Below are 57,671 nucleotides of genomic sequence, written 5' to 3'. Positions count from 1 at the left end.
ACTCCTAAAAATATGACAATGCCTAGAATCAGAATATCCTTCAAGATAGCTGTCCTGGCAGAACCGTGAATACCTGAAACCATTACAAAAATGGTTACACCAATTGCTCCAACCCAAATGGCAGCTGTAGATGAAATGGCCCCATAGGATGTTGCAGAAACGATATATCCTAACCCCTTCAATTGCAGGACTAAGTAGCAAGTACAAGCTATAACACCTATTACAGCAACAAGCACACCAAGATAAGGACTTTGATATTTTTTTACAAAAAAATCTGATTGGGAAACTAATTGGTGTTTCTTTGCATACCTCCAGATAGCAGGAAATGTCCAGTAGGAGATGACTGTAGCCAGACAGCCGTATGATACGATACTAAAGATGGAGCCTCCTTCCCCATAAGCCGATCCACTTGCACCTAAAAATGTAAAGGTCGTATACATTTCACCTGCGGACAAGAGGAAAATCAATAGGGTTCCCATTCCACGTCCCCCAACTGACCATTGTTCTAAGTTCATTTCTTTCCCTTTTTTAGCCTGGATACCAATCAAAACAGAAATGACGAAAAAAAACAGGATGAAAAACACGGCAATATTCATCTTGAATCTCCCTTCTGATTAGCAGGATCTAGTAGATATATAATCCCCATAATACCTGTGGTTAGCACAGACCAGAGTACAATCCAAAAGTGAAAAAATGGCATTCCTAGAACATAGGGAGTCACTTTATTTGTAAACAAAGCGCCTACAATAAAGCCAAGAAACGGGATAATTCCAAGCCAATATATTTTTTTCATACTCTTAACCCCCTAGTATGTTAGATTTAACATTTTAAAAGTCCCGTGAACAAATAACTTCACCCCATATTGTAAAGCCTGTTCATCGAAAGTAAATTTGGGATGATGGTGAGGATATATAATCCCTTTTTCTTCATTACGAGCTCCTATTACAATATAAGATCCCGGAACTACTTTTTGAAAAGCAGAGAAGTCTTCACTTCCCATAATTGGCTTTGAAATCTCTCGACTTTCTTCACCAAATACTTCACAGACCGTTTCGTCCATCAATCGGGTAACTTCTTCATCATTAATGGTCGGAGCATAACCGAACTGATAATCGAATTCATAAGTAGCCCCATGTGCTTCAGTAATTCCTTTTACAATGCGTTCGATAAAGGTTGGAATCTTTTCCCTCAGTTCCGGATTAAAGCTTCGAACGGATCCTCCAATGCTTACACTACTTGGAATAACATTAATCGCACTTCCCGCATGGAACTGAGTCACTGAAATCACTAGAGCTTCCTGAGCATCATGATACCTCGAAACAATGTGCTGGAGATTTGATACAACCTGAGTTCCAATTGCAATGGGATCAACCGTAAGTTCAGGCTGTGAGGCGTGCCCCCCTTTACCCACCACGGTAATTGCAAAAGTATCAGCTCCAGCCATAATCGGACCGTAACCCAAACCAATTTTTCCTAAAGGTAGAGTCGACAAGAGATGGGTGCCAATGACCATATCTACTCCTTCAAGCACACCTGCTTTCACCATCTCCTGGGCTCCACCGGGCGGCAGTTCCTCAGCATGTTGAAATAAAAAGCGAACCTCCCCTTTAATTTGATTCTTTAACTGGGTAAGAATCTTTGCCGTGCCAAGCAGCATCGCCGTATGCCCGTCATGTCCGCAAGCATGCATCACGCCTGAATTCTGTGATACAAAGTCAAAATCATTCTCTTCTTCAATTGGAAGCGCATCCATATCTGCCCGCAGTGCAATAACCTTCCCAGGCTGCTGGCCAATTAAACGAGCCATTATACTCGTTTTTGTCGGACGTGAAATTTCCAAATCACCAAAAGTTTGTAGCGTTTCATAAACAAATTGTGCTGTTTTTTCTTCCTGAAAAGATAGCTCCGGATACTTATGTAAATATCTTCGCCACCCAATCACTTCATCTTTAACAGCCTCGATTAAATCATGAATCATTATCGTTTGAGACATCCACTACAACTCCTTTTTCATTCAATTTACATAACAATATCTATTTTCGGATAGTTTAAGGAAGAAATTCCTTAAATGGAGTATAATATTTCATAAGCTTTATTTCAATATTTTTTTGAAAATTCTAAACTATTTTTTCTGACTGAATCCAATAGTTAATTTTTCCCTTTCAACGCTTTAATATGCTAAATTAAGGTACAAAATAAATAAGCACCCAAATTATGGGTGCTTATAATTTATAATAATCGATATATTTTACTCGGCCTTCCACGGGTGGCGTTAGCCTCTTCACCAACGCATTGTGCCAAGTCAACCTCGCACATATCCGCAACAATACGCCGAACATTGCGCTCTGTCATCTCAAGATATGTCGCTAAGTCCTTTGTAGTAAAATCACTCCAGCCCATTCTTTGAACGAGAGCCGATATCTTCTTATACGTTTTAACACTTATATTACCCTTTTTTAACTTTTCTATAAGGAGTTTATTGTGGGTACGGGTATCATATTGTAGTTCTTTCTTTTTGCCTGGTGATTCAATAATTTTGCCATCATCTTGAATAATCACAATTTCACGCTTCTTCATATCCTTTGAATGTTGAATAGCACGAAAAGCATTGATTTCCGCCGAATAGGCAGTCTCGCCAAAGCCAATTCCAACAGCAACTGTTGTATCTGCTTCAAAAGCCAATTTTTGAATGGTATCTTCGAGCATAATAATTTCTCGTTCAATTGCGCCGCGCGAACTAAAAATCATGTATCTTCCATTCCCTTTCTCTGAAAAGGAACCATTTATTTTTTCACCAAGTTGAATTAACATTTCTTTTAGCCGGAGCTCCAAGTACTGTAAATGATAAGGAGTTTTCATTTCCTCTGCCACTCTGTTAAAATATTCAACTTCAATGATTTCAACTCCGATTTGTGTGTCTTTAAAGTAGGAAGTCTTTACTTTTTCAGAAAGAATCCGAAGCGTTTGTCGCACTTCCATCTTACTCATCGTCATCCGATAGGCTGGAATCCCGTATTCCCTTAAAGCTTCACACACAGACGGAAAACAAGAAAAAGCGCCTTCTGTCCTTCCCTTATTCCATAAATTTAAGTGAAAATGTACCAATTCATTCGTATCAACATCTGACTCAAACACTTTCGTATAAATCTTTTGGGTTTTTATATTCAACTGTGACAAAGCTTCTTCGCTAATATTATTTGAGGACATAGTATCAATACTTAGATGCTCAATAATTTTCCCCTGTTCGTAGATCATCTCTAAAAAAGATTTATAAAAACCTGATTCCGTAGCAGGAACATGGACCATTATTTTATCTGTACCTAGTGTTTTTTTCGCAATTTCATAGGGAAGTGGACCAGAAAAAAGCCATGCATGTACGTGAGAATTATGTTCTTTTACAATTTCCTCTACCTCTTCGGTATTTACATAGGGAAAAGAGATGAATTCCAACTCATGTTTATATTCTTCTGCCAAGTCTAATATCTGTTCTATAGAAGTTTTTAGACCGACTAGTCCGATTTTATACATCCTGTATTCGACTTCCTTTATCATCTGTAATATATTCATTGTTCTTTATAGAATATCCTAGTTTAACACAATTCACATTATCGTAAGTTCTAATTCTTCTGTTGATTTTCCATAATTCATTCATTTTATCTAACTTTTATTTAATTTGTATTAGAGTTCTGTTTATTAGTTTGGTTTGTTACTCTTGATCGTATAAATAAACCAAGAGAAATGAAAAATAACAGTAGCAAAAAGAAAAGAATGATAGAAATGGTATTTATATCTGTAAAAACATACATAACCACACCAATATTTCCCTTTCACACCATTTTATCATGCGATATGAAAGAAAAATACCTTGTATACGTTATTCATGTGAGGTTTACAAAACATCTCGTTTATACACCATTGATAAATCAACGTTTACGCCTCTCAAGCGCACCTAAATGGCTGCGTAAGGGGATATTTATGCAAATCTTATTCAATAAAATGGTTCAATTGTTGAACAAAGATCAAACAGCACTCTTTAACTATCCTCCCTCAATATTGAAAGTAACTTTTCACTCAATTTATCTTCTTAGAATACTTTAAATACTCATGATTTTCTTAGTACAGATAACATTAAAATGTGCGCGCTACCTCTTGTACGAAAAAACGATCATCATTTGTTCCTCACGTTCGTAATAAACTGATGATAGCTACACTGTTAAAATACCTTTAAAAATCCTTACTAGAAGTTTAAAAGATTGATTTCTCATAAATAGATTGAAAAATTTGATCATCTGTTGGTTATTACGATAACCTATTTGGCCTAAAGAAGAAGAACATTCATGTTAACGGGAGGAAGAAGGATGCATCACAACGATCGGAAAAGGAAATGGAACGGATTTTCCAAGACGTTTCCGTATTCTCTTTTAGATGTAAAAGATGAATTAAAGAAAAAAGGCAAAAAACAGACTTCTGTTAAAACGTGGGAGTTAACGGGAGAAGAGACAATGTTAATACATGAAATTAAAGAACAAACAAGACAACACAACAATAATAATGTGACGCGAACGCATGCCTATTTTCAGTTTTACCTCCGTTACCCAGAAATACACTGGGCACTACTTGGACATATGGTTTCGCGTAATGGCGGTTGGAATATGACGGATTTAAAAGGGGATTTATATACAAGACTATTGTCGGAAAAAGATCAACTTATCTTCTTTTCTTTTTTGGAACGAGGGAACTGGTTAATCTTCCAAGATGTGTACCCACAATTTTTGTTGTATGAACAAAGTGTCAAAAGATCAAAAAGACTGTTTCATCTTCTACCTTTTTTCAATGTATCAACGTTTATGGAAACGTTATGGAACCATTTTTGGAGAACAGGCGACCAATATATGTTAGCCATTGCCACTGTTATTAATGAACAAAGCTATTTAGAAAAAAGGGTCATTCAAAATGCCCATTTTAAAAAGACCGTACTAAATAGTATTGGATTCAAACTTTATGATTTTTTTCGCTTTAATCACATTCTTTTTCCATTCTATAAGGATGAGACCAAACAAGAAACATTACTAGTCGGGAATACAATGAAGCATTTCACCTCCCTTCATGAGCGAATATTGCTGGGCAAGCGATTATACTCACTGCTGTTTAGCCGTGAGAACATCTTATCAGGAGTAGTAGATTGGGCTCATGATCATCCACATACCGGTTCGCGAAAAGACTACTGGCCGCATTTGTTTAATGATGTAAACGAATCATTCTCCCGTGCATTTTATAAACGTCGAACAAAAAAGTGCCAATTAAGAAAAGGTGCGGATCGTTTATACAGTCCTCGATTAATATACACATGGAAAGATCTTAATCATGAAGAGGAGGAAAGCAAAGACTGGTTTGAAGACTGGCACATCATGGACTACTTAATCGATAAGGGAGAAAATATAGATGGGGAGATTTATGATGAATACTGCACAACGCTTGAAAAAATTGAACTTGCCATTCTGGCAAAAAAAAACGTCCTACTCCGAGAAGAAGCAGAAGATGAGTAACCATCGGGCTTTTGTAGCCACAATAATTTTCTCTAGTTTCATCGGAACGTATTTAGACTTACTGTTTGTAGGTAAACAAATGTATTCCTTTCCGGCAAGACCATTCCCAGATATATTTACAATCAATGTCGCTTTTACATTATTGATATTGCCAATCTTTACTACGCTCTTTTTATGGATCGCAAAAGCGTTGACTGCATTTTCAAGAATACTGTTTATCGTTTTGATTGGACTTTGTATAAGTATTTCCGAATCATTTTCGGAGAATTTAGGATTGTTTACTCATAGCGAAGCATGGCATCATTCTTATTCCCTTTTCGGATACATGATCTTCATGCTGATTATTTGGAAATTTTATCGATGGTTTCAATAACAATCGACTGTGTTATAGGAATCTAAAAAACAAACTTGCTAAATACAAAAAAGTACATGCCAATTTCGTGTTATGGATAAAAAAACAAAGGGGGTCACAAAAATTAAAATAAAATTTTTGTGACCCCCTTTTAAATATGCTAGGAGGGTTTCCCTTCTGGATTTGATGATTAAAGACTAAAATAGCTCACTACTTTTATAGATTTACTTATGGAAAAACCTTATAAAAACATTCCCGAAAATCTAGTTCTCAACTATTTTCGGCACTCATAGCCGAGATATAAAGTACATGATATATAATGCATCTAAATATAATGGTTGTGAGACGTAATTAGATCCTTTTGAGCTTTTTATTATTTGGGCTATCTCAATTCCTCTCTTTTTTAGCACATTTTAAGGAGTGAATGTATGAAAGAAATTGGCATCAAATCATATTTGTCTGTTGGAACTGTCAGTAACCCTGTTTATGATCCTAATAGTAATAAGTTAATCTTTATTGCTGATTATTCTGGTTTACCGCAGGTCTGGGCAAAGGATTTCGATATAAGTGAACCTACCCGAATTTCTTTTACAAATGAACGAATTACTTTTGTTAAATATTTAAACAGTTCATCACAACGCGGCCTTCTCATCGGCATGGATGTCTGCGGTAATGAGAAGCAACAACTGTTTTTACTCAAAAGTGATGGTCTACTGATTCCGCTTACCAACTCACCTGACCATAAACATGAATATGGGGGTCACTCACCTGATGGAAAATGGATAGCCTGGTCAAGCAATCGTCGACATTCTGCCTATTTCGATATCTATATTCAAAATGTCGAAACATTAGAAATACAAATGGTTTTGTCAAAGGATGGTCTCTATTCCTCCATCATGTGGTCTCCTGATTGTAAATCGTTATTGATTCGGAAAACAAATTCCCAGTTGGATAACGATTTAGGTTTACTGAATCTTAGCACAGGAGAAATAAACTGGTTAACAGATCATCAGGGTGAAGCAAGCTATAAAAACCCTCATTTCAGCAAGGATGGAGATCATCTCTATTTATTAACAAATCAAGATAGAGAATTTTTTGGGCTCGCAATCATTGATCTTTCAACAAAACATATCACTTGGCTGGAAGTGGGACAGTGGGACTTTGAAGGCCTCGCTATGAGTAAAGATCATTCAAAGTTAGCTTTTTCAATTAATGAAGGAGGTATTTCAAGAGGTATTCTTTTAGATCTAAAATCAAGTGCCCTTTATACATGGAAGACACCAATGGGGATGATAACTAGCTTAACATTTTCACCCGACAATCAAAAATTAGCCTATGTATTCAATGGGCCGACCTATCCGTCTGATATTTGGCAGGTTGACCTAAGGAAAATGAAGACGGAACGGCTTACTCAATCTCTTCAGACAAAGTTTTTGGAAAATAAATTAATTGAACCTATTCTTATTTCCTTTAAATCTTTTGACAATCTCCAAATACCTGCCTTTTACTTCAAGCCAAATACCCAATCAGAAAAAATTCCTGTTATCCTATATGTTCATGGGGGTCCTGAAAGCCAAATCCGTGCTGTTTTCAATCCAGTTCTGCAGTATTTCCTAAGCCTTGGCTATGCAGTAATTACTCCTAACGTACGCGGGAGTACAGGATATGGAAAAACATATACTCATCTTGATGATGTTCGCAAACGAATGGACTCCGTTAGAGATCTTGTTTCTTTAGTAGATTGGTTAAAGAAAGAAGGAAGCGCTGATCCTAATAGAGTTGCCATTATGGGAGGGAGCTACGGAGGATTTATGGTTCTTGCAGCCATCTCTCACTATCCGGAATTATGGTCTGCTGCAATTGATCTCGTTGGGATTTCAAGTTTCAGAACTTTTCTTAAAAAAACCAGTCCGTGGCGACGCAAACTTCGCGAAGTTGAATATGGAACTATTGAAAAGGACGGAAACTTTTATGATCTGATTGATCCATTGAATCAAACTGACCGGATTACCAGTCCGCTGATGGTTCTTCACGGGGCTAATGACCCACGCGTCCCTATTGAAGAATCTGAACAAATCGTAAATAAATTAATGGCACGAAATCATCCTGTAAAGTTTATCTGCTTTGAAAATGAAGGTCATTCCATCGTAAAACTAAATAATAAAATAACTGCCTATACGGCAATAGCACATTTCCTCAATCAATATATTGGTAAATAATTTCCCAATGCGTCTTTTATATTTTGACGGGTGATTAAAAGGAATTAGCGTACCGACTATAAGGAAATGTGCTTCTTAATTTCTTTAAGAAAACAAAAGTCTTGTTTGATATGCGTAATAAAATTTTTCCTATTTTATCATAATTTTTTAAATAACTAACCTGCTCCATTTGTTGCATAAGAAAAAGAGCTGATCATCATCACAGCTCTTTAAAGAACGATTGCACCTGTTAGTTGATTAACGAATAAAAATATATTTATCTATTCGTGTGTTTGAAGAGCTAACTTTATTCCCAAACCAATGTAGACTATACCTACGACTTTCCCAAACCAATTTGAACTGCTGTTAGATTTAACTAATAACTTGTTGCCAATTGTACTTGTTAGGAAAACTAAGAGAGTGGTATACATTATGCTCATCAGTACAAATGTTAACCCAAGCATTAAAAGCTGAATTGTCACTGGGGAACCTTCACTTTTTACAAACTGTGGTAAGAAAGCTAAGAAAAATAATGAAGTCTTAGGGTTTAGTAATTCAATTAACAAAGCCTGACGAAATGATAGATTATTATTCACTTTCTTAGTAATAGGTTTTTCAATTTTTTTTGATTTTTCAAGCAAAGCTCTTATTCCTAAATAAACTAAGTATGCTGAACCTAAATATTTAACAACTCCAAAAGCAAGTGTAGATGTCATTAATATCGCGGAAAGTCCAACAACTGCCGCAAGAGTATGAATTAAGTCACCAACAGCAATACCCAAGCCTGTGATAATTCCATTCTTTTTTCCACCTTTAATAGTTTGAGATATTGTCAAAAAAACAGCGGGACCTGGGATTAAAAATAACATCAGAACAACTAAAATGAAAGTCAACATTATATATTATTCCTTTCTTTAAGAGATTATACAGGCTGATTTAACCAACCACTACATATTTTATTTTAACACTTTTAACATAGTAAAATAGCTCTTTAATCAACAATCCTGCCCTGTTTGTTGCATAAGAAAAAAGCTGATCGTCACAGCCCTTTAAAACCGCCGTTAGCTTAACACGTTTACTTATTATTTTTAAGTAATGAATAGACATATGTATCGTGTGCTACACCATTTTGATACATATATTTCTTCAAAACCCCCTCTTTTTGAAAACCAATATTAGTCAGTAACTTATTAGATGCTTCATTGTTTAAAAATACAACAGCACCTATACGAGTTAAATTCATAACATCAAAACCATATGTAAGAACTCTAGATACTGCTTCTGAAGCATATCCTTTTCCCCACTGCTCTGGATGGATTTCGTAACCTATTTCTGCTCTTTTATGTTTAGGTAACCAAGCATTAAAGCCAATTGTTCCAATTATACCTTTGGTCTCTTTTTTTTCAATCCCCCAGCGTATGCCTCTTTTTTCATTGTAGTTATTTGAAAAGAAATCAACGAATTTCTCTGCTTCTTCTATACTCTCTAATGTTTCTTGTCCATAATAACGTGTTACATTTTCGTTAGAAAAACAAGCAAAAATACCCTCTGCATCCTCTTTTGTTATTTCTCTTAATATTAGTCTTTCTGTCTCTAATATTGGAAACATTTCATCTCTCCCTCTGTTTATTACTATAATTAACTATTCTTTTTAAATGGTAAAAATTCCTTTATAAATTGAATTCTTTATTGCACTATCCTGACCCTTTAGTTGAACAAGGGTATTTTTTCTCTAATTAGAATGTAACGAACGTACATTCAAAAGTTCATATAATGGATCTTATAAGCTGCAGTTTAGAAGGATCTTTTTAATTGGAGGATTCTTTTATATGCTTATTGAGGTACCACCACCTGCCCATCAAGCTAAGAAAATAGGACACCCCCAAAACGATAAAATGAGCTTCTTTGTTACAAGAAAGCCCAAAATTTTGTTCTGAGGGTATTATAAATTGTTAACTTGATGGCAATGTGACGTTAACCTAGGGAGAGTTAATTAAGAGAAATCCTCAAAACTTTCCTCGGAAATTAAATTGTATATCAAGAATGTCGAGGTGTTACTTCTTTAACATATAAATTTTACGAGGTCTTCCCCGAGGCGATTGAAGTTCTTCTCCTTTGTACTCCACTAAACCGCTTTCACTTAAACTACTCATAATTCTCTGGGCATTTCGAACGGTCATAGATAAATGAGAAGCTAAGTCTGAGGAAGTGAAGCCGTCCCAGCCCATACGATCAATCAATGCTTCTATCTTTTTATACGTTTTTACACTTATGTTAGCCTGATTTAATTTATCTAGCAGTTCTTTATCATTAGAACGGAAGGTATATGCCAATTGTTCCTCTTGACCTACAGATTCAATCATTAAACCATCTTCCTGGATAACAACAATACCGGAATTTTCTTGCTTCTTCGAATGACGAATCGCCTTGCGAGCATTGATTTCAGCCGATGCAGCCGTCTCACCAAAACCAATTCCAACTGCAACAGAAACATCCATCTCAAGGGACAGTTGTTGAACAGTACTGTGCAAGCTACCAATTTCACGTTCAATTGCCTTACGTGAACTAAATATTTGATAGCGACCGTTTCCATTTTCGATGAGAGAACCATCTAATTTTTCGCAAAATGTCAGTAATGTTTGTTTAATTTTAAGCTCCAAATGCTGCAGATGGTAACGAATATTAACCTCGTCTACAAATTGATCAAACTGATCAATTTCAATAATCTCTACACCTATCTGACTATCCTTAAAATAAGTACTTTTTGCTTTTTCAATTAAAATCTTGACCGCTTGTCTAATTTCCATCTTTGTCATATTTATTTTGTAGACAGGAACATTTTCTTTCTTCAAGGCTTCATATACAGATTGTAAAACGGTAAGGACACCTTGTACCTCCCCTTCCCTCCACAACTGAAGATGAAATTGAACAATGTCTTGAAAATCATATTGTTCATCAAATGTTTTTATATAAATATTTTCGGTGGAAATCCCTAGCTCTTGTAGCGACTCTTGCAAAAAAAAGTCTTCTAATCGAATCATATCAATGGATATCTTATCGAAAAAATACTTTTGATCCGCAGACATTTGTAAAAAACATCTATATAAACTAGATCCAACAGGAGGACAATACGTAAAATTGGCCTCTGAATCTAACATTTCTTTTGCAATTCTATAAGGAACTGGTCCTGAGAAAAACCAACCATTTACTGCATTTTGGTGATTTTTTATAATGTCCGTTACCTCTCGTGCATCTTCATATGGAAAATCAATGAAATCTATTTCATGCTCAAATTCATTAGTAACATCCCGAATTTTCTTTAAAGATGAAAGTGGACCTACAACACCAATTTTATACAAGTTTACTTCACCCCTACATCATACTATTAGATTTATTATATCAAAATAACCAATTAACCCCAACAGGGAATAATAATGAGATCCAAATATTAATAACATGTAAAGCGCCGTTTGACATAAATAAGCGGTGCTACTTAATATGGTTTACTTCTCTATCGTGAGGTCAAGAGTGGTAGAACTTATACATTCAAAAGATTCAAAACTTTTTGTTTGTTTAGAAAGTATTACTAAATCTAGAAAAAAAAAGATTCCTTTTTTTCTGAAAATTTTATTGAAATAGATTATTCTTAATTATATAATACATTTAACGAAAATAGCGTTAAGTATTCGTTAAATGAAAAACAAGTAATTTGAAAGGTATGTATGAAGTACACGAAGGATGAAAGACCCTTTTGGGTAATTTTAGCTTAAGAAAGGTTTAGAGAAAAAGTTTATAAATTAAATGGTACAAAAAAAGCACAAACTACAAATGGAAGAAGGTTTAGGAGGAGAATGTAATGGAACAAAAAGTAATGAAAGATACAACTAATCTGCAAAATCATAAAAAAGGTGGATTTTTCAATCAAGTAGAGCGAATAGGAAACAAAATCCCCCATCCATTTATTTTATTTATTTATATGATTGCCTTTTTATTTGTTGTAACCGCTCTCTTATCCGTTTTCCATGTTTCGGCATCGGATCCCATTAGTGGAGAGAAAGTAGAAGTTCAAAATCTCTTAAGCCGTGAAGGCATTCAATGGATACTGCCGAATATGATTAAAAACTTTTCCGGCTTTTTACCACTAGGTTCTATTTTAGCCCTAATGCTAGGCGTAGGACTTGCTGAAAAAGTCGGTTTGTTAGAAGTTTTGATTCGAAAAATGTCGTTAAAGGTCTCAGGGAAATACGCGAGTTATTTAGTTGTATTCGTTGCATTTTTTAGCCATGTCTCTTCTGATGCTGCGCTTGTTATTATGCCTCCTCTTGGAGCTTTAATTTTCCTTGCTGTGGGACGGCACCCTGTTGCTGGATTGCTCGCTGCTATTGCTGGGGTTGGTTCAGGTTTCACTGCCAATTTATTAATCGTCACAACAGATGTCTTGCTATCAGGAATTAGTTCGGAAGTAGCGAATGGAATGAAAGCAAATTTGACAGTTAATGTTACTGATAACTGGTTCTTTATGGCGACTTCAGTTCTCGTACTTACTGTTGTCATTGCCTTGATTACAGATAAATTTGTTGAGCCGCGCTTAGGAAAATATGAAGGTAGCGGTAAGCATAAAAAATTGGAACAATTAACGAAGCAACAAAACAAAGCACTCCTGGCTACAGGTATTTCAGCATTTATTTTTATAGCTGTTATGGTCGTTCTAGTCGTTCCGGAAGGAGCACTATTACGAAATCCAGAAACTGGAGCTATTCTTCCCTCTCCATTCATGTCTGGTATTGTCGCGATCATCTTACTTTTCTTTTTTACAGTTTCTATTACGTATGGAGTTAAAGTAGGAGCAATTAAGAAACAAAATGATATTCCAGAATTATTAGTAGACCCGATTAAAGGAATGGCCGGATTTATTATTATGGTTTTTCCACTTTCCCAATTTGTCGCTTGCTTTAACTGGAGTAATATGGGTAAATTTTTGGCATTATCCATCACAGATCTCTTAGAACAGTTAAACATAGATGGTGCACCCGTCCTTATTGGGTTAATGTTCTTATCTGGGCTTCTTTCCATGTTTATTGCTAGCGGATCCGCTATTTGGTCTATATTAGCTCCGGTTTTTGTTCCAATGTTTATGGTATTAGGCTATCATCCTGCCTTCGCCCAAATGCTGTTTAGGGTAGCAGATTCATCTGTTCTACCATTAGCACCAGTATCTCCATTTGTCCCACTATTCTTAAGTTTCCTACAGGAGTATAGAAAAGATGCAAAACTAGGAACTTATTATTCTCTTATATTGCCTTATCCGATTATCATCTTTATCATTTGGACGCTATTGGTAGTGGTTTGGTATTTCCTTGGCCTCCCAATTGGTCCTGGAGTATACCCGAAATTACCTTAATTTGAAAAATCGCAAGCGCCTTGAATAGCCCCTTCATCGACTCGAGGGGCAAGGTTGCTTGGCCTAGACGCCAAAACTCGTCGAATATTATTAAATTTTCATCAAATAACTTTAGGAGTGAAAGAATTGGATATTATTTCTTTAAGACGTGATCTTCATCAACACCCAGAAGTTGGCTTTACCGAATTTCGAACTGCTTCAAAGGTAGTAGAAGTACTAACTTCTTTGAAATATAACGTGATATTTGGAAAAGATGCTTTAGATGGGGATTCTCGCCGTGGAGTTCCACCTACAGAAGTATTACAAGAAACATTTAATAGAGCATTACAAGATGGTGCAAATCCAGAAATTCTCCAAGAAATGGAGGGTGGATATACTGCTGTTATCGGTACATTAAAAGGAAAAACAGATGGCCCAACTGTAGCTTTCCGGTTTGATATGGATGCATTACCTGTTACGGAAAGTACTGATTCTGACCACTTCCCACAAACAAACGGTTTTCGTTCCAAATATGAAGGAAATATGCATGCTTGTGCACACGATGGCCATACAGTAATTGGCTTAGGGCTTGCGGAAAAATTAGCGGACCATAACTTTGCAGGAACGGTTAAGCTTATTTTTCAACCAGCTGAAGAAGGAGTACGCGGGGCCTATTCAATTGTACAAAAAGGAATTTTAGATGATGTGGATTATTTATATTGTATGCACCTTGGCACAGATGTCCCTCTAGGAGAATTTCATGGTGGGTCTTCTGGCTTTTTAGCAAGTACGAAAATGGCTGCTCATTTTCATGGGGTATCTTCTCATGCAGGTGCTTCTCCTGAAAAAGGAAAAAATGCATTATTAGGAGCAGCCACTGCATTATTAAATATTCATGCTATTCCAAGATTTAGTTCAGGTTCTACCCGCATAAATGTAGGTATTCTTAATGGTGGAACAGCCGCTAATATTATTCCAGCGCATGCAAAAATGATAATTGAAACCCGTTCTGTAACCGAAGAAACAAATGCAGAAATGGAGAAACGTGTTCGAAATATCGTGGCTCATAGTGCAGGTATGCATGAGCTTGAATATGAGATTGAAATTATAGGACAAGCAATTACGATTCATTGTGATCAAGAACTTGTCGATCTATCTATGGAAGAAGCCCGAAATGTAAATGGTTTTTCAACAATCAAAGCATGTAGGGAATCCGGTTCTGCTGGAAGCGAGGATGCAAGTTTTATGATTCGAAGAGTACAGGATAATGGTGGTAAAGGGACATATATGATTATTGGGACCGATATTCCTGCACCACATCACCATCCTAAATTTGATATTCAAGAAGAAGTGTTACCAAGAAGTGTAGAACTTTTGAATCTTATAGCAAGACGACTTTTAAAATAATATTTCATATTAAATCGAATATACATTCATATTAAATCGATATATATAGGAAGGAAAGAGTGTAAAATGACACATGTAAATAGACTATCAGAAATTATTGAACAAAAAAAAGAAAAATTCATTGAAGTTAGTGACTCTATATGGAATTTTGCAGAAACACGTTTTGAAGAATATCAATCTGCTGAATTGCTTTGCAGCACGTTAGAAAACGAAGGCTTTTCTGTTGAAAAAGGTGTTGGAAACATAGAGACAGCATTTATTGGTAGCTTTGGAACTGGTAAACCTGTTGTGGCAATCATGGGAGAATTTGATGCGTTGTCAGGTATGAGTCAAAAAAAAGCTACAGCTAAACAGGAGCCAATTGTACAAGGTGAAAATGGCCATGGATGTGGTCACAATTTACTTGGTACGGGATCATTAGCTGCTGCTGTTGCAGTGAAGGAATATATGGAAGAGAATCATATGAATGGGACAGTTCGTTATTATGGATGTCCTGGAGAAGAAGGCGGATCTGGCAAAACCTTCATGGTCAGAGAAGGTTTGTTCGATGACGTTGATTTTGCATTTTGTTGGCATCCACTAGATGTTAACGGCATTATGTCGATGGATTCACTTTCCAATTTCCAAGTGTATTATAAGTTTAAAGGAAAAAGCTCTCATGCAGCAGCATCACCACATTTGGGACGGAGTGCTTTAGATGCCGTAGAACTTATGAATGTTGGCGTGAACTATTTAAGAGAACATATTATCCAAGACGCAAGAGTTCATTATGCGATAACGAATTCTGGTGGATTATCGCCTAATGTTGTCCAACAAGATGCAGAAGTTCTTTATTTATTACGAGCTCCAGAAGTTTCACAAGTTCAAGATATTTACTTAAGAGTTTGTAATATTGCTAGGGGAGCAGCCCTTATGACAGGAACTGAAGTAGAAATCGTTTTCGATAAAGCCTGTTCTAATGTTATCCAAAACACAGTGTTAGATTCCGTTATGTATAAGAATTTTCAAGAATTAGGTATTCCACAACACGATGATAAAGAAAAACAGCTTGCAAAAGAGATCCGTGCTACCTTAACCGAACAAGAAAGGAATAGTACAATCAATCCGTTTAATGATAGTCAAGATGATGCTATGGCAAGTTGGTTGGAACCCATTGAGGGCTGTCAATCGCCATTAACAGGTTCCTCGGATGTGGGGGATGTTAGTTGGATTGTTCCTACTGCTCAATGCACAACAGCTTGTTTTGTTCTTGGATCCCCTCTGCATAGCTGGCAGTGGGTTACACTTGGATCAACATCTATTGCCCATAAAGGTATGCTTCATGCTGGCAAGGTTATTGCGGCAACTGCAGTAGAAGTACTCCAAAATCCAGAATTAATTGACAAGGCAAAAGCAGAGCTAAAAGAACGATTACAAGGGAAAGGCTATGTCTCCCCTATTCCGCAAGATGTAAAGCCCACAGTTAAAAGATAATAGACTAGATTAGAAAGATGTTGTAATCGTACGTATGATGATGACCATTGTTCGTAGCATATATGGTGATGAATTTATGGTTTTTTTTTGAATACTCTTTCGATAATATGGAAGAAAAAATCGCTCAAGAGGACGGAATGATCAAAAAATGACTGGGTGACTTTAAGTGAAATAGCAGTATAAAAAGGGATCTTCGATTGGAAGATCCCTTTTTCATTGAGAACTTTTATCTTTGATTCCATTCTGTTTTTAACAGCCTATAAACTATATGATCAGCATAATGTCATATAACCATTCTACTTGCAATAAGAAACAGCTGCTACAGAAACCCCATATCATTCTATAGCACCCGATAGTTGAAAATAACTTATTTTTTTCCTTAAGCTAAAATAAATTATGGATTAAACGTATTATCATTCTTGGAATAAAAAATAAGATTTTCCAAGCTACTTCAAACAAGACTGAATCTCGATTTTCACGAGTATGCCTTTTAGAATACCTTCTTTTTTCTTTTTTCTCTTTTCTTCTTTTTTCACCTTATTATCTCCTAAACACAATAATGATTTAAAAACCACGGGTTATTCTACAACTAATCTGCCCCTTTAGTTCCATAAGAAACTCCTCCTGTCCCTTTAGTGGGAAAAAAGCCGCCGAAGCAGCAGGCAATCTTATACTATTGCACCCGTTAATCGATAACAAAAAAACGTATTAAAGAAACAACTCCATCTCACTATCCTTCGTCGTAAAGCCCATTTTTTTGTATAGATGTTTTCCATCTTTAGAGGCGTGCAACCAAATCCGTATAACACCACTATTTCTGCTTTCGTCTATACATTTTTTTAGCATTCGTTTTGCCAAACCTTTTCCACGATACTCAGGGATAGTGTACATATTAAGAATGTAGGCTTCAACCCCATGAAGATTTTCCAAATATGGTGGTCTTTGAAATAAAACCATTCCACTAATACTAATGGCTTCCCCATTCGATTCCGCAATATAGGATATAAATTCATTTTTTGAAAGTGCTTTTTGTAAATACTCTCTTGTTGATGTCTCCATAAGATGTTCCTCCTGAAGAGATTTTAACTCACCTAGTTCTTTTAAAAGTGCTAACCGCAAACTAACTATCTTATCAATGTCTTCAATAGAAGCCTTGATGAAATCAAACTTATTAATATGACTCAACCAATATCACTTCCTTCCTTTTGAGGATTTGCTCAAAATATGTATATTCTTTTTAATATATTAAATTTCCTTCTTCAATTAAACTGCCCCGTTAGTTGCATAAAGAAAAAGCTGCCTTAAAGATAGCTCCGATCTAAACTAACGCACCTGTTAGTTTTATAAGCTCTAAATATAATTTTATTAAAGTACTCCATCTTAACCGTCACTTTTATGAAATACCCCTTCTTAATCGATTTCTTCTCTTCCATAAATAATAAATGAATATTGAAAGGACCAATAAACTCGTAATTAAATAAATACTGTATTTTGACATATATAGTTCAACATTGGTCCAATTTTCCCCTAATATTCTTCCTAGTGTGATAAAAGTAAAACTCCATATTAATGCACCAGTATAGGCGTAAACAACAAATTTTCTAAAAGGGAAGCGATTGACAGCTGCTATATACGCTGTAAGGTGCCGTACCCCAGGAATAAAATAACCAAATAATAAAAAAATGGGTCCGAATTTCTTGAATAATTTCTTTGTTCTATTAATTTTTTGTTCGGTAATGTGAATTTTTGGTCCAAACTTTTCTAATAAAGGCAACCCAAATTTATAACCAATGAAGTAGCTAAGCGAAATCCCCCCCGTTGCTCCTACAAAGGCACTTACTATTGAAATTAAGTAAGATAATTTACCCTGAAACACATTGTAACCAATATATGTAAGAAGAACCTCGTCGGGTATAGGAAGTCCTACAATACCTCCGATTAAAGCAAATATTATTCCGAAGTACCCATAATGTTCTAGAAGGTAAGCAATATGATTTTCCACCTTTTTTCACTCCACCTTTTAGGTAATGTCTAACAATCATTTCTGATTATTTATTATCAGCAGTATTTAAATAATAATAAAAGAAAATTTACTCTTCATTGTGGATCTCCTTTTCCTTTAACAATATTAAAGGTTATTATCCCCAATTTTTGATTTTCTTATTGCACTAACCTGCCCCAAGTGTTCCATAAAGAAAAAGCTGCCTTAAAGACAGCTTTGATAGTTTGGGATTCCGTTCAATTTAAGAATCTATCAAACAAATATGCTATAATTCCCCAATATAGAAAGATTGGAGAGAGAAACAATGGACTGGGTAGACTTTATGGCACTTTCTGGTATACTATTTTATTTAATTCCAATAGCATTTATTGTTTGGTTTTTAATCAGCTTCCTCAAAACTCAAAAGGAAAGAAACATTTTACTTAGAGACATTTCATTAAGGTTAGACAAGTATAAAATAGACAGAAAGGAAGAGTAATATGATACTCTTTCTTTTTCATTTTTATTTCACAGTTTGTGTCTTATACGACACAAAAGACATCCTTTCTTATTGAAGTAAAGCACCCGTTTAGTTCATTAAGAAAGCCTGTATGGAAGCAAAGAAAATAAATAAAGAGATAGCAATATTCATATACCCCCAAAATCCTTTTCTGTCTTTTTGAAGTTCGGCTAATCCTGTCACCAACGTAAGTGCCCCAAGGAAAAACATATAATACGGCATTAACTCATAGGTTTGAGTTATTAGACTATAACCTGATAGAACAATAACCACTATTGTTAAGATAATTCTAACCATTTTCAAGAATATATTTCCCCCTACAAATTAAGTTCTGTACAATTTCTTTTTCAATCATACCATTGGACACCTTTTCATTTGTGTAAAAAATGGAAATTCCTTCTTTCACTAACCTGCTCCTTAGTTCCATACAAAAAAGAGCTGCTGATCAGCTCCTGATAATTGATGTTCCATTTGTGGTTTTATGATACACAAACTCAATGATACTATGGATTTTTGGCTTTTTTCTTTATTAGCTTGTCTCGGTATTCGTTTTGCTTTTTATCAATAGAATTATCTAATACACCGAACCATGTGGTCATCTATACCACACCTTACAAACAATTCTATTCTTTTTCCTAATCTAACTCATAATAACCGCAAACAACATATCCTACTGCTTTTGCTGCCACGAGAAGGGCATCTTCATCGATATCAAATTTAGGATTATGATTAAAATAAGGTTTTTCTACTCCTTTAGGTGTACATGCAATGTAAAAGAAGCAGGAAGGGAATTTTTCAGCATAGTAAGCAAAGTCTTCAGATGGTGGCATTGCTGGAAATTCCTTCACTTCTTTAATATCTTTATCATTTGCATTCTTGAGAAACTCAGCAACCTTTTCTGTTATTTCAGGATCATTATATAAAGGTGGATAATCATTCGTATATGTTAGATCACATGTTACACCAAATTCTTCTTCAAGTCCTTTTACAAGACGTTTAACTTCTTTTTCAATTGTTCCTTTTGTTTCAACAGTCATATAACGGATATCGCCTTCAAGCTCTACGCTGTCTTTAATTACATTGAATGTTCCTTTTCCATCAAAAGAACCAATCGTAATCACACCAATATCAAAAGGACTTAATCGACGGCTAATAATCGTTTGAGCGGCTGTAACAAAATGAGCACCAGCCACAATGGCATCATTCGCTAGATGTGGTGAGGAACCATGTCCACCTCTACCTTGAATTTTTAATTTCATATAAGCCCTGCCGTTAAAAGAATATCCAGCGTGATAACCAACAACTCCTGCTGGGCCCATTGGCAGCAGATGAATTCCAAATACATTATCTAAATCGTCAAGCATGCCGGACTCTACAATACTCTTTGCCCCGCCTGGCGGAACTTCTTCCGCATGTTGATGAATAATTTTTATTGTACCTGGAATTTCATCTTTTAATTGAATTAGGCAATCCGCTAAGACTAACAAGTAGGCTGTATGACCATCATGACCACACGCATGCATAACGCCTTCATTTTTTGATGTAAATGGTACATCCGTTTCTTCGACGATTGGGAGCGCATCAAAATCAGCGCGCAGACCAATGTTTTTTCCAGGCTTTCCACCTTTAATTGTCACGATAATTCCGTATCCATTACCTACATTAGATTGAACTTCTACGTCCTTTCCTTTATAAAAACCAATAATATATTGAGCTGTTTTTTCTTCTTTAAAAGAAAGCTCAGGATTTTGGTGTAGATGTCTGCGAATTTCAATAATTTCATCCTTACGAGATTCTAGCATTTCTATTAATTCACTTCTCATAAACTCTTCATCCTTTCATTATTTTCGAAAATGCCACTAAATGTGGCGTTTTACATTTCCCACTGCTAATTATTCTACAACAGGCTTCAAACTGGTAATTTTTTAGGAGCATTAGATGTTTTACCGGCATCTTTTGGCACCAAAAAGATAGTAGAGAATATTGAAAGTACACCGAATATAACGTTTACGATAATACCTACTGTAGCCGCTGTTTCAAGATTCCCATTTACTGCAATTGCACCGTAAACAGCTGCAGAAATCGCGACGCCGAATGCACTGCCAAGTGAGCTTGCCATTTTTATAAACTCCAGCTACTTCACCGACTTTGTCAGGCAGGAGCATTAGATACTGATGTATCTGTTGATGGGGTCGCATAAAGTCCAAGTCCAAATAGCGCAAATCCAATGAAGACGACAATTGTATAAGTAAGGTCCGGTAAGAAGGGTAAGCCCATCACCGCCACACCTACTGTCGAAATCAAGGCACCCCAGATCATTGGTGATTTTGCGCCTACTTTTTGAAATTAATTGTTGCCCTGGTGACAAGTTTAACGAAGGACTTTCAATTTTTTTTCCTTTCACACGAATTACTTCAATCGCTTGATTGCCAACTGCGTTTACAAGTTCATCTACTATTGAAATTGTAACCACTTTCATTTATTTCATCCTTTCAGGGGAATTTTATTTTCACCTTACAAAATTTCACAAGAAGAATCCTCTCTGAATTATCCCCATATATATAGAAAAAATTACTTTAATTAATCTTGAAACCATTTCAAAAACAATTCGCTTTTTAATTTGAATGAAATCAACAATCAAGTTAAACATAGCTTTCAATTGAACTACCCACCACTTATCGACCTTACGGTCTGATTGAAGTGGGGGATTCCTAAGAACATTAGCCTATCGGCCAATTTTTAATTAGGCTACTCCCGTAGTTCCTACGGTTAGAAGCCTTATGGCTTCATTCATTAGATTGAGTCCTGCGTTAATATCTCGATCGTGGTGAGTAGAACAAAAAGGACAATCCCATTCACGAAGATTCAGATGTTTAACGTCTTTATTTTGGTAACCGCAGCTAGAACACAATTGGCTAGAAGCAAACGTTTTAGATACGGTCACGATTTGTTTACCATACCATTTTGCTTTGTATTCCAACATTTTTTTGAATTGGTACCAAGATACTTCACTAATAGCTTTAGCTAGTTTGTGATTTTTCATCATATTCGACACTTGCAAGTCTTCCATTCCAATAACATCGTGGTTTTTGATGATTTCGGTAGAAACTTTATGTAAGTAATCCATTCGGGCATTTGAAATTTTTTCGTGTAGGATAGCCACTTTTCGTTTTTGTTTTTGATAGTTTTTGGCTTCAGCCAATGGTTTATTTTGATTCAAGGCTATTTCTTGTCGCCTTGAAAGAATCCGTTGTGCTTTGGACAATTTCTTTTCGACCGTCCGGAAGAATTTTGGGTTTTGATAGACCGTACCATCTGAAAGAATAGCAAAGTTCTTCAAACCAACATCTACACCGCACGAACGATTCGTTTTAGGAAGTACTTGTACATTGGTTTCGGCTAAAACGGAAATGAAATATTTACCCGAAGGGTTCCGCCTGATTGTGGCATTGATGATTCGCCCTTCGACTTCGCGGCTTTTAGCAAAACGAACTAGACCGAGTTTTGGCAATTTGATTTTGTTTCCAACAATTCCAATATTCCCATTCGTATGTTTAGTCGTATAGGACTGGATAGGATTCTTTTTCGATTTGAAGCGTGGTGACTTGTTTTGCTTTTTATAATATCGACTATAGGAATCTGCTAAATTTTCCACCGATTTCTGTAAGGCAATACTGTCTACTTCTTTCAGGAAAGAATACTCTTTCTTTAAAGCTGGAAGTTCTTTGATTGTTGCGTATTTATTCAGAAAAGAACCTTTCCATTCATTAGAGGGTAATTGGCCGTTCTGCTTCATTTCTTCACAAATATACCAGTAGGCATCTTTCTCCTTTTGTTTGCCTAAAAAGAAGTTATAGACAAAACGGGAGCAGCCGATCGTTTTATTGATTAGAACTAGTTGTTCTTTAGTTGGATAGATTCGAAATTTATAAGCTTTGTTTACGACCATTGGTTTCACCCCCTTATAGTTATTATCAACAATCGAACGTATGTTTGTCAAAAAATTACTTTGGCTAATGCCAACCGCCATTCATCTCCCCCTTACCGTTGGGATCTCGCCCTTCACACGCTTGAAGAGGGAGTCTTCTGGCGGGAAATGATAAAAAGGGTGACCAACAACCTACTTAATACAAACACCTATTAGTTTAAGACTATTTCTAATCTCTAATTTCTTTAATACTTTTCCCAGCTAAAAATGAATGTCCATTTTTCAATTTATCAACTGTTTGAAATCCATACTTTTGATATACTTTTTCTACTGATTCATTTATTGGAAAAACCCAAAGCTTCTTTATTCCTCTATTCATTACTTCTTTTTGTATTGAAAAAGAATTCACAGCAGCTTAGGATATAAAAGTCCCCAAGCCAAGAAATAAAGCTTAAGATTTAACTTTTTTGTGTCCAAAATATTGACTCAAATCCAAGACTTCTCCGTCATAAACTTTTATTACCTCATATATTCCGTCACCGAATTGATCTAAAAGAAGTTCAAAAAAAAAGAGCGTTAATCCTTATTGGATCAACACTCCTGTTAGTGCAGTAACATTCAACGTTATTTTTTTAGGTTTGCTTTCATTAATAATGAAATCTGTTGCTCATCTGTATTTGAAATTTGTTCCAGTTGATTAACAATTGACTCTTGTCTCTGCAATGGATGGTTTTGACTTAACTTTGCTTTCCCTTCTATTTTGTTAATTTTTATTTTGAATCCTTGAACTCCTTTGTTCATACCAGCGAGAAACTCAGCATCAACATCTTGCAAACTGTATGAACTGTCAGGAGCTTCGTACTTCGATACCATATCATGCAGGGAGCTCATTAACTCATGTTCATCCTCTTGCAGTTCGACTTCTCCGTAAACATGAACGGTCACATAATTCCATGTTGGTACTGCTTTATTCGTCTCATACCAAGATGGGGAGATATAACAATGCGGACCATGAAAAATAGCTAAGACGGTTTGATTTTTGATGTCTTTCCACTGAGGATTAGGACGAGCAAAATGTCCATATAAGTATGAATTATCCTTGTTCAAAATTAATGGTAAATGAGTCGCAAAAGGCATTCCATTATGTTGAGAAAATAGAGTCGCAAAACTATGTTCCTTTATAATGTCGAAGGCAAGTGTTTCGGCTTTAATTTTAAAATGTGCAGGAATATACATGTTTTTTCTCCTCTCAGAATCTTTTCTTATCATTAAATTTATAATTTCTCTATAGAATAACGGTTTGTTAACCACAATCCTCTATATTCATGACAACTTCTTCATCTAATACAATTCGGTCGTTCTATAAGCTATATGCCATACGTTACTTATCTCAATTGAACATGCAGTTAGTTTTTCTCTGATACAGCTCCGTTTTTTGATACGTGAGCATTTTTGCCTAATATAACAGAAAAGACAACAATCACTGCTATTACAAGAGTGAAAAATGTGATGGATTCATCTAGAAATACTGTTGCAAATAGAATCATCAAAAATGGTTGTAAGTATTGAATCTGACTAACTCTTGCTATTCCGCCCATAGCCATTCCGCTATACCAAGCAACATATGCTAGAAATTGACTAACCACTGCGAGATAAATAAAACTAACCCAAGCTTGTAAAGGGGCATGTAGCATTTCAGTTGTAAAGTTTAGCCCAACTGGAATAATGAAAAATGGAGCACCGATCATAATTGCCCAAGCAATCACTTGCCAGCTACCTAATTCTTTCGCTAATTTCCCCCCTTCTGCGTAACTAAGTCCCAGTATAATCACTGCTGCTAGTAAAGCTAAATCGGCAAATTGCAATTGACCGAATCCAAGATGAAGTGCATACATAATGACAGCTAAAGAGCCGATTATACTTGAAATCCAGAACTTGAGAGAAGGGATTTCACCTGCTCTAAACATAGCAAATCCGGCTGTTGCTAACGGTAACAGGGCTAATTCCACAGCTCCATGAGAAACAGGTAAGGATTCCATTGCCCAAGAAGCGAGGAGAGGAAATCCTAAAACTGCGCCAACAGCAACAATAAGTAGACTTTTGAATTGGCCTGGAGAAGGTAGTTTTTCTTTTCGAACGATCAATACCACAGCTACTAAAATAGCAGCAACAACTGTTCTTCCTAAACCGACGATCGTAGTCCCAAAATACTTTACTGCAATACTTGTAGCAGGGAGTGTTAAGCTAAAACAAATGACACCTACTAATCCTAACAATAATCCAAGTTTCTCTCTGGTTTCTCTCTGCATCTTATCCTACCCCCATTTTTATAGTTTGTATCACCTCTGTACCATTTTCTACTTTTCTTAAAAATAGTTCTGATATAATTAAAATAATAATAGGTACACACAATGAAAATAAACCATTTTTTTACCTATCTGTCCTGGTACAGTTAAAGGAGGATCCATATATGAACTCAAAATATATTAAGATAATGGAAGAAATTAAGCTTCGACTAGCAGATGGATCGCTCATTGCAGGTAGTAAACTCCCTTCTGTTCGTCAGTTATCTGAGTATTTTTCATGTAGCAAAAATACGGTTATTAAAGCGTACATCGAACTAGAAAAAGAGCATTTAATTTATTCTGTTCCTAAAAGTGGCTACTATGTTGTGAATGAATTTCAAGATGCGACGAATGAAAATGAGGTGATTGATTTCTTATCTGCTGGTCCAGATAAAAACATTATGCCTTATGTTGAATTTCAACATTGTATGAATCAAGCAATTGAACTATATAAAGAAGAGCTTTTTACATACTCTGATCAACAAGGGATTTACTCATTACGAGTACAGTTAGTGAAGTATATGCAGAATTTACAGGTGTTCACTCAACCTGATAGAGTAGTCGTTGTATCTGGCTCGCAGCAAGCCCTTAATTTATTAGTTTCTATGCCATTTCCAAATGGAAAAAACAATATTCTAATTGAACAGCCTACTTATTTCGGATTCATTGAGTCCATCAATCTGCATCAAGCTACTACTTTTGGAATTGAATTATCAATGGAAGGGATTGATCTTGATCGTCTGGAATACATTTTTCGAAATAATGATATAAAATTTTTCTATATTATCCCGAGATTTCACAATCCACTTGGACATTGTTACACGAATAGTGAAAAGAAAAAAATCGTTGAGTTAGCTGAAAAATACGATGTATATATAGTGGAGGATGATATTTTAGGAGACCTTGATCCAAATCCAAAATCAGATCCTTTATTTTCTTTTGATCCTTCTGGGAGAGTGATTTATATTAAAAGCTTTTCGAAAATTTTTCTTCCAGGGTTAAGGATTGGTACTGTCGTTCTTCCTACATTAATGATTAACAATTTTTTACGATATAAATTTAGTTCAGATTTTAATAGTTCAGCACTTTCTCAAGGTGCGCTAGAAATCTATTTAAAAAGTGGTATGTTTAATAGCCATCTCAAAAAAGTAAAAGAGGTATACCGTACTAAAATGCAAATTCTTCAAGAAGCATGTGAATTATTGCTACCGGCTAATACTCATTTTTCTAAACCGACTTCAGGATTCTATCTATCCATCAGTTTGCCCGAGAATGTGACAGCAAAACAGGTAGTTCATATGCTAAACGAGCAGCATATTTATGTTGATGATGCCTCTAGAATGTTTTTACCCGAATATAAAAAGGAAAATCTCGTTCGATTAAGCATCTCTCAAGTGAACGAGTGTCAAATTAAACTAGGGGTAGAGCGATTGGCTCACTGTATTGCTTTAATTGACAGTAGAAAAAATCATATTACTCCAAATAACTTTTTACTCATTTAGTATGGGGAAGTTTATATAGAGGTAGCATCACAAGATTATGCGGATTACCAACCCTAAGAAAATATATCAAAACGGTTGTTTATGTGACTTAGAATTTGAGCAATCGTTTGAGACATATTTACTCTCCAACTCTACAAACTTTTAAATAAAGTAAAACCCTCTCAAAACGATGATTTTTGGAGGGTTCTTTAATTAACTTGCCTTCGAAGTATTAAAAACTCCTGCATTAGTACTTTCTTGAACTCCCTTAGTTTAATACGATTTTTTCACAAATACTCGCTTAATCGCAGGATTTCATCACCCTTAAATTTAAGTTCACGGTTAAATGGAGTGATTTCAGGACATGAAGATTTCGTGAAGTTTCAACTCCTCCTCCCCAGCCACGCTACCATATTAAACCATATATAAAGAATTCCTTATTCAACTAAACTGCCCCTTTAGCTCTATAAGAAAAAGGTTGCCCCAGCGGCCTCTTTTATTGAAGTTAAGCACCTGCTAGTTCATTAAGAAAAGGCATAGAAGGAAAGAAAAGAATTAACCATTTCCTGATAACATAACTAAGTCAAACAAGTACTTTATAACATTACCCATTCTCCAAACTATTACTGCTGAACTAATTGCAATCACAGCTAAACTTACAACTTTTATTAACTCTAATTTACCTTTATCGCCTGCCCTACATCTAATAAAATTATTTTGATTTATTTTACAAATAGATATAACAGAACGTATATTCGTGTTATATTTTATTTGATAATACTAACAAGGAGGATAATTGTGAAATTAAAAAACATTAACATTGAAGAACGAATGAAACATTATAATGTGCAAGGTTTAAGTATCACATTGCTTGAGGGCGGTGAAATTAGTGGAACAGAAAATTACGGCATATTAGAAGTGGAAAGCAATAGAAAAACAAATGAAGATTCTATTTTTAGTGCGTGTTCAATTAGCAAGTACTTAACAGGAATACTTGCTATGAAGCTAGTAGAGGAAGGACTTCTTGATTTAGATGATGATGTGAATGAAAGTCTTGTATCGTGGAAAGTACCAGAAAATGATTTTACTAAAAATAAAAAAGCGACATTGAGGAACTTACTAAGTCATCAATCTGGAATTAAAGACCCTGAAGGTAGTTTTCCTGAACTGAATTCAAAAATAGGGGTTCCTTCGATGGTTGAATTATTAGAGGGGAAAACTCCTTATTGTAAAACTCCTATTGACGTCAAGTGTGAACCAGAAAGTGAATTCCATTATTCGGATGCTGGTTTTTGTATCATTCAGCAACTGATAGAAGATGTTACTGAAAAACCGTTTCATCAAGTTATGAATGAGCAAATATTTGAACCATTAGGAATGGCAAATAGCCAATTCAATACATCAATGTTGGAAGTGGATAGACAAAATTTTTCTTGTGGTCACAACAAAAACGGTGAATTAGTAGATGGAAAATATCCTATATATCCTTATCCAGCGGCTTCTGGATTATGGACAACTTCTTTGAATTTAGCTGAATTAGTTCGTGAGTTAATGAATGCTGTAAAAGGAGAAAGCAAGGTTGGCATTTCGGAAAGTTTAGCAAAAGAAATGATAACCCCACAAAGAGGTAAAAGTTGGACTGGATTAGGTGTGTTTCTTGAAAGTTCTGAAAAAGAACTAGAAATTACATCACTTGGTTGGGGAGTGGGTTTTCAATGTATGATGGTGGCGTTTCCGTATTTAGAGAAAGGTGCGGTCATAATGACGAATGCAGAATTGGGTGTTCATCAAATGGAAGGTCTTATAGGAGAAATATATAAATCTCTTTTGTCTTAAAAAGCGTTAAGGGGGGAGAAATATGCAGATAGCCTTAGCAAATCCAACTCATATACCTGAAGTTGTGTCGTTCTTCAACGAAAATTCAGACCGCAATAACAGTGCGGTTTATTCTGAAGAGTTTTTATGTCCTCTTGGAATTAAAGCAGCCATAAGAAGAAAGCAAATGATAGTGGCAACAGTAGAAGGTCAAGTAGTAGGGGCTTTTCGGTTTTACCGAAAAAAAACACAAAACAAAATATCTTTATACCAATTTGCGATTAGTGAAATTTATCGCGGTCAAGGGTTATTAAAAAAGATGTTAAAAACGATAAATGATTTACCTATCATTTCACTATGTCCGACTGATTCCTATTTAAATGATTATTATGATAAATCAGGATGGTATTTACAAGAACAAAATGAGGAATTTAATGTGTGGATTTTTAATGACTGAACACGGTTTTCCTTTTATCTAATAAGTAGTATAGTCATTTTCTTCTTCACCTAGGGTGTTTAAGTAAAAAACGGACAGTAAAATACATGACCTTGGAGATACATTTCCCAGCTCATTTTTTATGTGCATTTTTATTTTCCTATAATCTTGGCACTTAGAATGCGAAGTTTCTCAGTCTTAACTTATCTGCAGTTTCCCAAGTTCCATGAACACTTGCCAAGATAAGCATTTGCATTTGCTTTTTCTTGCTCAAATCGCTTTCCATTTTCCTATTGTCGAGAAATTGAAACCACACTAAATAAAGTTGTAAATACTTCGTAGAAACACCATTAAAACGACTTATCCATTTCTTTAAACGGGAATGGTAATTATTAATATTATTGAGGTGGTAGATGCCTTTCTTTACATATTCTTTCTTACTGCCGTTTATGATGACGTGCTCCACTTCGTTATTAGATTTAACATAGCCAATAAGAAAAAGAGCTGCTTCCATTTAGCAACCAGGGACTGTACATTTGTTTTCAGCTAAAATGGACAACTCATTTACTCCCTATAAAAGAATAGCTCTTACTACTTTACAAATCTGCACGTTGTATTTTTCTGTACTACATTTCTTTTCCTTTTTGTTGTGCTACTGGATTCCAAATAAGGGACTGTAAAATAACCATGCCCTTCGTGATCTCTTTCGCTCTCAACACTGATAAATCCAGGCTACCTTCCAAATTCTATCACCTTATCTGCCATGCTTGCAGATCCTTTTGAAACGTGGTCTGTTCTTTGAGAAGTAAATATTTCTATAGTATAGGTGTTCATCATGTTCCCCCTTGGAATTGTTATTATTCATTGAAAACGATAGACACTACAACTATAATCGAAATGTGGAATGCAGAAAGGATGGTGAAAATGAATATAAATCCAAATGTAGCGGAAGTTGCTTTTCTCCTTGGAGAAACGTCGCGGGCAACAATTCTAACGAGTTTAATGGACGGACGTTTTCATACAGCCAGTGAATTAGCTTTTATGGCTGCGATAACACCTCAAACAGCCAGCTTTCACCTTTCTAAATTGATAGAAGGTAACCTTGTTAACGTTGAAAAACACGGACGTCATCGCTATTTCCAACTAGCAAATGGAGAAGTCGCGCGCATTTTAGAATCGTTCCTTGCGATTTCTCCGCCTCCTGAAGTGCGTTCTTTAAAACAATCTAGTCAGGTAAAATTGCTTCGGGAAGCAAGAACTTGCTATGACCATTTAGCAGGAAAATTAGGAGTCGATTTAACCGAATCGATGTTGAATGCTGGTTATTTGGAAAAAGAAGAAAGAGAATTTGTGGTTACACCTAAAGGAGAACAGTTTTTTACTGATTTCGGCCTTGATTTATGTATCTTAAAAAGAAAACGCCGCTCATTTTCTCACGCATGTCTAGACTGGAGTGAGCGTCATCATCATCTTGCTGGCTCTTTAGGACATGGACTTATGACACACTTTTTTGAATTAGGTTGGATAATTCAAGTTCCATCAATTCGCGCTGTTAAAGTCACAGATAAAGGAAAAGTAGGGTTTAAACAAGCTTTTAATATAAATGTGTAATTTAACAGCGGAGAAAAACCCCTCCTTAGTTCACAGATAAGAGAAACTTATTTTTTTCTGAACACTATGAGGGGTTACATTTGCGCTTGAATGCTTAGAGCAAACGATTTATTTATAAAGCTCTTTTAACTTGGTTATTTTTCTGCTGGAAATTTCTATTTACAAGATAGACACCAATTATAATAAACAAGCCACCAACTATGATTGAAGGGTATAACGTCTCCCCTAATAGTAACCAGCCAGATAATACACCAAAGAAAGGTGCCAAAAATAAAAAGGCACTCGTTTTTCCTGGATCACCCTTTTGTAAGAGATAATACCAGACGGCAAATTGAACAATAGAAGACATAATACTTAACCATAATAAAATGAACAATGAATTACCGTTCAAAATGAAGACTGGTTTTTCAAGAATAAAGCTGCTAAGTAAAAGTAGTAATCCACCAAAAAACATCTGATAAGCAGATAGAACCCACGTATCGAAAAACAATCCCCATTTTTTAACTAATAATGTTGAAATTGCCCAAAAAACAGCAGAAAGAATGCCAAAAAGAATACCAATCTTAAATTCAATTTGCGTTCCCATTGTAATGCTTACTCCTACTAATCCTAAAAGAACACCAATCCATTGATAAAGTTTATAGCGCGTTTGTAAAAATACGGTACCGAATAGAACAACAAGTAAAGGGTTAGTGAATGTTAGAATTGAGGATTCACTAGCTGTAATGGTTCGTAAACTTAAGAAAATACACCCCATAACACCGGCTGTTTGGAAAGTACCAATAATAAGCATCTTTATCCAGTTTCTTTTAGATTCTGGGTGCGGTCTTTTTAAAGCGATAACGATTACTACCATTAAGAGTCCGGCAAGTGTGAAGCGTAATGCTGCTAATAACAACGGGGTTGAATAAGACAAACCTATTTTACCTACAGCAAAAGAAGAACCCATTAAAAATGTTGTTAAGAGTATTAACAGTGTAAATTTAAAAGTATTCATTTTTTTATCTCCCTACATATTATAATGACCAACCTGTGCCTATTATAACTTCTGAATATTTCAGCTGTGATCGAAATATGGAATGCAATGGAGATAAAATAAAACTGGTTAAATCTAAGTTATTCGAATTGGCTTCTCTGCTTAGAGAACCTTTACATGCTCAATACTAACTAATTTAATGAATGGGCTTTTCCTTACAGCTAGTGAATTTTGTTAAGCACAAAACGACAAAGGCGCTTCATAATCTTTTTGTTTCTATCCAGAGGGATGACAAGTGGTTGACCCTTATTCCTCTAAAATTTTATATGTTTTCTTGTTCTCAAAATCAATCCTTTAACAGAGCCAAACAAACAATAAAAAAGCCAGACAGAGAAACTCCATTCTCTGCTGGCTTCTTTATGTTATTACGTTAAGAGGTCTTCCTTATTTATCGCGAGCTGTTTTAATAAAGAACGACACAATCAAACCGACGATTGCAAGGACTAGCCCGAAAACAAAGGCATCCTGAACACCTGCAGTCAATGAACCGCTAATGGTTGATGGGTCAAATGGGTCTTCTACACTAGCCATATAGTTTTTTTGAGATGCTGACATGATGGTAATAGCAACCGTCGTACCAATGGCTCCCGATACTTGTTGTAATGTATTCATAAGAGCCGTTCCATCTGGATAAAGATTTTTCGGCAGTTGATTCAGCCCATTTGTCTGAGCAGGCATCATGACCATCGAAACACCAATCATAAGGAAAGTATGCATGACGATTACCATAATGATAGAGGTTTCAGTCGTTACGTTCGTCAAAGTCCATAACATAGCAATCATGATAATAAAGCCTGGAATCACTAGCCCTCTTGGTCCAAATTTATCAAAAATGCGCCCCGTAATTGGAGACATGAAACCATTCAGTACGCCACCCGGTAAAAGTACAAGCCCTGCTGAAAACGCAGCTAATGCTAGCCCAGTTTGCAGGTATAATGGTAATAGGATCATAGATGACATGATAATCATGAAGGTAATGAAGACGGTTATTAACCCTAGCGTGAACATAGGATATTTAAAAACACGCAAGTCAATCATCGGTTTATCCATGTTGAATTGTCTTACAGCAAACAGGAATAGTGCTACAAGGCCTACAATGATCGAGGATAGAACGATCGCATTTCTCCATCCTTGATCTCCTACAATACTAAAGCCATAAACAATTCCCCCAAAACCAATGGTCGATAAAATAATGGATGGTACATCGATTTTAGGCTTGGTGATCGTTGAAACATTTTGCATATATTTGAGACCAAATAGCAAAGCGATCACAAAGAACGGCAAAGACACCCAGAAAATAAAATGCCAAGTCAGATTTTCGATGATCAAACCTGAAACTGTCGGTCCGATGGCTGGTGCAAACATGATCACGAGCCCCATCAACCCCATGGTTGCTCCCCTTTTATGAATTGGGAAAATTACCAAGATGGTATTAAACATAAGCGGAAGTAAAAGTCCCGTTCCTACTGCCTGGATGACACGAGCTAGCATTAATAGGCCGAAACCAGGTGCTATTGCAGCAATGAGCGTTCCGATAATAGAGAACACCATTGATGCAATGAATAATTGACGAGTATTAAACCACTGAATCAAGAGCCCCGAAACTGGAACCAATATCCCCAATGTTAATAGATACCCCGTTGTCAGCCATTGCACAGTAGAAGGACTAACATTGAATTCCTGTATTAAATCGCCAAGTGCCATATTTAAAGCTGTCTCACTAAATAACCCAATGAACCCTGCAATTAAAAAAGAGATTAATATAGGGGTCGTTCTAATGACTGGGTTTTGTTGCTGTGTTGCATCTGTAGACATAAAAAATTCCTCCAATTACTAACTGCATCGACCTAAGCCTATAATAATTTTTCCGTATGACTTATTTATTTATCAACAATATTGGTATCTGCTCCGCAATAGCGTGGAGAGGTTCCCCACTTTTCGCCGTTAAAGCTAAAAGAATACCACCTTCTATTAAAGCGTTAATGACGATACTCAAATCCTTAGACCGCTTCTCACTGTATCCTGCCTCATGTAATTTTTTCACATAAATAGATTGCCAATCCGTTACAGCTTCTTGACAGGCCATTCTTATAGGCTCACTTGTCGTATATGTTTCAGCCGCTATTGTTCCGATTGGCAAGCCTAAAAGATTACCATTTTCGCCAAAAACCTCGGATAATTGATAAATATGAGCCTGAATTGCTTTAATAGGGTCTTCAATTTCATCAAATTCTCGCTGAATTTCACCTACAACCATTTCTTTTGTATGATTAATCGCCTCAATAGCCAATTCTTCTTTTCCTTTAGGAAAATAATGATACAGCGAGCCTTTAGGAATACCACTTTCCTCAATAATGTCCTTAAGCCCTACACCATAATATCCACGTATTCGAAAAAGTCGAGAAGCAGCTTCAATCAGAACTTCTTTTGAGCTACTTTTGTCTGCCATAGCTGAATCACTCCTTAAAATTATATCAACCGGTCTATTAGAACTATACTGACACATCATTTTTTTGTCAATGTAGATAGCAACAATGATAGGATTTTCTTTGATTCAGGCATACCTATCAATAACAAAAAGAACACCTCATTGGGTGTTCTCTGCAAGTAAAAAGAATCGTAAAACTTTTACCATCCTTAGGACACTGGCCTTTTTAATAAAAACATTTCCATCAATAGAATAGCGGACTATCGTTTAAAAACATATATCGTTATCTTCAAGGATTCTTGTCATGATTTTTAAAATCAAGAATAGCAATTACAAACATGCCAAAGCTTAGCATTAGGGAAAGAACTTCAAAAGTACCCACTCATACATCGCCTCCTTACATCAAGCATTTCCTGATCAGAGATTGTCCTATACAGGAAAACATGAAGTACTGGCATTTCAACGGCAATAGTGCATTAATAATAAAAAAAGAGCACACCCAGTAAGAGTGTGCTCTCGTAATAATCATGTTCATTGAAAAATCGAAAGTTCATATTAATAGGAAGTTGACTTCAATCTAAACTCTGACTAGAAGCTCTTGATTTCCGCTTCTGCTATCGAGTTATTTTGAGCCTCTTCATTTAATACTCATACATCCTGCTCCAGTTATTATTTTGGTACAAAGTTTAAGTCATTACTTACCTTTTAATAAGACCGACCAGCGTTTCCATCCTTTTTCTTCTTTCTGCTCGCGCTTGGATGGCCTGGTCAATAGTAACTGTGATGAAGTGACATTTCGATAAAGGTCTAGATTGAGAAATTAAATCTAAATCTTGGCTTATGACGGTTCCTATTGTAACAAACCCCCCTCCTGTCATTGCATCATTATGTAAAACAATCAGTTCTTCCTCATTTGTAAACATAATAGATCCTATAGGATACGCAAAATCAACAACATTCGAAAAACTAGTTCCTGCACCGAATGGTGGATATTGCTCAGTGAATGACACTCTTGGGCCAGTATATCGGTAAGCAACCCGGTTGGATTCATGCGAAACGATCCATTCCGAATTGAGGAAAGTTTTTAACCCTTGATCGCTCAATAAGTAACCCGATAACCCCATCGTGACACGTAATTCTTGAAAATCATTAAAGGTTGGGACGAATTCTAGTGGAGCAGATTTACCAACCTGTTTTGAAGCCCCTGGCAATGGTTCATTAATCTGTATTCTATCGCCTACGGCTAACTTTCTGCCATCAAAGCCGCCAATCTGGCTTAGTTCGTAGGTTGATTTACTACCTAAAACATCTTGAACCTTTATGCCACCAGAGATACTTAAATAACTTTTCACCCCTTGTTGGCAAGCTTTTATCGTTAAAATGTCTCCTTCTTTTACTTGGTGGGTTTCCCAGAAAGATAATCGTTGGTGATTTAAGTATGCTTCCATTGGAGCACCTGTAAGGGCAATAATTAAATTTCTATGAAATTCAAACTCTCCCCCTAATAATGTCATCTCAAGTGATGCAAACTCAGCTGGATTTCCTACAAGTAGGTTCCCAATAATAAATGAATATTTATCAGCTGCTCCTGATGGCGGTACGCCCAGATGATACTTCCCTACGCGTCCCATGTCCTGTACCGTTGTCCATAACCCAGGCTCCTTAATTTCTATCATTTAAAAATCCTCCATGAGCTCATCGATATACTTTTTTCCTTTTTGTACATATTCAAGTGGAGAAAGATCAATTTCTTTTACTTTATTATGATACGTTCCAGCACGTACGCTGCTTTCGATCTCATTATATTCAGATTCCTTAACAGGACGATACTTCCATATATCTCCTGGTCTTGCCAAAAAAGAAGTCTCTTCTAATGGGTTTGTTTTATCTACTAAAGGGATAGCTGATCGTCCTATTAGTTGATAGCTACCTGGTCCATTGACTGGATAAATCACATTGAATGCACCACCTATACCAATGCCTCTTTCCGGCGTTTCTGTACGGGGACTATTATATTTTGGTGCTTGAATGATCTCTTTTGGCTGCAATCCAAGCGGAAAATGCCAACCCGTTCCTGGCAGAAATCCAACCATCGTAATTAAATAGGGTGTCTCTGAATGAGATTTTATAAAAGATTCTTTGTCGGTAAACCCATTTACTTTCATCACATATTCAAAGTCTGTTAAGTCAGGGGCAGGGTGTCTGCTCTTAAAACGCATGGAATATTCTCTTGACACTGGATCGTCGTACCATGCTGGTATTTCTACTATTCGTACTGATAAATTTAACTTTTCAGGATTGCTTTTCGTCAAATCTATTTCTTTTAAATAGTCCAGCAAATCTCTTGCTGAGACGATGTCCGGGTTATACCGAACTAAATAGGAGGCATTGGATGAAACAATATCAATAACGCCTGGAATCTCTCTTTTTCTCAGCTCCTCCGTCACCGCAATTGCTTTAAAGTTACTCTCAATCCTCATATCACGAGAAATCTCAGCATATATGTATTCGTCTCCACCGAAATTAAAATGAGTTTCAGGCAAATTAAACAATAATTGTCGCCCCCTTTATTATTTCAGCTTTTTCATCCGCCTGCTTATTGTCGCAGGACTAACACCTAGTACTTTAGATAATTTATCGGCAGTGCCGTATTTTTGCATCCCTCTTTGAATAAGTTGAGTTTCTAATTCTTCTACCGCTTCTTTAAGTGGCATTATTTCTAAAACCATTAGTTGTGTTTTCTTTTTTTGAACTTCCCCGTACAGAAATTTCAATGCATGCTCTCGTTTTATCCATTCTCCCTCGCCCAATAACGTTAATCGCTCCACTATATTTTGAAGTTCTCTTACATTTCCCGGCCATGCATATGTCTCTAAAACTTCAATAGCTTCTGGTGTGAAGCTTTTCTTGATATCATACATTTTTTTAAATTGTTCCAGAAAATAAATGGCCAAAGGAAAGATATCTTCTTTTCGCTCACGTAATGGCGGAATACTAAATGGAATAACATATAATCGGTAGTATAAATCCTCCCTGAATTCACCTTGGTTCACCAACTCTCGTAAATCCTTATTCGTTGCCGTTATAATTCGAACATTTACAGGTTTCGGCTGGGTCCCGCCAATTCTAGTCACTTCTCGTTCCTGCAACACACGTAATAGCTTCACTTGCATATTTAAAGGGAGTTCACCAATTTCATCGAGAAAAAGCGTGCTGTTATCAGCAATCTCAAACAAGCCTGCTTTCCCATTTTTATCTGCACCAGTAAATGCCCCTTTCTCATAACCGAACAATTCACTTTCTATGAGATTCTCTGGAATTGCACCGCAGTTAATCCGAACTAGCTGCTTGTTACTCCGTGGACTGGCTGAATGGATATGGTGAACAAATACTTCTTTCCCAACACCGGATTCACCTTCGAGTAAAATTGTCGAATTAAATTGGGCTACTCTCTTTATCTCTACTACTAAGCGCTCAATCGTTTTCGAACGATAAACAAGTTGTTTTTCGTTAATGTTTAAATCATCATGATATTGTAGCGGTTGAAAACCTTCGTCCGATTGATCTAAAATTGAGGATCTTTCTTGTGTAATGTCCCTTGAAAGTACAACTACTTTTTCTAATTTCCCTTCGTGGTATACCGGGGTTGCGACCGACCAGACTCTACTTTTCCCCATGGAATCCTGAATCGATGTAACCTTTTTCATTTGTTTCTTGCATAGTTCAAAAACATTAGGCTGAAAAATGTTTTTTCTAGTAAACTCACTTATATGCTTACCAATTATGTTTTCTGGATTATCCACTTTCCAAAAATCGTGAAGAAACATACCCGCTACTCGAATGATGTTGCCGCCTTCGTCAATGACGAGTATTTGTTCCTGGGAAGAAGCATATACCGTTTGTAAATCAGAATTCAGATTTCGAACAAAGTCTAATTCTTTAACAGAATCCTCGAAAACTTCACGCGAGAAAAAAATATGTATGAGTCCTTTTATTTTATCTTCCATTCTTAAGGGGTAAAAATTCCCTACTGTATGTTTAAAGTTAATAGAGGCGTTCACATTTATAAGAGTTTCCCCAGTCATGACTCTATCAAGATTTTTATCGATAGTTAAAAGCATTTTATAGTCTCGAAACTGTAAAAATGAACGGTGAAGACCTAAAATACTTTCTGCTGTTTCATTAATGTATTCTATTTGGTAATCGATATTCGTTCGGACAATTCCTACTCCAGCTCCATGTAAAAGGAGATTTAAATCCTTCAAATTCAACTCACTGATTTTATTCCGTGCTTGTTCAATTGTAGTGTAGCCGACAATTTCTCCATTAGCATCTTCCCCTATAATCAGAGAAACGTTATGGAAAAATTCAACAGGCGTGAACTGTGGGACTTTTAAAATATCATTTTTATAGCTAATCGGCTGTGATAAGTCTTCCTTTTGAGCAATTTGGTGCATTAGAATCTCCATTGTGCTATAGCCCACTAAAGACCCCTTATCCTTTATAAACACAATATTCGCTTTATGACCTGATAATTTTTGAATGACAGATCCAATAGTGCTCTGAATATTAACATATACTGAAATCGGTTTAAGAATATCGTTCCAAATAATCAACTTACTCACCCCTCCCGATAACTAAATCTTTATTTTATTATACTTTTTATAGATAAAGATATGAATTCAGAAGTATTTTAATATATATATTATTTTGATTATTAGGTCGATTATATCTTTTATTAAGTATCTGAAATTTCAACGACAAGTGAAAGAACTAAGGCTTAGTTTGAGAAGTTTACAAATTAATTGAAGAGTGTCTAGAGGGATACAATTACAATACAATTCGTTATATTGGGGGCTAAACAGAATGACTCCGGCATTCAATACCGGAGTCATCTACTAGTCGACTAATCTATAAATCCTTTTTAAAGAGCATATTTCAATATTTAAAGGTCAACTACTATACCAATATACATTTTAGGACCAGTACCTTACTAGATAATCTTTTTAATAGGTACAATCTCGACGCCGCCCTCTTTTAAAGCTTCTACAACCTTTTTAGCCAGAGTTGGCGCTCCTGGTGTATCTCCATGAATACAAATGGTCTCTGCTTTAATGGAAACATCTTTTCCATCGTGTGTGATGACTCTTCCTTCTTTGACCATACGAACAACTCGCTGCGCCATTTCTTCATAATCATTGATTTGTGCGCCTGTTCTCGTTAACAAAATGGATCCGCTTTCAGTATGCTCCCGGTCAGCATAAGCTTCTTTTGCAACAGGGACACCCATTTTTATCGCTTCTTCCATCACTTCAGATTGGCTAAGCGCAAATATGACCATTTTTGGATCAATAGCATGAATTGCTTCTAATATTGCTCGTGCTATAGTCTTATCTTCCATTGCTTTCATAAATAAAGCTCCGTGTGGTTTACAATGCTGGATTTTGACATCTGCTGCAGCGCTGAATTCTCTTAAAGCACCTACTTGATACATCACATAGTCTTTAATTTCTAAGGGTGTACAGGTCATGAAGCGACGACCGAAGCCCAATAAATCAGGAAACCCTGGATGCGCACCAATCCCAACATCATATTTCTTTGCTAGTTCCACTGTTTTTCTCATAACATGGGGATCTCCGGCATGAAAACCACATGCAATATTAGCCGAGGTAATGGACTGCATTAATTCTTCATCATTACCTAATTCATAAAGACCGAAGCTTTCACCCATATCACAGTTCAAATCTACCTTAAACATTGTTTTCACCCCTCAAGCACTTGAATTTTATTTTCTGCTAAAAATTGAGTCGTATAATTACCACCTATAAACTGGTTATTTTTCATGATTTGTTTTAAAAGCATGAGGTTTGTTTTAACTCCCTGTACGTCAATCTCATCAAGCACTCGCTGCATTTTTTCGATTGCTTGATCACGTGTGATGCCGTGTACAATAATTTTACCGATCATCGGATCATAAAAAGGGGTCACCGCACTGCCTTCAATGATGCCAAAATCAAACCTTACATCGTTTTCAGGTAATTTCAACCTAGAAATTACTCCAGGACTAGGAAAGAAAGTATTAGGATCCTCTGCATAAAGTCTGCATTCAATCGCGTGTCCTGTTTTGTTTATCTCTTCCTGTGTGATTGTCAGTTTTTCCTTTGCAGCAATTTTTAACTGTAGTTCAACTAAATCCAGTCCCGTTATTTCTTCAGTTACTGGGTGTTCTACTTGCAGACGAGTATTCATTTCAAGAAAATAGAAATTTTGATTTTCATCAAAAATGAATTCCATTGTGCCTACATTTGTATAGTCTATTTGTTTTACACCTCGAATGGCTGCATCTAACAATTCTTTTCTAAGGGTATCATTTAGAAATGGTGAAGGGCTTTCTTCTATCACCTTTTGATTTCGGCGCTGGACTGAACATTCCCGTTCAAATAAATGTAAGACATTTCCGTATGTATCAGCGACAATTTGCACTTCAATATGGCGGGGTTTTGAAATCCATTTTTCTAAAAAGACAGTTCCATCCTTAAAAAATGAAGTAGCTTGTTGCTTCGTCGCATCAAACACTTTTATTAGCTCGGCATCATTTTGAACAAGCTGCATCCCAATACCACCACCACCGGCGCTAGCTTTTAACATGAGCGGGTAACCAAGATCGTTCGCAATCAGCAATGCTTCATCAACTGACTCAATGCTTTTATCCGTACCTGGCACAACCCTTACGCCCGCCTTTTGCATTTGGGTACGAGCTTCAAGCTTACTGCCCATAATATGTATTGTTTCCGCAGAGGGACCGATAAAGACAATGTTTTCTTCCTCACATCTGCGTACAAATTCCGGATTTTCAGATAAGAATCCATACCCAGGATGAATAGCATCGGCATGTGTTTCTTTTGCTACCTGAATCACTTTTTCAATATCAAGATAACTCTTTTTCGCTTGAGCCGGACCTATGCATACAGCTTCAGTCGCTTCACTGACATAAGGAGCCTCTGCATCGGCTTCGGAGTAGACAGCGACTGTTTGAATGCCTTCCTTATTACATGTACGAATAATTCTCCTAGCAATTTCCCCTCTGTTTGCAATCAGCACCTTTTTAAAATAGCCCATTTACTTTTCCTCCTTCCTTCCACAAAAATGATTACTGTTCAATGATTACCGCTATTTCCTGTCCAGCGTCTAGAAGGTCCTCGTCCTCAACAAAGAATTGCGCAAGAACCCCATCTGTTTCTGCTTTAATTTCATAGAAGTTTTTCATAACTTCCACCATAGCAAGAACATCGCCTGTCTTAACTGTATTTCCTTCTTTTACGTACACGTCTTTATCAGGCGCTGGTTTGCGATAAAATACTCCTGGGATTGGTGATAGAACTGTTTTTTGTTCAGCCATGATTGATTCCCCCTATTTGTCCTAATACTTGTATTTTCATTTGATTGATTTTATCTTTGTATAATTTTCTCGCCTCAAGGGCTTCATTAATATCAACAGCAACAAACCGAACCTTCTCATTTGTTTTAATTTGAGCCATCTTGTCTAAATCCGTACTAATAATTGTACAAATCGTCGCATAGCCTCCACCTGTCACAGCATCGTTTAACAAAGCAATCGGTTCGACACCATCTGGTACTTGAATGGATCCGATTGGATACCCTAGATCAACCACATTAGAAGGGTTGCTACCGGCACCAAATGGTTGTTCACGCTCTACGAAATTCAAACGCTCCCCTTTAAAACGGTAGCCAACACGGTTTGCTTCCGTTGTAACCGTCCAATCGATGGAGAAAAAGCGTTTTTTACTTTCTTCAGTCAGACGATAACTGCACAATCCTACAACAACACGAATCTCATTCGTTTTTGAGAAGACCGGAATTAATTCATCACTTATCCGTGTTCCAATCGCAATCTTTGATTGGTTAGCATTACCGATTTTCAAATGGTCCCCAGCTTGGAGTGGCCTTCCTTCGAAACCTCCAATTCCGCACAAAGTATATGTGGACCGTGATTCCATAATAAGCGGCACTTCAATTCCGCCAGCTGCCGCTAAATACACCCGGGCTCCTTGTTTAACAAAATCAAATGACAGCACATCTCCAGCCTTAACTTCTAAAGTTTCCCACATTGGAACATACTGATCATTAATCTTTGGCGGTATTTCCCCTCCTGCAATAGCAACGGTTACATCTTGTTGAAATTCTAAGACTGGCCCCATATAAGTAATCTCGAGAACAGCTGCATTTTCATCATTCCCAACAAGTAAGTTGCTTGCTCTGTATGAGTATTTATCCATTGCTCCCGATGGTGGCATCCCCACTTCATAAAAGCCAATTCTTCCATAATCTTGAATAGTCGTTTGAAGTCCAGGATTAATAACTTTAATCATGCATATAACCTCCTTATCACAGATTCTGAAAACGCATTTGGATTTTCGAGAACATCTTTCGGTTTAAAGGTGATATCCTTCGTCAAATATCGGAATTCCCCATTTTCAACTTGTTTTCGAATATCTTCATATTCCTCCATCGAAATGCTTCGATATCTAAAAACATCCCCTTGTCTAGGGAAGGTCATTGACTCTTTAAAATCATGTAAACGCTGCTCTTTTTCAAAAATCGGTGCTGCAGCAGTTCCAAACAATTGATAACCACCTGCACCTTGTACCGGATAAATAACAGCAAATGAACCGCCGAATCCGAATGCTCTCTCTGGCGTATATGTTCGAGGGCGGACATATTTAGGTGCCTCGATTTGCTTCTCGTTTGGAACCATTTGATAGCACCATGGCAACCCCGGTACAAAACCTATCATCGACACAAGATAAGGGGCATCCGTAATTGATTTAATTAAATCTTCTTTTGATTGAAAGCCATTTGTATGTGCCACATATTCAATATCTGTTGATGTTGGATCCTGATGTCGATCTCTAAAACGCATTAATGCCTCATGTGTCCAAGGGTCTTCAAATAAAATGGGTACATCAACTGCACGTGCAGTTATTTCAAAGTTCTCCAACGTAACATCTTGTTCAAGTTCTTTCAATTTTGAAATTAAATCATCTGGATGAATGAGATCTGGATTAAACCGAATCATATAAGAAGCATTGGATGGACAAATATCCAGTATTCCTGATACCTTTTTTTCTCGTAACGCCTTAGTAATTGCCATTGCTTTAAAATTCGTTTCAAGACTCATTGCCTCAGCTAATTCAACAAAAATAAACTCATCACCGCCATATTCGTAACGGGTCAATGGACTTCACCTCATTTATTGGATTTATACAAGAACGTTGCAATATTCATGCCAAAACTGATAATCATATTATTTATCGATTTTTCAGACTATTAAACTGATAAAACGTCTAAATACCTTTCGTAATATTTCAATATTGAAATATCATCTTTCATAAATGCAATATATTAATAAATTACTAGATCATAAGGTCTAAAATATAAAAAAGACCACAAAGCGTTTTAGGCTTTTGCAGTCTCTCACATTTATGACTCTTGTTTCACATGTAAAATTTGAATTTTTCATATCCTCAAAAAAATATCTATAATGTATTTTTATCAACGAGCCCATTACTACTAATAACCCAGCTGTTTATGAACGACGTTTATCAGTGGCTTCCCCTCAGAAAAAAGCTTTAAATTTTGCAAAAATAACTCCATCACACGATCTAGATGTTTTGAAGAGTTGTATGCGTTATGTGGAGAAACTATTACATTTTCAAGCTGCCAAAAAGGATGATCTTTAGGTAAAGGCTCTACTTCAAACACATCAAGTGCTGCACCAGCTATGTGCCCATTGCTCAAACATTCAATTAAATCTCCATCGACAATGGTATTTCCGCGACCAACATTAACTAAGTAACTACCTTTTTTCATTTTATTTAACCGTTCTTTATTAAAAAAATAAGAGGTCTCTTTGGTAAATGGGAGAGCTAATACAATAAAATCTGATAGAGAAAGTACTTCATCCACTTGATCCATGCCCATAATCAAATCAGCAGGTTCATATTCTTTGTTCCTTTTGTCGGGGTTCCGACGACATCCTATCACTTTCATTCCAAGTACTTTACATCTTTTTGCAATTTCAAAGCCAATGTCGCCATACCCGATTATGCCCACTGTTGCATTTTCAAGGTCCGTCACAGGAATTTCAACCCAATTTTTATTTATTTGATTTCGGATTATTGTATGCACACCTCTCGCTAGCGAAGATAACATGGCAATTGTATGCTCGGCAATCGGAACAGACGTGCAGCCTTTTACATTGGTGATGATGATATCGCTGTTTTGAATGTCTTCATTCAGCATGGCCTCCATTCCCGCACTATCTGAATGGATCCATTTAATCTTTGGAGCCTTTTTAAGTATGTTAAGATTATCGTGAAGTCCCGACGTATAGAGGACATCGAACTTTGATAAATCTACAGTTGCCTGTGGTTCAGGTTCGCCGAATTCCCATGGTTCGACAACAACTTCAGAACAAATCTCTTTAAACTTGTTTATGTATTTTTCCGGTATATCGACCCTTACATAAAGTGAAGGAGCTGCTTTCTTAGAACTGGGCATTATTAAACCTCCTCAAGAACCTATTGATTCCTTTTTTATTCATTGCAGGGGCGACAATCTGTGAATTTGAATTCTTCTTCTAATTCATTCCATCTTCATTACAATAGGTGAAGCCCAACCAAGAGCTTCACCGTTTGATTCTTTTTATCTTCTTTCTGGAATTACTTTTTATGTTCACTTCAAGAAATCTGGTTGCTCTTTTCTAATTCTATCCCAAAGAGGTTGAAAACTCAGCCATCCCTCATATTCAGTTCCCGTTTGTTCTGCTGTTAATTTGGCATACTCCTCTTCTATAAAAATGGGCTTACCTACAGATTCAGCCATAATCTGTGCTTGACATGAACGTTCCATGGTTATGAACCACCAAGCAGCTGAGTCTACAGATTGGCCCACTGTTAACAACCCATGGTTGCGGAGAATGACAGCTTTGTATTGACCTAGAGCCCTAGCGATGCGTTTCCCTTCTTCAGATGCATACACCACACCAGTAAAATCATCAAATAATGCATGGTCATTATAGAATTGGCAGGCGTCTTGCGTAATCGGATCTAGTAATCTCCCTAAAGAAGACCATGTCTTTCCATAGACCGAATGAGCATGTGCCGCTGCAATGGCATCCGGTCGAGCTTTATGAATTTCTGAATGAATGGCAAAGGCAGCACCATTCACTGAATGTTCACCCTCTACAATATCACCTTTATGATTAACCAATATAAGATCTGAAACGGAAATTTGACTAAAATGCATCCCAAACGGATTGACCCAGAAATGGTCTGTATATTTAGGATCACGAACCGTAATATGTCCAGCTATCCCCTCGTCGAAACCAAATTTTGAAAAAAGACGGAATGAAGCTGCCAATCTTTCTTTCCGATGATTACGTTCTTCTTCCAATGTATTGAATGTTGCTGGTTCCAAGGAAATTGTCTTTGTCATTTTTCTTTCCCCCTTAAATCATTTTTTGCTTGTTTGGGCGTATCATCAATTAGCTATGGTATCCACGTCGTCATTACCTTCTACATCTTGATTTATTTCATTCTTGGAACTCATTAAAGTAAGTATTGTAATAACCACAAAACTAGTAGCGAGCCCGTACAGAATTGGTTGAGTGGAGGAAGGCCCATTAATCACCAATCCCACAATAATAACGATCATGCTAGCTAGAATGGAGTAAAATGCAGCTGTAGCCGTGACTCTCTTCCAAAAGAAGCCAAGAATGATCGGAAAGAACACAGCACCGGATAAAATTGCGTAAGCTACATCTAATGCAACTAAAATGTCTTGAATCCATATCGAGACGATTATCGTCAATACACCAATCGTTAAAGTTGTAATCCGAGATGTTTTTAAAAATTGACGTTCACTCATTCCTGGACCGATATATTTTTTAATGATGTCATTAACAACTAAAGTAGATGAAGCAAGCAATGTTCCTGAAGCAGTGGACATAAGAGCGGAGACCACACTTGCAATGACAACACCTAATAGACCAGCAGGTAAAGTTTCCATTGCTATACTAGTAAAAGCATTTTGTGGATCGCCTAAATTAGGAAGGATAATAAAAGCGCACATTCCAATGATACTGATTGCAATCGCGTAAAAAACACTATATATTCCTGCTCCAACCGTTCCGCCACGAGAAATCGCTTTGGTTCGTGCGGTAAAAAGACGCTGCCAAATATCTTGACCCACAACTACCCCTAAGGTAAATAGTAAAAAATATTGAAAAATTGTCTCTCCGCCAATGTTGCCTAACTCGAAATGTGATGCAGGGAGATTCTCTTTAAGTGAGCCCCACCCTCCTGCCTTAGAGATGCTCATTGGAAGCATGATAAAGAAAATACCGATCGTCATAATGACGAATTGCACGACATCAGTCATAGTGACTGACCACATTCCTCCTAATATTGTATAAAATAAAACGATTCCACCCCCGACTATCATGGAAATTGTTAAATTCCAACCAGCCAAAACATGTAAAATCGTCCCCATTCCAATCACTTGCGTTACAGTCAACATAAATGTATAGATAACCGAGACTAAGGCACTGATCAATCGTGTTTGTGAATTGTAACGCTTCTCCAGCATTTCACTGATCGTCAAAACTTTTAAATCAAATATCTTATTTGTTAAAAATAACCCTATTGCGATAATGCCTAACCCGATCATTACCACTAGCCAAATACCGGATATTCCAAACTGATAACCTAACTTTGCTGTTCCTAAAGTAGAAGCGCCCCCTAATATTACAGCAGCTAAACATGATAAATACATAAAATGCCCTAGATTACGCCCAGCTACAATGAAATCATCTGCCGTTTTTGCCCGTTTAGATCCGATTACTCCTACAATGATTAAAACAGAAAAATATAGAATCATGATCGTTATATCCAAAATATGCATTTACACATCTCCTTTTGGGGTTTTTTGGTTTAATATATCGCTGTGTTTTAAAGATGGAAGGAATGACATTTCCACTGATTCCTTCCATCCATTTGAAAAGGAAATTATTTGTTAAGCTGTGTTTCCAAATCTTCCACTCTCTCTTTTTTCTCCAGTTTTTCTTTTTTTGCAAGAGCGATAAGTGTGATGAACTCATAGACAATATTAGCGGCGGCGGCGGCGGTGATTTGTCCGTGATCGTATGCAGGTAAAACCTCAACAAGGTCAAATCCTACAAAATCTATATTCGTCAAACCTCTAACAAAGGTTAAAGCATCATCAATGTTGGCCCCTGAAACTTCCGGTGTCCCCGTTCCAGGTGCATAAACAGGATCTAGAAAATCAATATCAAAGGATAAAAAGACAGGGCCATTTGCTACTCGCTCATGAATGACCTCTAGCATTTTCTCAACACCCATTCGTTTATAATCGTTCGTCGTATAAACGCCTAAGCCTAAATCCCGAGCATCCTGAAGATCCTCCGGTCCGTATAGTCCTCCCCTCATACCAATTTGTAGAGATCGAGATACATCTATGAGACCTTCTTCTATTGCGCGGCGAAAAACGGTTCCATGATTATATTTTTGATCAAAATAGCTATCCCACGTATCGGAGTGGGCATCGAATTGAAGCAAGGCAACTGGCCCATGTTTTTTTACGATTGCGCGTAACTCTCCTAGAGTAATAGAATGATCGCCTCCTAATGAAATAGGAATGATCCCTTTTTCAATGACAGGAGTAAGTTCTTCTTCAATCTTTTTATATGTTTCAGAAATATAGCCCGGAATGATTGGAATATCCCCATAATCAATCCCTGATATATAATCAAAAATGTTAATATCCTGTTCAGGGTTATAAGGACGCAAAAGAATCGAAAAATCGCGAATAGCTTCTGGGCCAAATCTTGCCCCAGTTCTAAATGATTGCCCTGAATCAAATGGAATACCCGTAATGACAAAATCCATATGTTCATCTAGCTGTTCAACAAATGGAAGACGCATAAATGTGCGCACTCCACAAAAACGGGGTGATTTGAATGAGTCCTTCGGTTGATACTTCATCATGTAATATCCTCCTAAATTTCTACTATATTTGTATAATTACAAATTCCATTCCTGCCACAACCTTGGCATATATTCTAATGTGATTTTTAAAATATACTTTACGATTAGTAGGAAGGAACACTCTCAGATTGTCATAGTAAATCTATCGATTAATAGTATTACCATGTGCTCAAGCACCTATTTTTTCTATTGCAACTATTTTTGTAGACTTAATTAGAACGCCGTATTTGAGACCCTCACTTGTGAAAACTATTGTAGACGCACTGGCAATATGTACTGGATATTTGCTACAGCATAGTAAACGCCCCCATGTTTTTCATAATTTTCATCTTACCTATTACTTAAGCAAGATTCACGCCAACTATTTTTCAGATAATTACGACGATTTTAGCTATTTTTTTATAAGAATTTGATTTAAAATTAAATCAAACCCTTATTCTCTAATTTAATTTTTGATTATTCGCTCTTTTTGATTAATATTTTAATCAACACCTATAAAAATAAAAGGAGGCGAACGTATTGGATGATAGAATGCTTGAGCAGGAGTTAAAAAAAATTATCGAAACATCGAATAATAACATTACAATTACAGACGAAAAAGGTATCATTTTATACTCCAATCCAAAACTCTGGGAGATTTATGGTATGGAACCTGCCTCATACATCGGTACATCTGTATATCAATTAGAAAAAGAGGGACTTCTCACACCATCTATCAATGCACTCGTTTTAAAAGAAAAAAAAGCGATGCGTATTATGCAGCATACACAAACAGGGCATGTTGTCATGTCAACAGGCTATCCCATTTTTAATAAAGAAGGTCTTCTCGTTAGGGTAATTAGCTATGGTCAGGATCAAACCGAGATATTGCAATTGCAGGAACAATACGAGCAATTACAACGAATAGTAAAAGGCTATCAAACAGAAGTCGAGGATTTAAGGGAAAAAGAACTAGATTACCACGATATGATTGCTAGAAGTAATGCAACCAAGCAGATTTTAAAAACGATCCACAATGTTGCTAAAACTGATGCCACGATTCTTTTATTAGGACCATCAGGGGTAGGGAAAAGTACATTTGCACGCTCTGTTCATAATCAAAGCAATCGAAAGAAAGAACCCTTTATTGAGGTGAATTGCAGCACAATACCGGAAAGTTTGTTTGAATCAGAGATATTTGGCTATGAACCAGGTTCTTTTACAGGAGCAAACAAACAAGGAATGCAGGGGCTGATTGAACAAGCTGACAGTGGTACTCTTTTTTTAGATGAAATCGGGGAACTTCCACTTGCCATGCAGGCTAAATTATTGAAAGTGTTACAAGAAAAAAAAATAAAGCGTATCGGTGGAAAAAAAGAAAGCCTTATTAACTTCCGGCTAATCGCAGCAACAAATCAGGATTTGAAGGGGATGGTAAGTGAGGGAAAGTTTAGATTAGACTTGTTTTATCGTTTGAATGTGATACCTATCCAAATTCCTGCATTACATGAACGTAAAGAAGATATACCGCTCTTAATTCAACATTACTTACAGAAAACAAATGATAAATACCAGAAATTAAAAAAATTCCATCCAACGACTTATGAAGTATTGAATCATTATCAATGGCCAGGAAATATACGCGAATTAGAAAATTTAATTGAACAGTTAATTCTGATCATTGAGGAACCCATTATATTTCCCAAACACCTTCCCCAAGCCATCACAGGACAAATAGAACAAACAGAAAATTCCTCTTCCCAAACAATCGAACAGGAATCAGACGAGAATCACGATCTAAAGAAGACTTTAGAAAAGGTTGAATTACAACTGATTACTAAAGCATACAAACAATGTAAAACCACTTACGAAATGGCAGAATATTTGGGAGTTAGCCAGCCTACAGTCATCTATAAATTAAAGAAATATAAGAAGTACTTTTGAATGATATCTTGTTACAAATCCCCTCCATAATAAACAGTACGCCTTTCTTTCAACTGTCTACTATAGGGGGATACTATCATTGTAATGAAGTCATTCTATTAGGCTCCATAGATAACCGATTAGAGTTGTACTATTCCTTATTACGCCCTACAACCTCTATAAGATCAGTCAGCTCGCGAATTTCATATGTTGGCTTAATTCCTAGATTATTTTCCTTTTGATGCGGATTGAACCAGCAGGTGTCAATCCCATAATCTATTCCTCCTTGAATATCGGAGGTCAAAGAATCGCCCACAATTAAAACTTTAGCTTTGTCTGTAATCTGTAACTTAGAGAACGCATAATCGAAAATACCCTTTGCAGGTTTCTGGAATCCCGCCTCTTGAGAAATTATAATATGCTCAAAAGTATTGCTAAGAGGAGAACCGCCAATTCTTGATGTCTGCACATCGGTGAATCCATTAGTAATAATAGCTAGACGACAATCTGCTAGATTCTCACAAACTTCCACAGCTCCCTGTAAAAGATGGATTTCCTTACTCAAATAGTTAAGATACACACGGCTGAACATCTCTGCCTCGATGTCAAGCTCATGCTTGAGGAACAACCTCTTAAATCTCTCCACTCCCAGTTCTGATAGATTAGTAAGTCCCTGTTCCAAATCTCTCCATAATACCCTACTAATCTCTTGATAACAGGCTTCATAATCCTTGACTCCTGTAGGTAAACCGAACTCAAGGAAGGCTCTATGTAGTGCCCTTTTTTCCGATATACTAAAGTCTAATAATGTATCATCAACATCGAATAATATAACCTCGTATTTCATTAGTACCTCCATTACTCATTACCGACATGTTTGAACAACTATCTCAATTACTTTTCATAAAAATAACATGCATTGGCTACCTTTTTTATAAATTCCATCCGTTGAACAAAATTAGGGAAAATGACCAAGAAACAAATTTCAAATAGTAACTTATAAACAGAAAATATTCTAGTGGCTATTTCATCTCCTAGTGATTTTAGCTGCTAGGAAAAATAATGACTAAGTAGCCCTTGTTTTTTGGAACTATTGTACACTATATATTGTAAATACAATATATAGTGTACAATAGTTCCATCTAAATTTTCACATATTCCGTTAGATTGTGGTAAACCACCTATATTCATTGATTTAGGTTAAGCGGGGAACTATGTGCTTAGTAATTATGTATATAAAGCATATGATAGGATATATGATAGTCGCACTATTAAAAAACACAAAAACAAATAAAAAGTTTAAAATGAGGTAGTTTAAACAATTTTCGTCTTATATATTGTTGGTTTAGCCTCACAAACAGTCATTCCTAGATGGGATATGGGGATTATTAGTGATACAGGTGAACTCTATTTTGATTTATCAAGTGATATTTCAAAAATAAATTTAATACCTTTTCACACTCTCTATCAATATTTTTTTGAATTAAATGCGAACGTAGACGATTGGGGCAGTATATCACTTTTGAATATTTCTGCAAATATGCTTTTATTTTCACCAATGGTTTTTTTCGTGCCGTTAATCTGGGAAAGATGAGTTTCTTTTAAAAAAATATTTTTGTTAGGTCTAAGTGTCACTTGTATAGCTGAAGTTTTTCAATTTTTTGTAGCACAGATATTGACGATGTAATTTTAAATACAGTGGGTGTGATAATAGGCTATTGGGGTATTTTATTTCTTAAAAAACTTAAAAGTAAGGGATAAGAAAAAAAGACTAGCTGGACATGGTAATATCGCAACGAAAAGTAAATACTTAAAGGATTCATATAGTAACCTGGTGGATTCTTTGCCGAAATTATGGATGAAAATAAAAGAATTCTTGTTGAACCATAAAAAAACCCCTATCCTTTCTATAACATTATAGAAAGAATAGGGGTTTTCTATTTTCTATTATAAGAACATATTGATGATGAGTACACCAGCCAGTCCTACTAGTGAAATAATGGTGACCATAACGGACCAGGTTTTAATGGTTTTACCTATTGAAAGGTTAAAGTATTCCTTGTAAATCCAAAAACCTGCATCATTCACATGAGAGAAAGTTATACTTCCTGCCCCAGCAGCTAAAACCATAAGTTCTGGACTTACACCTGTGGCCCCGACAAGAGGTGCTGCAATCCCAGCCGCAGTCATACCAGCTACGGTAGCAGACCCAATGGCTACCCTTAGGATAGCAGCTATTAGCCAAGTAAGGATTAATGGAGAAAGCGTTGATTCAGCCATGATACCTGCGATATATTGATCAATATGACTGTCTATCAGTACTTGTTTGAACGCACCGCCACCAGCTATGATTAATAGAATCATAGCTATTCCGCTGACCGAGTCTGTAAGGGATTTCATGATTTCATTCATTTTTTTACCTCGATTAAGACCAAAGGTAAAAATGGCAAGAATAACAGAGATTAAAAGAGCCACAGCCGGATTACCTATAAAATCAACAACTGGCATAATCGATGATTTAGGCATAAAGATTTCTACAAACACTTTAATGGCTATCAGAATCACCGGCATGAGGGATGTAAGAAGACTGGTTACAAACCCTGGCATTTCTTCCTCTTTAAATTCTTTAGGATTAAATAGCTCTTTTGGAATATCCGCTTCCAAATCTTCTTTATTAAACAATTTCGTAAATAACGGCCCACCAATAATAATGGCAGGAATCGCAATGATGATCCCGTATATTAAGGTCTTACCCAAATTTGCCTCAAATACACTGGCTACCGCTGTTGGTCCTGGATGTGGAGGAACAAATCCATGCATCGTGATAAGAGCAGCTATAACAGGCATACCGATATACAATACAGGTACTCCTGCTGCAATAGCAATCGTAAATACTAATGGAATCAAAACGACGACTCCTGTTTCAAAGAAAAGGGCGATCCCAACAACAGAAGCTGTAAGAACAGCAGCTAGTTGAACTCTCTTTTTCCCAAATGCTTTGATGAGTGTCATCGCTATTCGTTGGGCCCCACCAGAATCGGTCATCAACTTACCGAGTATCGCACCAAAGACGATGATTATAGTGAGATTACCAAGCGTTCCACCCAAACCACTTTGGATGGATGCCATTGCAGCATTCGGTGTCATCCCTTCCAAGATCCCCACTACTAAGGAAACAATAAGCAAGGATATGAAAGCGTTTAATTTAAAAGCAAGCATTAATACTAGCAATAGGGCAACCCCTATACAGATAGATAATATCGGCATTTTTTATCCCCCTTTTCTTTTAAGTGAGAGTTGGCTGCTGTTGCTCCAGCGTCAACCAACTCTTTCACTTCACTTCACTTCTCTTCTAAATCACGTTTTAATTTTTAAGTAACCGGACAAATTTCGTCATGACCGGTTCCATCGCTTCTTGCATACCCGCCATAATAGCCGATAGATGAGCCGCCTTCTGTTCCTGTTCAAAAGCCTGATTTAAATACGATGTGGCCGCCAACGATACCTCTGTATTTACATTTACTTTGCATATCCCTCTTGCAACAGCCTGCTTGATAATCTCGTCTGGTGTACCAGATCCACCATGAAGAACGAGAGGGATACCAACTAGCTGGCGAATCTCCTCTAATAGATCTAGGTCAATATTCGGTTTTCCCGTGTACATCCCGTGTACTGTTCCGATTGAGGCAGCTAGAAAATCAACGTCTGTTTCCTCGACAAACTCTTTAGCAGACTTTGGATCTGTCAATGTGCCGTCTCCTTCTTCTTCATCTGAAAAAGCGCCGCGGGCAACCGATCCAATTTCAGCTTCTACACTGACACCCGCCATATGTGCAATCTCCGTGATTTCTTTTGTAAGGCGGATATTTTCCGCAAGCTCATATTTTGAACCATCATACATGACCGATGTAAAACCGCACCTGATTGCCCGAATAATCGATTCCTTTTCATACGCATGATCAAGGTGAAGAGAAACTGGAACGGAAGATTTCCCTGCGAGTGTTTTTACTAATGCTGCAAAGCCTTCCACATCGACCGTATCAAAATATCGCTCTCCTAGTGCAATGATAACCGGATGATTTTCTTTTTTTGCAACAGTAATAGCTGCTTGTACGGTTTCGAGATTATATACATTAAACGCAGCAACACCATATTTCCCATTTTGTGCTGCAGAAAGAATTTCTTTCGTATTGACAAGCATGCCTATGCCGCCTTTCTATTTGTATTCGCTTACAATCTCCCTTGTAAGCGGCAAATGCCGCTCAACTTACTGATGCAGCAGTTCTGCCACTTCTTTTAAGGTTGTTCTTGACCCAACATTTCCGGGAAAAATCACATAAGCTATCCCAGGAAATTTGCTTTCGCTCCCAGTCAACCAGACCGGAATACCAGGCTTTATTTGACCAGCTACCGTTGCTCGCTTAACGCTAAGGCCATTCGTCCCTATATCACTTGAAGTAATGCCGCCTTTGGCAATAATAAAACTTGGACGTACTTCAAGACGCTTGACGATGCTTGTCACAGCATCGGATATCTTCACTGACAGCTTCAATTCTTCTTCTTTTTTGTTTTCACCAAGATCAAGACGCTCCCGCTTCGTATATACTGCAACCGTTTGGCCTTTACGAATAAGTTCCTCGCTCTTCTCTATAATCCGTTGAATTTCCGCTTCAAACTTATCCGGATACAGCACGAGGTGGACATCGAATTCGATGAACTCAATGAAATTACATGTTTGAAGAGCTTCAAATTGCTCCGTTGTTTTTTTCACATGTGAGCCAATCATAATCAGACCGCCATGATCAGAATGGTCTTTCATAAGTTCTTCTTTCGTTAAAAGTGCTTTGTCACTCACGCCTCCGATGATTTTTGTTAAAGCCGCTGCACTCCGGAACATGAAATGCTTGCCTGCTTTTAGGGCTCGGATTAATGCAATCACCACGACTTTTGCATCAACATATTCAACCGCATTAACAATGATCTTATTAAAATCTTTAACTTCCATCAGTTGACTAACTAATCCATCAATATCAAGATCCCGAATGCTTTCTAGCGACAGATACACAGCATCTTCCGCTTTAAATGCTCCGTTTGACTTTTCTTCTGCCCATTCACCGAGATGCGACGATTTGTAACCAAATGTCCTGTCTTTCGCAAATTCAGTTTCACCAGCCGGCACTAAGGCATGTTCATCCTGCACGTAATGAATGTTATTAATCGTAAAGCGACCGCCTTCTTTAAAAAAGGGCATGATGACTTCTCCATCAAACTGCATATCTGATTGTGCTTCGACCGTCTCTTTCAACACCTCTGTTTCAAGAGGATAATGACCACGCAGCGTTGAGTCCCCACGACTGATAATGATGAATTCTTTGTTTTGCTTTTCAGCTGTGTGCTGGATGACATTTGCGATTTCCTTATGTGCTTGTTCAGTTTCAGCAGCTGTAAAGCCTCTCGAATTTGTCAAAATGAAAAACATTGAATTCTCTTCAGCGAATCCCGCTTCGATACTTTCAGCCGACCAATCTGTATAAACGGAAATACCGTGAACGGTTTGAACTCCCGTTGGATCATCATCAAGAACGATGATTTTTTTATTGAAATCTTGCAGTTCCTTTGCGAGTAGTTCATTTACAACCATTTCATCCGGAACTGTCGGCAGATTGGCAAATGTATTCTTTACGTTTAAATTGTTTGAATAAGTCACTGTCAATTTACACCCTCCTTACTTCCACGTTTGCCAGTTTTTCATAATACTGCACGATACCGCTATGGTCATCGCCCGCTTTTCCGTCTACTTTAAGCGCATGAAAAATTTCCAGAAGCTGGCTTGATAGTGGAAGTGGAACTCCGATTTCATGAGCTGTTTCCATTACGTTTGTGATGTCTTTTAAATTAATATCAATTCGTCCTCCGGCTACGAAGTTCCTGTCAAGAATAAGAGGTACCTTTGCATCGAGTACAGCGCTTCCAGCAAGACCGCCGCGAATTGCATGATACATTTTTTCCACATCAATACCCGCTTTTGCTGCAAGAACAAGTGCTTCAGACATAGCCGCGATGTTTAGGTTAACGATAATTTGATTCGCCAATTTTGCTGTGACACCGCTGCCATTCTTGCCAACTAATGTAACATCCATCCCTATAGAGTGGAGAACATCTTTAACAGATTCGAATACGCTTTCTTTTCCACCAACCATTATCGCCAGCGTCCCGTCGACCGCTTTCGGTTCACCGCCGCTTACCGGAGCATCCATCATTTCAACACCCTGTTTAGCGGCTTCATTTGCAATTTCAACCGATACGACCGGTGAAATAGAGCTCATATCAATGATTACCGTTCCTTCTGTAGCCGTTTCCAAAATACCATTTTCACCAAGCACGACTTGTTTCACATGATGAGAAGCAGGCAGCATCGTAATAATGACATCACATGTCTCACCCATTTCAGTTGGTGTACCTGCTTTTGCCCCTGCTTCTACAAGCGCCTCCACAGTTTGCGTATTAATATCGTAAACAGTTAATTCGTAACCTGCTTTAAGTAAATTAAATGACATTGGTTTTCCCATGATACCCAATCCAATAAATCCAATTTTTTTAATCAATTCCAATTCCCCCTTCTTCTAATAACACTTTTAATGTGTTTTTTAGACAAAACTGCTTAAGTGCAGCTACTTTTATATGAGAGGACCTTTTCCCAATGCTCAGTCCAAAACTTGACTTATAAAGCGTTTTCAAAACCTTATAATCGATTGTACACATTTTTTATAATTTTGTATACATTTTTTAAAAAAATGTATACAAAAAAATTATACTTTTAAATAACCCTACTTAAACTTATACTTTAAGGTAAGAACAAATCATGATTCGGGAGACGATTGTATTGGTAAAAAAAGATAACGTTCATGCCTATGTACAGGCTTATGAATATATAAGAGATCGGATATTGAACGGAGAATTAGAACGTGGAACGAAGCTGGTCGAGGAAAGGCTAGCAGAAGAAATTGGTATTAGCCGGACGCCAGTGCGTGAATCCATTCGTAAACTCGAACAGGAAGGGCTTATTAAACAAAAACGCGTTGTGAACCCAAGCGATATGGATCTTCGTCATATTTTTCAGGTACGAATATTACTGGAAGGATTTGCAGCACGCCATTGTGCTAGTTTCATGACGGAAGAAGCGCTTGTAAAGCTCAAAGAGTGCGTGGATATTGGCAGCACAGGTAATACGGAAGAAGTAATGTCAGCGAATAATGAATTTCATGATATTATTGTAGGCGCAACTAACAATCCTATGATGATCGATATAATTGACCGAATGCAGTCCATTATTTATTTGTTCCGGAAAACAGTTGTCTATCATAAACGGCCGTTTTTGATTGAGGAACATCATGATATTTACAAGGCCATCCTTCTTCATAACGGAGACGAAGCGGAGCGGTTAATGAAAGAACACCTGCAGAATGATTTAGAATTTTGTTTAAACCGAATGGAGACACAGCATTGAACTACCCACCATTCATCTCCCCCTTACCGTTGTGCTCTCGCCCTTCACACGCTTGAAGAGGGAGTCTTCTGGCGGGAAATGATAAAAAGACATTTTCCTACCTCTATTTGAAAATGGTTTTTCCCTTGTAAGGCCAAGAATATTAATAACTAAGCAAGATTTTTATTATTTATCAGTAAGTTATTCATCTTTTAACAAACCGAATACAGTTCTATCAAGGTATTCATTATTCAATAAG

Annotated in this window: 47 protein-coding genes and 3 pseudogenes (1 of these 50 only partly in view); 12 read left to right on the top strand and 38 right to left on the bottom strand. The window is 36.7% G+C overall.

What is annotated here, in order from left to right; genetic code table 11:
• The 4 genes from NST21_RS04710 to NST21_RS04695 all read right to left on the bottom strand — a co-directional run.
• Positions 1-596 carry the 5' end (the start) of a sodium:solute symporter family protein gene (locus NST21_RS04710; protein WP_053344652.1) on the bottom strand. The gene continues 928 nt to the left of window position 1, outside the view, so 596 of the gene's 1,524 nt are visible here — the first part of the coding sequence; it begins with the start codon at positions 594-596; its stop codon lies beyond the left edge, outside the window.
• Positions 593-793, bottom strand: coding sequence for a DUF3311 domain-containing protein (locus tag NST21_RS04705; RefSeq protein ID WP_053344651.1), 201 nt, complete (start codon positions 791-793; stop codon positions 593-595). The genes NST21_RS04710 and NST21_RS04705 overlap by 4 nt, the downstream gene beginning before the upstream one ends.
• A gap of 12 nt (positions 794-805) precedes the next feature.
• On the bottom strand, positions 806-1,993 hold the full coding sequence (locus NST21_RS04700) for a M20 family metallopeptidase (RefSeq protein WP_201249960.1): 1,188 nt from the start codon (positions 1,991-1,993) through the stop codon (positions 806-808).
• 236 nt (positions 1,994-2,229) lie between these two features.
• Positions 2,230-3,528, bottom strand: coding sequence for a hypothetical protein (locus tag NST21_RS04695; protein WP_340887997.1), 1,299 nt, complete (start codon positions 3,526-3,528; stop codon positions 2,230-2,232).
• An 830-nt stretch (positions 3,529-4,358) separates the two neighbouring features.
• Here NST21_RS04695 and NST21_RS04690 point away from each other — a divergent pair.
• The 3 genes from NST21_RS04690 (at position 4,359) to NST21_RS04680 (ending at position 8,117) form a co-directional block, all read left to right on the top strand.
• Positions 4,359-5,546 carry a DUF2515 domain-containing protein gene (locus tag NST21_RS04690; RefSeq protein ID WP_328114626.1) on the top strand — a complete coding sequence of 396 codons (1,188 nt, stop codon included), beginning with the start codon at positions 4,359-4,361 and terminating at the stop codon, positions 5,544-5,546.
• Entirely contained in the window at positions 5,539-5,919 is a 381-nt protein-coding gene (locus tag NST21_RS04685) for a CBO0543 family protein (RefSeq protein WP_340887993.1), read from the top strand. The genes NST21_RS04690 and NST21_RS04685 overlap by 8 nt, the downstream gene beginning before the upstream one ends.
• 407 nt (positions 5,920-6,326) lie before the next feature.
• Complete coding sequence (locus NST21_RS04680; protein WP_340887991.1) at positions 6,327-8,117, top strand: S9 family peptidase; 1,791 nt, start codon at positions 6,327-6,329, stop codon at positions 8,115-8,117.
• Positions 8,118-8,377: 260 nt separating this feature from the next.
• Here the strand turns inward: NST21_RS04680 and NST21_RS04675 are convergent, their stop codons facing one another.
• The 3 genes from NST21_RS04675 to NST21_RS04665 form a co-directional block, all read right to left on the bottom strand.
• Positions 8,378-8,992 (bottom strand): LysE family translocator, encoded by a 615-nt coding sequence (locus tag NST21_RS04675; RefSeq protein WP_340887989.1) that lies wholly within the window; start codon positions 8,990-8,992, stop codon positions 8,378-8,380.
• Between the two features lie 179 nt (positions 8,993-9,171).
• Entirely contained in the window at positions 9,172-9,705 is a 534-nt protein-coding gene (locus tag NST21_RS04670) for a GNAT family N-acetyltransferase (RefSeq protein ID WP_340887987.1), read from the bottom strand.
• A gap of 445 nt (positions 9,706-10,150) precedes the next feature.
• Complete coding sequence (locus NST21_RS04665) at positions 10,151-11,455, bottom strand: hypothetical protein (protein WP_328114629.1); 1,305 nt, start codon at positions 11,453-11,455, stop codon at positions 10,151-10,153.
• Positions 11,456-11,952: 497 nt separating this feature from the next.
• Between NST21_RS04665 and NST21_RS04660 the strand changes: the two genes are divergently transcribed.
• From NST21_RS04660 to NST21_RS04650, 3 genes are all read left to right on the top strand, one after another.
• A complete protein-coding gene (locus NST21_RS04660; RefSeq protein ID WP_445670476.1) occupies positions 11,953-13,497 on the top strand; it encodes an AbgT family transporter in 1,545 nt (514 codons plus the stop codon).
• 126 nt (positions 13,498-13,623) lie between these two features.
• Positions 13,624-14,883 (top strand): amidohydrolase, encoded by a 1,260-nt coding sequence (locus NST21_RS04655; protein ID WP_340887986.1) that lies wholly within the window; start codon positions 13,624-13,626, stop codon positions 14,881-14,883.
• A gap of 66 nt (positions 14,884-14,949) precedes the next feature.
• Complete coding sequence (locus NST21_RS04650; RefSeq protein WP_340887984.1) at positions 14,950-16,356, top strand: M20 family metallopeptidase; 1,407 nt, start codon at positions 14,950-14,952, stop codon at positions 16,354-16,356.
• Positions 16,357-17,064: 708 nt separating this feature from the next.
• Here NST21_RS04650 and NST21_RS04645 read toward each other — a convergent pair.
• The 9 genes and pseudogenes from NST21_RS04645 to NST21_RS04605 all read right to left on the bottom strand — a co-directional run bounded on the left by NST21_RS04645 (position 17,065) and on the right by NST21_RS04605 (position 25,094).
• Positions 17,065-17,541 (bottom strand): GNAT family N-acetyltransferase, encoded by a 477-nt coding sequence (locus NST21_RS04645; RefSeq protein WP_340887983.1) that lies wholly within the window; start codon positions 17,539-17,541, stop codon positions 17,065-17,067.
• A gap of 208 nt (positions 17,542-17,749) precedes the next feature.
• On the bottom strand, positions 17,750-18,358 hold the full coding sequence (locus NST21_RS04640; protein WP_340887981.1) for a DedA family protein: 609 nt from the start codon (positions 18,356-18,358) through the stop codon (positions 17,750-17,752).
• Between the two features lie 568 nt (positions 18,359-18,926).
• On the bottom strand, positions 18,927-19,154 hold the full coding sequence (locus tag NST21_RS04635; protein ID WP_340892455.1) for a DUF3953 domain-containing protein: 228 nt from the start codon (positions 19,152-19,154) through the stop codon (positions 18,927-18,929).
• 338 nt (positions 19,155-19,492) lie between these two features.
• Positions 19,493-20,680: an amidohydrolase gene (locus tag NST21_RS04630; RefSeq protein WP_340887980.1), complete on the bottom strand. Its 1,188-nt coding sequence runs from the start codon at positions 20,678-20,680 to the stop codon at positions 19,493-19,495.
• An 86-nt stretch (positions 20,681-20,766) separates the two neighbouring features.
• A pseudogene (locus NST21_RS04625) lies at positions 20,767-21,200 on the bottom strand (MFS transporter); the annotation flags it as partial.
• A gap of 400 nt (positions 21,201-21,600) precedes the next feature.
• Positions 21,601-22,806 carry an IS200/IS605 family element RNA-guided endonuclease TnpB gene (gene tnpB, locus NST21_RS04620; RefSeq protein ID WP_340890618.1) on the bottom strand — a complete coding sequence of 402 codons (1,206 nt, stop codon included), beginning with the start codon at positions 22,804-22,806 and terminating at the stop codon, positions 21,601-21,603.
• Positions 22,807-23,014: 208 nt separating this feature from the next.
• A pseudogene (locus NST21_RS04615) lies at positions 23,015-23,179 on the bottom strand (GNAT family N-acetyltransferase); the annotation flags it as partial.
• Positions 23,180-23,409: 230 nt separating this feature from the next.
• Entirely contained in the window at positions 23,410-24,021 is a 612-nt protein-coding gene (locus NST21_RS04610) for an FMN-binding negative transcriptional regulator (RefSeq protein WP_340887979.1), read from the bottom strand.
• Between the two features lie 170 nt (positions 24,022-24,191).
• On the bottom strand, positions 24,192-25,094 hold the full coding sequence (locus NST21_RS04605; RefSeq protein ID WP_340887978.1) for a DMT family transporter: 903 nt from the start codon (positions 25,092-25,094) through the stop codon (positions 24,192-24,194).
• A gap of 161 nt (positions 25,095-25,255) precedes the next feature.
• Between NST21_RS04605 and NST21_RS04600 the strand changes: the two genes are divergently transcribed.
• The 3 genes from NST21_RS04600 (at position 25,256) to NST21_RS04590 (ending at position 28,883) form a co-directional block, all read left to right on the top strand.
• Positions 25,256-26,632 carry an aminotransferase-like domain-containing protein gene (locus tag NST21_RS04600; protein WP_340887977.1) on the top strand — a complete coding sequence of 459 codons (1,377 nt, stop codon included), beginning with the start codon at positions 25,256-25,258 and terminating at the stop codon, positions 26,630-26,632.
• A gap of 777 nt (positions 26,633-27,409) precedes the next feature.
• Positions 27,410-28,447, top strand: a complete 1,038-nt coding sequence (locus tag NST21_RS04595) for a serine hydrolase domain-containing protein (protein ID WP_340887976.1) — start codon at positions 27,410-27,412, stop codon at positions 28,445-28,447.
• A 22-nt stretch (positions 28,448-28,469) separates the two neighbouring features.
• The gene (locus NST21_RS04590) at positions 28,470-28,883 is read left to right on the top strand and encodes a GNAT family N-acetyltransferase (protein ID WP_340887974.1); all 414 of its coding nucleotides are present in this window, start codon (positions 28,470-28,472) and stop codon (positions 28,881-28,883) included.
• 154 nt (positions 28,884-29,037) lie between these two features.
• Here NST21_RS04590 and NST21_RS04585 read toward each other — a convergent pair.
• A pseudogene (locus tag NST21_RS04585) lies at positions 29,038-29,340 on the bottom strand (IS1595 family transposase); the annotation flags it as partial.
• Between the two features lie 446 nt (positions 29,341-29,786).
• Between NST21_RS04585 and NST21_RS04580 the strand changes: the two are divergent.
• Complete coding sequence (locus NST21_RS04580) at positions 29,787-30,473, top strand: ArsR/SmtB family transcription factor (RefSeq protein ID WP_340887972.1); 687 nt, start codon at positions 29,787-29,789, stop codon at positions 30,471-30,473.
• 112 nt (positions 30,474-30,585) lie between these two features.
• On the opposite strand, the gene NST21_RS04575 is transcribed toward NST21_RS04580, so the two are convergent.
• The 16 genes from NST21_RS04575 to speB all read right to left on the bottom strand — a co-directional run bounded on the left by NST21_RS04575 (position 30,586) and on the right by speB (position 48,024).
• Complete coding sequence (locus NST21_RS04575; protein WP_340887969.1) at positions 30,586-31,470, bottom strand: DMT family transporter; 885 nt, start codon at positions 31,468-31,470, stop codon at positions 30,586-30,588.
• Positions 31,471-31,893: 423 nt separating this feature from the next.
• Entirely contained in the window at positions 31,894-33,324 is a 1,431-nt protein-coding gene (locus NST21_RS04570; RefSeq protein ID WP_116821497.1) for an MDR family MFS transporter, read from the bottom strand.
• Positions 33,325-33,385: 61 nt separating this feature from the next.
• Entirely contained in the window at positions 33,386-33,958 is a 573-nt protein-coding gene (locus NST21_RS04565) for a TetR/AcrR family transcriptional regulator (protein ID WP_340887965.1), read from the bottom strand.
• A 268-nt stretch (positions 33,959-34,226) separates the two neighbouring features.
• Positions 34,227-34,319 carry a putative holin-like toxin gene (locus NST21_RS28690; protein WP_223305372.1) on the bottom strand — a complete coding sequence of 31 codons (93 nt, stop codon included), beginning with the start codon at positions 34,317-34,319 and terminating at the stop codon, positions 34,227-34,229.
• A 316-nt stretch (positions 34,320-34,635) separates the two neighbouring features.
• Entirely contained in the window at positions 34,636-35,613 is a 978-nt protein-coding gene (locus tag NST21_RS04560; protein ID WP_098175965.1) for a 5-oxoprolinase subunit C family protein, read from the bottom strand.
• Positions 35,614-36,489, bottom strand: a complete 876-nt coding sequence (locus tag NST21_RS04555) for a 5-oxoprolinase subunit B family protein (RefSeq protein WP_340887962.1) — start codon at positions 36,487-36,489, stop codon at positions 35,614-35,616.
• A gap of 18 nt (positions 36,490-36,507) precedes the next feature.
• Positions 36,508-38,553, bottom strand: coding sequence for a sigma-54 interaction domain-containing protein (locus NST21_RS04550; protein ID WP_340887961.1), 2,046 nt, complete (start codon positions 38,551-38,553; stop codon positions 36,508-36,510).
• Between the two features lie 377 nt (positions 38,554-38,930).
• Positions 38,931-39,695 (bottom strand): LamB/YcsF family protein, encoded by a 765-nt coding sequence (locus NST21_RS04545; protein WP_340887959.1) that lies wholly within the window; start codon positions 39,693-39,695, stop codon positions 38,931-38,933.
• 5 nt (positions 39,696-39,700) lie between these two features.
• The gene (locus NST21_RS04540) at positions 39,701-41,056 is read right to left on the bottom strand and encodes an acetyl-CoA carboxylase biotin carboxylase subunit (RefSeq protein ID WP_340887958.1); all 1,356 of its coding nucleotides are present in this window, start codon (positions 41,054-41,056) and stop codon (positions 39,701-39,703) included.
• Positions 41,057-41,087: 31 nt separating this feature from the next.
• Entirely contained in the window at positions 41,088-41,336 is a 249-nt protein-coding gene (locus NST21_RS04535; protein ID WP_053344618.1) for an acetyl-CoA carboxylase, read from the bottom strand.
• On the bottom strand, positions 41,329-42,327 hold the full coding sequence (locus NST21_RS04530) for a 5-oxoprolinase subunit C family protein (protein WP_340887957.1): 999 nt from the start codon (positions 42,325-42,327) through the stop codon (positions 41,329-41,331). Before NST21_RS04530 ends, NST21_RS04535 begins: the two co-directional genes overlap by 8 nt.
• Positions 42,324-43,193: a 5-oxoprolinase subunit B family protein gene (locus NST21_RS04525; protein WP_053344616.1), complete on the bottom strand. Its 870-nt coding sequence runs from the start codon at positions 43,191-43,193 to the stop codon at positions 42,324-42,326. Before NST21_RS04525 ends, NST21_RS04530 begins: the two co-directional genes overlap by 4 nt.
• Positions 43,194-43,528: 335 nt before the next feature.
• On the bottom strand, positions 43,529-44,518 hold the full coding sequence (locus tag NST21_RS04520; RefSeq protein WP_340887956.1) for a D-2-hydroxyacid dehydrogenase: 990 nt from the start codon (positions 44,516-44,518) through the stop codon (positions 43,529-43,531).
• 174 nt (positions 44,519-44,692) lie between these two features.
• Positions 44,693-45,454 carry a class II aldolase/adducin family protein gene (locus NST21_RS04515; protein ID WP_053344614.1) on the bottom strand — a complete coding sequence of 254 codons (762 nt, stop codon included), beginning with the start codon at positions 45,452-45,454 and terminating at the stop codon, positions 44,693-44,695.
• A 45-nt stretch (positions 45,455-45,499) separates the two neighbouring features.
• Entirely contained in the window at positions 45,500-46,921 is a 1,422-nt protein-coding gene (locus tag NST21_RS04510; protein ID WP_340887954.1) for a sodium:solute symporter, read from the bottom strand.
• Positions 46,922-47,025: 104 nt separating this feature from the next.
• Complete coding sequence (gene speB / locus NST21_RS04505; RefSeq protein WP_056527527.1) at positions 47,026-48,024, bottom strand: agmatinase; 999 nt, start codon at positions 48,022-48,024, stop codon at positions 47,026-47,028.
• Between the two features lie 531 nt (positions 48,025-48,555).
• On the opposite strand from speB, the gene NST21_RS04500 reads away from it, so the two are divergent.
• Positions 48,556-49,947 (top strand): sigma-54 interaction domain-containing protein, encoded by a 1,392-nt coding sequence (locus NST21_RS04500; RefSeq protein WP_340892453.1) that lies wholly within the window; start codon positions 48,556-48,558, stop codon positions 49,945-49,947.
• Between the two features lie 130 nt (positions 49,948-50,077).
• Here the strand turns inward: NST21_RS04500 and NST21_RS04495 are convergent, their stop codons facing one another.
• The 5 genes from NST21_RS04495 to garR form a co-directional block, all read right to left on the bottom strand.
• The gene (locus tag NST21_RS04495; RefSeq protein ID WP_340887952.1) at positions 50,078-50,773 is read right to left on the bottom strand and encodes a YjjG family noncanonical pyrimidine nucleotidase; all 696 of its coding nucleotides are present in this window, start codon (positions 50,771-50,773) and stop codon (positions 50,078-50,080) included.
• 1,100 nt (positions 50,774-51,873) lie between these two features.
• Complete coding sequence (locus NST21_RS04485) at positions 51,874-53,193, bottom strand: gluconate:H+ symporter (protein WP_340887951.1); 1,320 nt, start codon at positions 53,191-53,193, stop codon at positions 51,874-51,876.
• 97 nt (positions 53,194-53,290) lie between these two features.
• Positions 53,291-54,127 (bottom strand): class II fructose-bisphosphate aldolase, encoded by an 837-nt coding sequence (locus NST21_RS04480; RefSeq protein WP_340887948.1) that lies wholly within the window; start codon positions 54,125-54,127, stop codon positions 53,291-53,293.
• A 66-nt stretch (positions 54,128-54,193) separates the two neighbouring features.
• Entirely contained in the window at positions 54,194-55,567 is a 1,374-nt protein-coding gene (locus tag NST21_RS04475; protein WP_340892451.1) for a four-carbon acid sugar kinase family protein, read from the bottom strand.
• A gap of 73 nt (positions 55,568-55,640) precedes the next feature.
• Positions 55,641-56,531, bottom strand: a complete 891-nt coding sequence (garR, locus tag NST21_RS04470; protein WP_340887946.1) for a 2-hydroxy-3-oxopropionate reductase — start codon at positions 56,529-56,531, stop codon at positions 55,641-55,643.
• A gap of 278 nt (positions 56,532-56,809) precedes the next feature.
• On the opposite strand from garR, the gene NST21_RS04465 reads away from it, so the two are divergent.
• Positions 56,810-57,433 (top strand): GntR family transcriptional regulator, encoded by a 624-nt coding sequence (locus NST21_RS04465; protein WP_235569614.1) that lies wholly within the window; start codon positions 56,810-56,812, stop codon positions 57,431-57,433.
• Positions 57,434-57,671 lie beyond the last annotated feature (238 nt).

The organism is Peribacillus sp. FSL K6-1552, from assembly GCF_038005205.1.
Lineage (GTDB): Bacteria > Bacillota > Bacilli > Bacillales > DSM-1321 > Peribacillus > Peribacillus butanolivorans.
This window is presented reverse-complemented; position numbering and strand designations above follow the sequence as displayed.

Bases quoted from the DNA above. Each gene is read 5' to 3' on its own strand.
- NST21_RS04545 (WP_340887959.1), bottom strand. From the start codon at position 39,695: ATGTTTAAGGTAGATTTGAACTGTGATATGGGTGAAAGCTTCGGTCTT.
- NST21_RS04660 (WP_445670476.1), top strand. From the start codon at position 11,953: ATGGAACAAAAAGTAATGAAAGATACAACTAATCTGCAAAATCATAAA.
- NST21_RS04535 (WP_053344618.1), bottom strand. From the start codon at position 41,336: ATGGCTGAACAAAAAACAGTTCTATCACCAATCCCAGGAGTATTTTAT.
- NST21_RS04610 (WP_340887979.1), bottom strand. From the start codon at position 24,021: ATGTATATTCCTGCACATTTTAAAATTAAAGCCGAAACACTTGCCTTC.
- NST21_RS04560 (WP_098175965.1), bottom strand. From the start codon at position 35,613: ATGATAGAAATTAAGGAGCCTGGGTTATGGACAACGGTACAGGACATG.
- NST21_RS04575 (WP_340887969.1), bottom strand. From the start codon at position 31,470: ATGAATACTTTTAAATTTACACTGTTAATACTCTTAACAACATTTTTA.
- NST21_RS04565 (WP_340887965.1), bottom strand. From the start codon at position 33,958: ATGGCAGACAAAAGTAGCTCAAAAGAAGTTCTGATTGAAGCTGCTTCT.
- NST21_RS04635 (WP_340892455.1), bottom strand. From the start codon at position 19,154: ATGGTTAGAATTATCTTAACAATAGTGGTTATTGTTCTATCAGGTTAT.
- NST21_RS04590 (WP_340887974.1), top strand. From the start codon at position 28,470: ATGCAGATAGCCTTAGCAAATCCAACTCATATACCTGAAGTTGTGTCG.
- NST21_RS04685 (WP_340887993.1), top strand. From the start codon at position 5,539: ATGAGTAACCATCGGGCTTTTGTAGCCACAATAATTTTCTCTAGTTTC.
- NST21_RS04500 (WP_340892453.1), top strand. From the start codon at position 48,556: ATGCTTGAGCAGGAGTTAAAAAAAATTATCGAAACATCGAATAATAAC.
- NST21_RS04515 (WP_053344614.1), bottom strand. From the start codon at position 45,454: ATGACAAAGACAATTTCCTTGGAACCAGCAACATTCAATACATTGGAA.
- NST21_RS04510 (WP_340887954.1), bottom strand. From the start codon at position 46,921: ATGCATATTTTGGATATAACGATCATGATTCTATATTTTTCTGTTTTA.
- NST21_RS04580 (WP_340887972.1), top strand. From the start codon at position 29,787: ATGAATATAAATCCAAATGTAGCGGAAGTTGCTTTTCTCCTTGGAGAA.
- NST21_RS04680 (WP_340887991.1), top strand. From the start codon at position 6,327: ATGAAAGAAATTGGCATCAAATCATATTTGTCTGTTGGAACTGTCAGT.
- NST21_RS04530 (WP_340887957.1), bottom strand. From the start codon at position 42,327: ATGATTAAAGTTATTAATCCTGGACTTCAAACGACTATTCAAGATTAT.
- NST21_RS04700 (WP_201249960.1), bottom strand. From the start codon at position 1,993: ATGTCTCAAACGATAATGATTCATGATTTAATCGAGGCTGTTAAAGAT.
- tnpB (WP_340890618.1), bottom strand. From the start codon at position 22,806: ATGGTCGTAAACAAAGCTTATAAATTTCGAATCTATCCAACTAAAGAA.
- NST21_RS04520 (WP_340887956.1), bottom strand. From the start codon at position 44,518: ATGCCCAGTTCTAAGAAAGCAGCTCCTTCACTTTATGTAAGGGTCGAT.
- NST21_RS04600 (WP_340887977.1), top strand. From the start codon at position 25,256: ATGAACTCAAAATATATTAAGATAATGGAAGAAATTAAGCTTCGACTA.
- NST21_RS04675 (WP_340887989.1), bottom strand. From the start codon at position 8,992: ATGTTGACTTTCATTTTAGTTGTTCTGATGTTATTTTTAATCCCAGGT.
- NST21_RS04705 (WP_053344651.1), bottom strand. From the start codon at position 793: ATGAAAAAAATATATTGGCTTGGAATTATCCCGTTTCTTGGCTTTATT.
- NST21_RS04480 (WP_340887948.1), bottom strand. From the start codon at position 54,127: ATGCTTGTCAATACGAAAGAAATTCTTTCTGCAGCACAAAATGGGAAA.
- NST21_RS04695 (WP_340887997.1), bottom strand. From the start codon at position 3,528: ATGTATAAAATCGGACTAGTCGGTCTAAAAACTTCTATAGAACAGATA.
- NST21_RS04605 (WP_340887978.1), bottom strand. From the start codon at position 25,094: ATGCAGAGAGAAACCAGAGAGAAACTTGGATTATTGTTAGGATTAGTA.
- NST21_RS04690 (WP_328114626.1), top strand. From the start codon at position 4,359: ATGCATCACAACGATCGGAAAAGGAAATGGAACGGATTTTCCAAGACG.
- NST21_RS04650 (WP_340887984.1), top strand. From the start codon at position 14,950: ATGACACATGTAAATAGACTATCAGAAATTATTGAACAAAAAAAAGAA.
- NST21_RS04570 (WP_116821497.1), bottom strand. From the start codon at position 33,324: ATGTCTACAGATGCAACACAGCAACAAAACCCAGTCATTAGAACGACC.
- NST21_RS04495 (WP_340887952.1), bottom strand. From the start codon at position 50,773: ATGAAATACGAGGTTATATTATTCGATGTTGATGATACATTATTAGAC.
- NST21_RS04485 (WP_340887951.1), bottom strand. From the start codon at position 53,193: ATGCCGATATTATCTATCTGTATAGGGGTTGCCCTATTGCTAGTATTA.
- speB (WP_056527527.1), bottom strand. From the start codon at position 48,024: ATGATGAAGTATCAACCGAAGGACTCATTCAAATCACCCCGTTTTTGT.
- NST21_RS04475 (WP_340892451.1), bottom strand. From the start codon at position 55,567: ATGGTTGTAAATGAACTACTCGCAAAGGAACTGCAAGATTTCAATAAA.
- NST21_RS04540 (WP_340887958.1), bottom strand. From the start codon at position 41,056: ATGGGCTATTTTAAAAAGGTGCTGATTGCAAACAGAGGGGAAATTGCT.
- NST21_RS04670 (WP_340887987.1), bottom strand. From the start codon at position 9,705: ATGTTTCCAATATTAGAGACAGAAAGACTAATATTAAGAGAAATAACA.
- NST21_RS04630 (WP_340887980.1), bottom strand. From the start codon at position 20,680: ATGAGAAGTGAATTAATAGAAATGCTAGAATCTCGTAAGGATGAAATT.